Genomic DNA, 55,495 nt, shown 5'->3' with positions numbered 1-55,495 from the left:
CAGGCCGGCCTCGACCTGTTGCGCGGCTGGGACCTCGACCCGGTGGTCGCCCCCCATGTGCTGGACCGGCACGACCGGCTGCCGCACCTCGCGGGCACCGACGCCGACCGGGCCGCCGACCTCCAGCGCGCCTGGTGCGATCCGGGGGTCGACGCCGTGCTGTGCGCACGCGGCGGCTACGGCGCTCAGCGGATCGTCGACCTGCTCGACTGGGACGCGATGCGGGCGGCCGGACCGAAGGTGTTCGTCGGCTTCAGCGACAGCACCACGCTGCACGAGGCGTTCGCCGTCCGCCTGGGCCTGGTCACGTTGTACGGCCCCGCGGCCGCGGGCATCGACTTCATCAAGAGCGCCCGGGGGCAGGAGCACCTGCGGGCGACCCTGTTCGCTCCGGAGACGGTGCGCACGCTCGCCTCCACCGGTACGGCCATCGCCGCGGGCCGGGCGCGGGGGGTCACCCTGGGCGGCTGTCTGGCGCTGCTGGCCACCGGCTACGGCACCCCGCACACCCGGTCCGTCACCCGCGGCGGGCTGCTGCTGATCGAGGACGTGGGGGAGCGGCCGTACAGCGTCGACCGGGCCCTCACCCAACTCCTGCGCACCGGCTGGCTGGACGGCGTCGCGGGTGTCGCGCTCGGCTCCTGGGACAGGTGCGGCCCCTACGAGGAACTGCGCCCGGTCCTCGTGGACCGGCTCGGCGGCCTCGGCGTCCCCGTCGTCGAGGAGCTCGGGTTCGGCCACTGCGAGGGGGCGCTGACCGTGCCCTTCGGCGTGCCCGCGGTACTCGACGCCGACGAGGGCACACTGACCCTCGACACCCCCGCCCTGCGCTGACCTCCCGGCCGGGGCCTCACCCGGTGGGCGCGCCTCACCGTGCGCGGGCGCGGCCCAGGGACCACGCTGGACGCATGAGCCCGAAGACCTCGAAGGCCCCCGAGAGCGGTCGCAGGAACGAAGCGCTGACGCCGGGCCGGATCGTCGTCCTGGCGCTCGCCGTCCTCACCCTGGTCTTCATCTTCCAGAACACCCGCCCCACGAAGATCCGGCTGCTGATCCCCGAGGTGACGGTGCCGCTGTGGACGGCGCTCCTGGCGATGTTGGTCATCGGCGTCCTGTGCGGCGCCTCCTTCGCGTACTTCAGGAAACGGCGCAGGTGACGCTGTCGTAGGCGTCGTAGGCTGTCCCGATGCCGCACACCGCATCCCGTCACCTCGCCGAGGGCCCCCGCGTGGGCATACGCCACTTCACCTACGAGGACGGGCCGGAGTTCACCGCCCGCGCGCGGGAGAGCAAGGACCTGCACCGCCCGTGGCTGTTCCCGCCGGCCACCGCCGACGCGTACACGGCCTACGCGGGCCGGCTGATCGAGGACCCGTCGAAGGCCGGCTTCCTCGTGTGCACCCTGGAGGACGGGGCGGTCGCCGGATTCGTCAACATCAACAACATCGTCCAGGGGGGCTTCCAGTGCGGCGCACTGGGCTACGGCGCCTTCGCGCACGCGGCCGGGCGCGGGCTGATGCGCGAGGCGCTCGACCTGGTGGTGGGCCACGCGTTCGGGCCGATGCGGCTGCACCGGCTGGAGATCAACGCGCAGCCCGGCAACGTCGCCTCGATCGCCCTCGCCCGCGGCTGCGGCTTCCGCCGGGAGGGGTTCTCCCCGAAGATGATCTACATCGACGGGGAGTGGCGGGACCACGAGCGGTGGGCGATCACCGCCGAGATGCGGACTTCCGGTTGATCTTCATGGTGTCGAGGTCGGTGACCGTCGACCGCAGCCCGGTGAAGCCGTGGCCGAGCTCCCGCAGCGTCGTCTCGGCGCGCTCCTCGGCGAGCGCGCCCGCCATCTCCTCGCCGTCCGCCGCGTCCGACACCACCACGTAGCGCATGGAGAAGGCCTTCAGCGGCGACGGCTCGTACGACAGCGTGCCCTCCTCGGTGAACCGCATGCTCGTCAGACCGTGGTCGGCGGCCTCGGCGAGGAGACGGGCCCGGCTCTCGTCGCCGAGGCCGTCCCAGGTGCCCCGGACGATCACCCGGTAGGTGTGCTGCTCACTCACTGCCGCTCCTTCGTGCTGCCGTCGAACGCCCGACTCTACGTCCGCGACGACCCGCCGCACCCGGAATTTCGCCGGTGCCCGGCGCCTCACGGACCGCGCCGGTCGACGTACTCGTAGACCGCTCCGTCCGGGTGCCGGGCGAGCGGGTTGCGGCCCACCGGCGTCGGTAGCGGGCCGGCGATGACGTCCGCACCCAGTTCGGTGAGGGTCCGGTGGGCCTCCTCGACGTCCGCGACGGCGATCGTCGCGGCCACCTGGCGCAGCAGCTCCAGCTCGGCCGGAGGTCCGCTCATCAGCAGGAAGCAGCCGACCGCGGCCACGTGCACCCGCCCCGCTCGAAGCGGAGCGCGCCGGTGCCCGCCAGCCGCTCGTAGAAGGAGACCGAGGTCTCCAGACCGTCGGCACGGACACGCGGTGTGGCTCCCGGAATGTCCCTGCGGACGAGCGTAGTTGGGGCGGCCGCGGTCAGGTGATCCCTTCACCCGATCCCCGCCCGGCCCCTCCGTGGCCGGTCCGCGGCCCCCTGACCGCCGCTCCGGGTGCGCCGCCGGTCCGTGGAGTTAAGCGTCCATGACAGCGGGTACCCGAGGCCCATGGAGCGCATGGATCACCTGGAGCATCTGGACAAGCATCTGGTCGACGAGCTGGCGCAGGTGGCGCGCGAGACGATCCGCGAGGAGCTGCGCGAGCAGACCCGCAAGCAGCGCCGTACGGCGATGCTCTACGCGGCGTCCGGCGCCGTCGCCCTCTACGCGGGCGCGGCCGTCGCGCTCGCGGTCGGTCTGGCCCTCGGCATCGGTCTGCCGGACTGGGCCGCGGCGCTGATCACCGCCGCGATCCTCGCCGTCGTGGCGTACCTGCTGCGCGGCGCCGCCAGGCCGCACGCGTCGTCCCCGACCACGGCCGGACTCGAGGCCGCACGGGACAAGGGCCACGGGCGGGTCATCGGCGGTACGCCGCCGGCCGGGCCGCCCGGCGGTACCGGGCTGCCGTACCCCCCGATGCCGCCGACCGCGCCCGGCGCGCAGGTGCCGGCACCGGGCGAGGCGCCGCGCGCCGACGACATCGATCCCGAGAGCTCGCACCGGGCCTGACACACGGAGCGCATCCGCCGAAGTGACGCACCCGCGTCACCTGTTCGGCATCCGGCCGGCCCCGCGGCACATGCTGCCGCGGGGCCGGCCGGTGTGTGCGGGCGTCCTCCGGTTCCTCCGGGGGCGTCGCGCTGCGGACAGCGGGCGCCCGCGGGGGCACCGGCGCACGTTTGGCGGCTCCTGCCAGGGGGACGCGGAAACCTTCGTACGACAACCGTCCGAACCCCTTCGGAGGCCCACCGTGAGGCGTCCCCGCATCGTGATCGTCGGAGCCGGCTTCGCCGGGTACCGGACGGCCCGTACTCTGGCGCGGGCGGCCGGAGGCCGGGCCGACATCACTCTGCTCAACCCGACCGACTACTTCCTGTACCTGCCCCTGCTGCCCCAGGTGGCGGCGGGCGTCCTCGAGCCGCGGCGGGTCACCGTCTCCCTCTCGGGGACCCTTCGTGAGGTGCGGCCGGTGCTCGGCGAGGCCGAACACGTCGACCTCGACGCGCGCACCGTCCACTACACGAACCCCGAAGGCGACGAGGGCACGCTCGGCTACGACCGGCTCGTGCTCGCCGCCGGCAGCGTCAACAAGCTGCTGCCCATCCCCGGGGTCGCCGAGCACGCGCACGGGTTCCGTGGCCTGCCCGAAGCCCTCTACCTGCGCGATCACCTCACCCGGCAGGTGGAGTTGGCCGCCTCCGGCGACAACGCGGGCGAACGTGCGGCGCGTTGTACGTTCGTCGTGGTCGGCGCGGGCTACACCGGTACCGAAGTCGCCGCACAGGGGCAGCTGTTCACCGACGCGCTGGTCCGCGCCCACCCCCTGCGCCGGGGCATGCGGCCGCGCTGGCTGCTCCTCGACACCGCGTCGCGCGTCCTGCCCGAACTGGACGAACGGCTCTCCCGCACCGCCGACCGGGTGCTGCGCGAACGAGGCGTCGAGGTGCGCATGGGAACGTCCGTCAAGGAGGCCACCCGTGACGGAGTCCTGCTGACCGACGGCGAGTTCGTCGACACCCGCACCCTGGCGTGGTGCGTGGGCGTACGGCCCGATCCGCTCGCGGAGTCGCTCGGGCTGCCCATGGAACGCGGGCGGTTGCTCGTCGAACCGACGCTTCAGGTGCCGGGCAGGCCCGAGGTGTTCGCGTGCGGCGACGCGGCCGCCGTACCGGATCTGGAGCGGCCCGGGGAGTACACGCCGATGACCGCGCAGCACGCGTGGCGGCAGGGCAAGGTGGCCGGGCAGAACGTCGCCGCCTCTCTCGTCGAGGGCGGCGGTCCGGCCGGGCTGCGGCCGTACCGGCACAAGGACATGGGCTTCGTCGTGGACCTGGGCGGGGTGCAGGCCGCCGCCAATCCGCTCGGCGTCCACCTGTCCGGCCCCGCGGCCGGCGTGGTCGCCCGTGGCTACCATCTCGCCGCCATGCCCGGCAACCGTGTGCGCGTCGCCGCCGACTGGCTGTTGGACGCCGTACTCCCGCGCCAGGACGTCCAGTTGGGCCTCGTCCGGTCCTGGTCGGTGCCGCTGGACACGGCGTCGCCGGAACTGGCACGGGTACCGGGAGACCACAAGCGCGAGCCGACCGCTTCCGGCCCCGGCGCGGCCACCGAGGAGGACGTGAACGCCGGGAACGACTCGGACGACGCGGACCACAGGAACACCGACCACAGGAACACCGACCACAGGAACACCGACGACAGGAATGAGGGGAACGACATGAACGACGTGAACAAGGCGAATGGCGGGTCCGGCGAGAAGCATCCCTCCCCGGAGGACGGCTCCCAGTCGATCGACGCGCCGACACCCGAGGTGGGACGGCACGGCGGCGAGGCCGGGTCCCGTGCGGGCCGGTCGTCGCCGGAGGACGGCTCCCAGTCGATCACCTCGCCGACACCGGAGGTGGGGCAGCACAGTTCCGGACCGGCGACCGCGCACGACGACGAGAGCGCCGCCGAGCCGGCCCCCGCCGAGCGCGGCGACTCCCGCGACGCAGAAGCAGAAGGAGAAAAGTAGCCTGATGGACACCGCCGAACTCAGCGAACTCGGACAGCAGTTGCGGGTCGACAGTGTGCGCGCCTCCGCCGCCGCGGGGTCCGGGCATCCGACGTCCTCGATGTCGGCCGCGGACCTGATGGCCGTCCTGCTCGCGAACCACTTCCGCTACGACTTCGACCGCCCGGCGCACCCGGGCAACGACCGCTTCGTCCTCTCGAAGGGCCATGCCTCCCCCCTGCTGTACTCGGCCTACAAGGCAGCCGGGGCCATCGACGACGCGGAGCTCCTGACCTTCCGCGAACTCGGCAGCCGACTCGAGGGACACCCCACCCCGCAGCGGCTGCCGTGGGTCGAGACGGCCACCGGCTCGCTCGGCCAGGGGCTTCCGGTGGGCGTCGGCATCGCGCTGGCCGGGAAGCGGCTGGACCGCACCGCGAACCGCGTGTGGGTGCTGTGCGGGGACAGTGAGATCGCCGAGGGCTCGGTGTGGGAGGCGGCCGAGCACGCGGGCCACGAACACCTCGACAACCTCACGGTGATCGTCGACGTCAACCGGCTCGGCCAGCGCGGCCCCACCCGGCACGGCCACGACCTCGGCGCCTACGCCCGCCGCTTCCAGGCGTTCGGCTGGCACACGATCGAGATCGACGGGCACGACGTGGACGCCGTCGACCGCGCCTACGGCGAGGCGGCCGCCACCCTGGGGCAGCCCACCGCGGTCCTCGCCCGCACCCTCAAGGGCAAGGGCGTCCGGTCCGTCGAGGACCGCGAGGGCCTGCACGGCAAGCCGCTGCCCGACGCCGACGAGGCGATCGAGGAACTGGGCGGCATCCGTGATCTGCGGGTCCATGTGCACGAGCCGGCCGACGCCCGCATGCTGCACTCCGTCCCGACCGGGCCCCTCGTCCTGCCCCGCTGGGACGGGGAGGACCGCGAGAAGGGCGTGGCGACGCGTGACGCCTACGGCAAGGCCCTCGCCGCGCTCGGCGCCGCCCGCGAGGACATCGTCGCCCTCGACGGCGAGGTGAGCGACTCCACCCGCGCCGAGGCCTTCGCCAAGGAGCACCCCGACCGGTTCTTCGAGTGCTACATCGCCGAACAGCAGCTCGTCGCCGCCGCGGTTGGCCTCGCGACGCGCGGCTGGGTGCCGTACGCCTCGACGTTCGCGGCCTTCCTGACCCGGGCCCACGACTTCGTCCGGATGGCCGCGGTCAGTGGGGCCGGCATCAACCTCGTCGGCTCGCACGCGGGGGTCGCCATCGGGCAGGACGGGCCCTCGCAGATGGGCCTGGAGGACCTGGCGATGTTCCGGGCCGTGCACGGTTCGACCGTGCTGTACCCGTGCGACCCCCACCAGACCGCCCGGCTCGTCAGCGCCATGGCCGGCCTGGACGGCGTCCGCTATCTGCGCACCTCACGCGGGGCCTACCCGGTGCTCTACGGGCCGGACGAGGAGTTCCCCGTCGGCGGCAGCAAGGTACTGCGCTCCTCCGACCGGGACCGGCTGACGATCGTCGCGGCCGGCGTCACCGTGCACGAGGCGCTGAAGGCCGCCGAGGCGCTCGACGGCGAGGGCATCGCGGTCCGGGTGATCGACCTGTACTCGGTCAAGCCCGTCGACCGGGCCACGCTGCGGCGGGCCGCCGAGGAGACCGGTCTGCTGCTGAGCGTGGAGGACCATCACGAGCAGGGGGGACTCGGGGACGCGGTCCTCGACGCCTTCCTCGACGGGCGGCCGGTGCCCCGGCTGGTGCGGCTGGCCGTCCGGACGATGCCCGGCTCGGCGAGCCCGGCCGAGCAGCTGCACGCCGCGGGCATCGACGCCGAGTCGATCGCCGCGTCCGCCCGGCTGCTGGTGGAGCAGGCGATCGTGCCGTGAGCGGGGACGACGTGCGGAGGGTGCGGGTGGGCCGCCGCAGCGTCGAGGTCCACCGGCCGGACAAGGTGCTCTTCCCGGGCGGCGGGGCGGCGAAGCAGTACACGAAGGGCGACCTCGCCGCGTACTACCGGTCGGTCGCCGCGTTCATGGTTCCGCAGCTGCGTGGCCGGCCGCTGATGCTGGAACGGCATCCGGACGGGATCGACGGGCCCCGCTTCATGCAGAAGAACACCCCCGAGCACTACCCGGAGTGGATCACGCGGGCCGAGGTGGCCAAGGAGGACGGCACCGTCCGCCACACGGTCTGCGACAACTCGGCCACCCTGGTCCATCTCGCCGACCAGGCGTGCCTCACCCTGCACCGCTGGCTGTCGCGGGTCGGCCGGGTCGACCGTCCGGACCTGATGGTCTTCGACCTCGACCCGGCCGACGGCTCCCGCTTCGCCGCCGTCCGGGAGGCCGCCGAACGGCTCGGCGAGCTCCTCGACGAGCTGCGGCTGCCTTCGGCCCTGATGACGACGGGCTTGCGCGGACTGCACGTCGTCGTCCCGGTCGACGGGCACGACGGCTTCGACGAGGTGCGCGGCTTCGCCCGGGACGCCGCCGAGCTGCTCGTCGCGGAGCACCCCGACCGGCTGACCACGGCCGCCCGCAAGAAGGACCGAGGGGACCGGCTCTACCTGGACGTGCAGCGCAACGGCTACGCGCAGACCGCCGTCGCCCCCTTCGCGGTGCGCGCGCTGCCCGGGGCGCCCGTCGCCACGCCCATCACCTGGGAGCAACTGCGCGATCCGGAGCTCGGCCCGCGCCGCTGGACCATCGCCGACGCCGCCGAGCAGGCCCGCGCCCGTCCCTGGTCGGGGCTGACGGGCCGCGGGCGCGCCCTGGGCCCGGCCCGGCGCCGGCTCGACGCACTCCGTTCCGCGTGAAGGTTTGACCAAGAGCCTTTGGGCCACACGGAAGGAGAGGTGGCCATGGTGAACACAAGAAGCACATCGCAGTCACATACGTCACGCCATTCGCATAACACACGTGAATCACCCGAATCTCAAAATTCGCAAAGTTCACGAACTCCGCAGAGTTCGCGGAGTTCACAAAAACCGAAGAGGCCTCAGGGACCTCAGAGACCGCGAAGTTCGCAGAGTCCGGAGAGTGCGCGGACTCCGACGCGCAAGGAAGGCAGGGACGACGTGGCGGACGACCGGCCGAGCCCCATGGAGGTGCTGCGCGAGGCGCGTGCCCAGCTCACGGAGCTCACGGGGATGACCGCCGAGAGCGTCTCGTCCTTCGAGCAGACAGAGGACGGCTGGTCCCTGGACGTCGAGGTCCTGGAGCTCTCTCGCGTGCCCGACACGATGAGCCTGATGGCGAGCTACCAGGTCGATCTCGATCCCGGGGGACAGCTCACCGGCTATCGGCGCGTTCGCCGCTACGAGCGCGGGCGCTCCGACGCACACCGGCAGGGCGGCCGTTAGGCCGCCGGCCCGCAGTCATTCCCGATCATCCAATCCCAGACAAGGAGGCGCGGTCGACATGACCGTTGTTCCGGCCCAACAGTCCGGCGGTGGAGGCGGCTCCAGTGGCCTCTACGACGTGCTGGAGCTCGTCCTCGACAAGGGTCTCGTCATCGACGCGTTCATACGGGTTTCCCTGGTCGGAATCGAGATCCTGAAGATCGATGTACGGGTCGTGGTGGCCAGCGTCGACACCTACCTGCGCTTCGCCGAGGCGTGCAACCGCCTGGACCTGGAGGCGGGGCCGCGCAAGAGCCCGGGCCTGCCCGACCTGGTCGGCGAGATCACCGAGTCCGGCGCGCGCGGCAAGTCCAAGGGCGCGCTGTCCGGCGCCGCGGAGACCATCTCCGGCGCCTTCAAGCAGGCCCGTGACGAGGGTTCCTCCGAGGAGGAGCGGGCGCCCCGGCCGCGGGCCCGCAAGAGCACCACCGCGCGCAGGAAGGAGGAGCAGGAGTGAGCACCTACGTGTACGGCATCGTCGCCGGCTCGCACCCCGCCCTTCCGGACAGCCTGGTCGGCGTCGGCGATCCGGCCCTGCCGGTGCGCGTCCTGAAGGAGGGCGCACTGGCGGCGGTCGTCAGCGACGCCCCCGAGGGGCTGCGGCCCAAACGCAGGGAGCTGCTCGCCCACCAGACCGTGCTCGCCGAGGCGGGCGCCGACGGCTGCGTGCTGCCCATGCGGTTCGGCAGCGTCGCCCCCGACGACAGTTCCGTCACCGGGGTCCTCGCCGAGCGCACCGAGCACTACGAGGAGCGCCTGCGGGCCCTCGACGGCAAGGTCGAGTACAACATCAAGGCCTCGCACGTCGAGGAGGCCGTCCTGCATCTGGTGATGGCCGAGAATCCCGAACTGCGCGGCCTCGCGGAGGCCAACCGGCAGTCTGGCGGCGGCAGTTACGACCAGAAGATCCAGCTCGGCGAGATGGTGGCCGCCGCGGTCAAGGCCAAGGAGGCCGAGGACGCGGCCGACGTGCGGCAGAACCTCGAGTCGCTGGCCGCGGCCACCAGCGTGGGCCCCGAGTCCACCGGCTGGCTGGTCAACGTCTCGTTCCTGGTGGACCGCGACTCGGCTGCCCGGTTCCTGGAGGCCGCGGAGGACCTGCGCAAGGGCCGTCCGCACCTTGAACTGCGGGTCAACGGGCCGCTGCCGCCGTACAGCTTCGTCGAGCCCGGTCCGGCCGCACCGGCGGGCGCCACCACGGAGTAGGTGCGCCATGGGACTCATTTCAGAGGTGCTGTTGCTGCCGTTCGCCCCGGTGCGCGGTAGTGGCTGGGTGATCGGGCAGGTGGTCAAGGAGGCCGAGCGGATCTATTACGACCCCGCCACGGTCCGGGCCGAACTCGCACGTCTGGAAGAGCGGTTGGACGCCGGCGAGATCACCGAGGAGGAGTTCGACCAGCAGGAGGACGAACTCCTCGACCGGCTGGAGAGCGCGACGCGCAGAGGCGCGGGAACGGACGACGGGTGGACAGGATGAATCGAACGGCATTGGGTCTCGCGGTCGGGGCCGGGTACCTCCTCGGACGGACCAAGAAACTGAAACTGGCTTTCGCCGTCGGCTCCTTGGTGGCCGGCAAGCGGATGAACCTGACTCCCAAGGGCATCGCGGACCTGGTCTCTCAGCAGCTGAAGGACAATCCGCAGTTCAAGGAGATCGGGGACCAGCTGCGCCAGGACCTGCGCGGGGTCGGCAAGGCCGCCTCCGGCGCCATGGTCGAGCGGCAGATCGACGCGCTCGCGGACCGGCTGCACGGCCGCACCGCCGAGGTGCGCGACCAGCTCGAGGGCGTCGTGCCCGGCGAGGACGCGGACGACGAGGCGGACGAGGAGTACGAGGAGCCTCAGGACGCCGAGGAGTCTGAGGAGGCCGAAGAGGACGAGGAGCCTGAGGACACCGAGGAGCCTCAGGACACCGAGGAGTCTGAGGACCTCGAGGAGGACGGGGAGCCTCAGGACGCCGACGAGCCTCAGGACGCCGAGGAGGACGAGGAGCCTCAGGACGCCGACGAGGACGAGGACGAGGAAGAGGAAGAGGAAGAAGAGGAACCGCCGAGGAAGACGGCGAAGAAGGCGCCGGCGAAGAAGACGGCCAAGAAGGCTCCCGCCAAGAAGGCCCCCGCGAAGAAGGCGCCCGCGAAGAAGGCGCCCGCGAAGAAGGCCCCGGCCGCCCGCACGCCGGCCGCGAAGAAGACCGCGTCCGCCAGGAAGACGGGCACGAGGACCGCAGCGAAGACCGCCTCGGGTACGGCCTCCCGGGCCCGGCGGCCGAAGGGAGGCGGTGACCGATGACCGAGACCCTCGGATCCGCCAAGTCCGCGACGTCCGCGGCCGGCAAGGCGGAGGGCGGAAACCCGCTCTCCGGCATCGCTCACAGCGAGGCCGCCGACCGGCTGAAGGAAGAGGTGCAGGAGTACTTCGCCGCGCAGGCCACGCGGCTGCTGTCCGGCGTCGGCCACAAGCTCGGGGACACCACGGCCAAGCTCAACGACATCGCCGAGGGCAACAGCCCGGGCTTCGCCAAACTCGCCCTCGAAGGCGGTCGCAAGGTCGCCGAGGGCAAGGGGCCGCTGCGCAGCGCGCTGGAGCTCGGTGGCTCACGGGTGAAGGACAAGGTGACCAGCGCGTTCAAGAACCTCGGTGGCAAGGGCGGCAAGGGCAAGAAGAGCGCGGGCAAGAAGCCGACCGTGATCATGGAGACGATCGACGTCGGCGTGCCGCTGCGCACCGCCTACGACCAGTGGACGCAGTACCAGGACTTCAGCACCTTCGCGAAGGGCGTCAAGAGCGCGAACCGCGCCGACGACACCACCAGCGACTGGCAGGCGAAGGTCTTCTGGTCCAACCGCAGCTGGAAGGCGAAGACCACCGAACAGGTGCCGGACGACCGGATCGCCTGGACGTCGGAGGGCGCCAAGGGCACGACGAAGGGCGTCGTCTCCTTCCACGAGCTCGCCGAGAACCTCACCCGGATCCTGCTGGTCATCGAGTACTACCCCACGGGGCTGTTCGAGAAGACCGGCAACATCTGGCGTGCCCAGGGCCGCCGTGCCCGCCTCGACCTGAAGAACTTCGCCCGCTTCATCACCATCAAGGGGGAGGCGGAGGACAGCTGGCGCGGTGAGATCCGCGACGGCGAGGTCGTCACGTCCCACGAGGACGCGATCGCCGAGGAGGACGAGGAGAACGAGGAGAACGAGGAGAACGGCGAGTCCGAGGACGGCGCCGAGGCGCGGGATGCCGAGGACGGCCGCCCGGAGGACGATGAGGGCTACGAGGACGAGGGCCCGTACGCCGAGGACGAGGAAGCGGAGGACGAGGAGGCGGAGCCCGAGGGCGAGTACGCGGAGGAGGAAGAAGGCGAGGAGGACGAGCCTGAGGCCGCCGAGGACGAGTACGAGGAGTACGACGAGGAGGAGCCCGAGGAGGAGCCTGAGGAGGAGCCCCGGGCCAAGGGCAGGAACCGGCGATGAGCATGCCGAGCCGGATGCCGGAGCCGTACGGCCAGGGCGGCGGAGCCAACCTCGCCGACATCCTGGAACGCGTCCTCGACAAGGGCATCGTCATCGCGGGCGACATCCGGATCAACCTGCTCGACATCGAACTGCTCACCATCAAGCTCCGCCTCATCGTCGCCTCGGTCGACAAGGCCAAGGAGATGGGCATCGACTGGTGGGAGGACGACCCGGCCCTCTCCTCCGGCGCCCGACGCAACGAACTCGCGCGTGAGAACGCCGATTTGCGGGAGCGCCTGGCGCGGCTGGAGGAACTGGAGCTGGGCCGCGCCCCGGAGGAGAGCCGTGCCCTGAAGGAGGGCCGTGGTCCGAAGGAGGGCCGCGCCCCCGCGGAGAGCCGCGCCCCGAAGGACGTCCGAGAGGAGTCACCATGACCGGACTGCGTTATGTGTACGCCGTCTGTCACCCCCTCGGCGCGCCCCTCCAGGCCGCCCTGTCGGGGGTGGCGGGCGATCCGCCCAGGCTGCTCACCCACCGCGGCCTGATCGCCGTGGTCAGCCATGTGCCGGAGCGGGACTTCGCTCAGGAGCCGCTCCGGCACCGTCTGGAGGACCTGGACTGGCTGACGGAGACCGCCCGCGCCCATCAGCAGGTGATCGACGCCCTCACGGCCGTCACCACTCCGCTGCCGCTCCGGCTCGCCACGGTGTTCCGGGACGACAGCGGCGTCCGCGTGATGATGGAGGAGCGCGAGGACGACTTCCGGCGCGTCCTGGACCGGCTCGCGGGGCGGGTCGAATGGGGCGTGAAGGTGTATGTCGAGCCCGAGGCGCAGGAGGCCCGGCAGGCGGTGACGAAGCCGTCTTCGGGCCGGGACTACCTGATGCAGCGGCGCACGAAGGCCCGGGCCCACGACGACACCTGGCAGCGTGCCGAGCGGTTCGCCGGCACTCTCCACGAGAAGTTGTCCGCGCACGCCGAGGACGCCCGCCTCCACCCGCCGCAGAACTCCGCCCTTTCCAAGGCGTCCGGCCAGAATGTGCTGAACGCCGCCTATCTCGTTCCGCGTGCGGAGTCCGAGGAATTCGTGGAAATGGTGGACCGCACCAAGGGGGAGGAATCCGGAATGCGGGTGGAACTCACGGGGCCCTGGGCGGCCTATTCCTTCGTGGAGTCCGCCGGTGAGGCGGGCGCCGTGGACCTGGGCGCCGTGGAGCCGGGGGAGGACGCATGACCGTCGTGGAGCGCCGTGAGGTGGCCCTTGTCGACCTGCTCGACCGGCTGCTGGCCGGCGGGGTCGTCATCACGGGGGACATCACACTGCGCATCGCGGACGTCGACCTCGTCCGCATCGACCTCAACGCACTGATCAGCTCCGTCAATGAGCAAGTACCGTCGCCATGGGGGGAGTCGCTGTGACCGAACGCCGCAACCATCTCGACCTCGAGCCCGACACCGTCGAGCGCGATCTGGTGAAACTCGTCCTGACCGTCGTGGAGTTGCTGCGCCAGCTGATGGAACGGCAGGCGCTGCGCCGCTTCGACACGGGCGACCTGAACGAGGAGCAGGAGGAGCGGATCGGGCTCACTCTGATGCTGCTCGACGACCGCATGGCCGAGTTGCGCGACCGCTACGGACTGCGGCCCGAGGACCTGAATCTGGACCTCGGGCCGCTGGGACCGCTGCTTCCCCGGGAGTGAGTCGCTCGGCTCCCGGGAAGCAGGTGTTGCTTCGCCGCCTCAGTTCACCACCTGTACCAGCGACCCCTGCCTCCCGCGGAATTGGTTCCGCGAACCAGGAAGCCGAGCAGCCAGACAACGAGAACCGCGAGTGCGATCCACCAGAGCAACTTCACCGCGAATCCGGCGCCGAAGAGAATCAGCACCAGCAGCAGAACCAGCAGAACGGGAACCATAGTGTCAACCTCCTGCAATGCGGGTTTCCCGGATTGCGGAAATCATTCGCACTTCATTCACGAGCCCTCCGTGAACCGTTCGCGGATCAGGTCGCCTTTCGGCACAGGATCTCCGCGTGCAGGACGCTGAACCAGCCGTCCTCCCGCCGCCCCCATTCCCGCCAGGCCTGCGACACGGCGCGCAGTTCCTCCACGGTGGCGTGCCCGCCCTGCGTGGCGCGCTCCGCGTACGCCGACGCCACCGTGCGGTCGGCCCACAGGCCGCTCCACCAGGCCCGCTCCTCGGCGGTGCTGAAGGTCCAGGTGGCGGAGGTGGCCGTGATGTCGGTGAACCCCGCGGTCAGCGCCCAGGACTTCAGCCGGCGCCCGGCGTCCGGTTCGCCGCCGTTGGCCCGGGCCACCCGGCGGTACAGGTCCAGCCAGTCGTCCATCCCGGACGATGCGGGATACCAGGTCATCGCCGCGTAGTCCGAGTCGCGGACCGCGACGTAGCCGCCCGGCTTCGTCACCCGCAGCATCTCGCGCAGCGCCTGGACCGGGTCGCCCACGTGCTGGAGCACCTGATGGGCGTGGACGACGCAGAAGGTGTCGTCCGGGTAGGCCAGGGCGTGTACGTCGGCGGCCGCGAAGTCGATGTTGGTCAGACCCCGCTCGGCGGCCGTGGCCCGCGCCTGCTCCAGGATCCCCGGCGCGTGGTCGACGCCGGTGACGTGTCCGGCGGGGACCAGGGCGGCCAGGTCGGCGGTGATGGTGCCGGGGCCGCAGCCGATGTCCAGGATCCTCATGTGGGGCTTCAGTGAACCGAGCAGGTAGGCCGCGGAGTTGGCGGCGGTCCGCCAGGTGTGCGAACGCAGCACCGACTCGTGGTGTCCGTGCGTGTAGACGGCCGTCTCCTGTGCTTTCGGCATGGCTCTGCCCCTTCTCGACGAACCGGGTCCCCGGTTCCCTCACCGTACGCCGGTGCTCGGATGGTGAGACCATTCGTCTTGCGATGTGGTCTGACGATGCGTCAGTGGTCGTCCGTGTCCCGGTGGCTTCGCCGACGGAGGCGCGCGACGTGCCGGACGGCGAACGCGGCGCCCACGCCCAGCGCCGCGCCGGCGAGCACGTCGCTCGGGAAGTGGACGCCCGTGTACACCCGGGACATCGCCACCGAGAACGCGACCGGCGCCACCACCGCCCCCCACACCGGCGACTCCAGGGCGACCCCGGCCGCGAAGGCCGCCGCCGACGCGGAGTGACCTGACGGGAAGGAGGTGGTGATCGGCTGCCGCTTCAGCCGCCGTCCCCGGGGCACCGCGTCCAGCACGGGCCGGGACCGGTGCACCGAGCGCTTGCCGAGGGTGTTGATGGTGAGGGAGGCAAGGCCGAGGGAGGTCAGCCCGCGCACGGCGGCGCGGCGGGCCCGGGGCGTGCCGGACACCGCGAGGGCCGCCGCCGTCGCGAACCAGAGCACGCCGTGGTTCGCGCTGCGGCTCAGCCGCGGCAGGACCGGCTCGGCGGCCGGCCAGTGCCGCTCGGCGGCGAACGCGAACACCCGGTCGTCGAGGGTGAGAAACAGATCGCGCAGGCCGTGCCGGCCGGGCTTCAGGACGGTGAGATCGACGTCGGACATCATGCGCTGCGGGTACCCTGAAGTGGCCGTTTCTTGTGCGGGGGCGGCATTCGACACCGGAGGGTCACTGCATGCGACTGCTGCTCGTCCGCCACGGCCAGACCCCCACGAACGTGGACTACCTGCTCGACACCGCCGTCCCCGGACCCGGCCTCACCGAACTCGGGTCACAGCAGGCCGCCGCCCTGCCGCAGGCCCTCGCCGACGAGGACATCGAGACCCTCTACGCCTCCACCCTCGTGCGCACCCGGCTCACCGCCGCCCCGCTGGCCGCCGCCCGCGGCCTCGACGTCCTCGTCCGCGACGGCATCCGGGAGATCTCCGCGGGCGACCTGGAGATGGTGCCCGGCGACTCCGAGCGCGGCGAGCTCTACCTGCGCACGGTCTTCGCCTGGGCGGCGGGCGACGTCGAGCTGCGCATGCCGGGCGGGGAGAGCGGCACCGAGTTCCTGGCGCGGTACGACGCCGTGGTCGCCGAGGCCGCGGCGAGCGGCGCGGGAACCGTCGCGATGGTCAGCCACGGCGCCGCGATCCGCGCCTGGGCGGCCACCCGCGCCGTCAACGTCGACGTCCCCTACGCCGCCGTCCACCGCCTCGCCAACACCGGCACCGTCGTCCTCGACGGCTCCCCGGCCGACGGCTGGAAGGCCCTGTCCTGGGCGGGCGCGACGGTCGTGCCCGCAGGGGAGGGCGGCCCGGCGGGACAGCCGGTGACAGGGGCCGGCGGCTGACGGGCGACGGCGTGCCTTCCCCGGCCCGCGGCGCATAACGGTTTGCCGCATCCCGTGGGCGGACCGCAGAATGCGTCCTCATGGGACACCTGGAAGCCGCGCACCTCGAGTACTACCTCCCCGACGGGAGGGCGTTGCTCGGCGACGTGTCCTTCCGGGTGGGCGAAGGGGCCGTGGTGGCGCTGGTCGGACCCAACGGCGCCGGCAAGACGACCCTGCTGCGGCTGATCTCGGCCGAGCTCAAACCGCACGGCGGGACCGTCACCGTGTCCGGCGGTCTCGGCGTGATGCGCCAGTTCGTGGGCTCCGTGCGGGACGAGACGACCGTCCGCGACCTGCTGGTGTCCGTGTCCCCGCCCCGCATCCGTGAGGTCGCGCAGGCCGTCGACAAGGCCGAGCACGCGCTCATGACCGTCGACGACGAGGCCGCGCAGCTCCAGTACGCGCAGGCCCTCGCCGACTGGGCCGAGGTGCGCGGGTACGAGGCCGAGACGCTGTGGGACATGTGCACGATGGCCGCGCTCGGTGTCCCCTACGACAAGGCGCAGTTCCGCCTCGTGCGCACCCTCTCCGGCGGTGAGCAGAAGCGGCTCGTGCTGGAGGCGCTGCTGCGCGGCACCGACGAGGTGCTGCTGCTCGACGAGCCGGACAACTACCTCGACGTGCCCGGCAAGCGGTGGCTGGAGGAACGGCTGAAGGAGACCCGCAAGACGGTCCTCTTCGTCTCCCACGACCGCGAACTCCTCTCCCGTGCCGCCGAGAAGATCGTCTCCGTCGAGCCCGGCCCGGCCGGGGCCGACGCCTGGGTGCACGGCGGCGGCTTCGCCACCTACCACGAGGCCCGCCGGGAACGCTTCGCCCGTTTCGAGGAGCTGCGCCGCCGCTGGGACGAGAAGCACGCCCAGCTGAAGAAACTGGTCCTGAACCTCCGTCAGGCCGCCTCCATCAGCCATGAGCTGGCCTCCCGCTACGCAGCCGCCCAGACGCGGCTGCGCAAGTTCGAGGAGGCCGGCCCGCCGCCGGAGCCGCCCCGCGAGCAGGACATCACGATGCGCCTCAAGGGCGGCCGCACGGGCGTCAGGGCGGTCACCTGCAAGGGCCTCGAGCTCACCGGTCTGATGAAGCCCTTCGACCTGGAGGTCTTCTACGGCGAGCGGGTCGCCGTCCTCGGTTCCAACGGCTCGGGCAAGTCGCACTTCCTGCGGCTGCTGGCCGGCGACACCGTGACGCACACGGGCGAATGGAAGCTCGGCGCGCGTGTGGTGCCCGGGCACTTCGCCCAGACCCACGCCCACCCCGAACTGCTGGGCCGCACCCTCCTGGACATCCTGTGGAGCGAACACTCCCAGGACCGGGGAGCGGCCATGTCCCGGCTGCGCCGCTACGAGCTGACCCAGCAGGCCGAACAGACCTTCGACCGGCTCTCCGGCGGCCAGCAGGCCCGATTCCAGATCCTGCTGCTGGAACTGCAGGGCGTCACGGCCCTGCTCCTCGACGAGCCGACCGACAACCTCGACCTGGAGTCCGCCGAAGCCCTCCAGGAGGGCCTCGAGGCGTTCGACGGCACCGTCCTCGCCGTCACCCACGACCGCTGGTTCGCCCGCTCCTTCGACCGCTATCTGGTCTTCGGCAGCGACGGCCGGGTCCGGGAGACCGCGGAGCCCGTGTGGGACGAGCGGCGCGTGGAGCGGGCCCGGTAGGGAGCCGGTCCGCACGGAGGCCCGGGGGCCCAAATGTTCGTACAGTGGATGCGGAGACGTGCTCCCGGGTGGGGTACCCGAACCGCATGGACGAACACGACGAGCGGGGCATGACCATGACCGGAGTCGACCCGGACCGGCTGGACGACCAGCAGCTCATGAAAGAGCTGGAGACGATCCACCGCACGCGCCACGACACCCTGCTGTACGGCTCGAACGACGCACTGCGCGCCCACAACGGGCGCATGGCCCAGCTGGAGGGCGAGTACCTGCGCCGTAACCCGCGCCGCTTCGTCTCGCCGGGCCGCACCCGGGACGGGGCGCGGGAACGGGCCGTCGGAGCGGACGAGGTCCACTCGCGCCAGGCCCCGGCCGGGAGCCGGGCGGCCGGGGAGGGCGGCTCGGCGGGCACTCCGGTCGGCAAGTGGGGCCGGGGAACGACGAGCGGCCCCGGCGCGGCCTGAGCCCACCGGAGCCGTCTGGCGCCGTCCCGTGCGATGTTCTGCGCTGCTGCTGTCTGCCTGTCTGCCTGTCTGCCTGTCTGGCGGGACTGTCTGCGTGTGGCCGGTCGATCGCAGACTGTCTACGGTGTCCTGCCGACCGCCTACGGCCGACCGACGACCGCCGACCGCCTACGGCCGACCGACGACCGCCGACCGCCTACGGCCGACCGACGACCGCCTACGGCCGACCGACGACCGCCGACCGCCTACGGCCGACCGACGACCACCGACCGCCTACGGCCGACCGACGACCGCCGACCGCCTACGGCCGACCGACGACCGCCGACCGCCTACGGCCGACCGACGACCACCGACCGCCTACGGCCGACCGACGACGGTTGGCCGTCGACCGCCGACCGATGGTCACCGACCGGTGGTCAGCCCGCTTCCTGTGCGAACACGTCCAGAAACGTCTCGCAGAACGCCTTCAGGTCGTCCGGCTTGCGGCTGGTGACCAGCTTGTTGGGGCCGTGGTCGCAGATCTTCACCTGCTCGTCGACCCAGGTGGCGCCCGCGTTGCGCAGATCCGTCTCGAGGCTGGGCCACGAGGTCAGGACACGGCCCCGTACGACGTCCGCCTCGACGAGGGTCCACGGGGCGTGGCAGATCGCGGCGACCGGGCGGCCCTGCTCGAAGAAGTCCTTGACGAACGCCACGGCCTTGTCGTCGGCGCGCAGGAAGTCGGGGTTCGCGACGCCGCCCGGCAGGACCAGCCCGCCGAAGGACTCCGCGGACGCCTCACCGACGACCTCGTCCACCCGGAACGTGTCCGCCTTGTCGAGATGGTTGAACGCCTGGACCTCGCCGGACTCGGTCGACACCAGGACGGGCTCGTGGCCCGCGTCCACCGCCGCCTGCCAGGGGTCGGTGAGCTCGACCTGCTCGACGCCTTCGGGCGCCGTCAGAAACGCGATGCGCATACGGGTTCAACGTCCTTTCCGTGTCCTTGCGGCCCTCGTGCCGGCGGGCCCGATCTCGACGACCGGGTCCCGCGCCGTCACCGGCTGCTCCCGACCAGTGCCTCGGCCAGCTCCTGGACAGTGGCGTAGCGGTCCTTGCCCGGCAGTTGCCGTACCGCCTCCACCAGCGCGTCCGGCGCGTTCTTGCGGCGCAGGCCCACGGCCAGCGCGTCCGCGCCCGCGGGGAAGGAAGTCCGTCCCAGGGTCCGCGCCAGCTCCAGCCGAACGGTCTCCAGCGTCGCCCGGGCGCTCCCGGGCACCACCGGCCCGCCCCAGATCTCGGGGTCGTCCTCGGCGGACGGCTCGGGGTCGTGCCACTCCTCCACCCGCGTGGGGTGTCCGGACCTCAGCAGACCCTGCAATTCGTGCTTCATCTCGTCGTCCCGGTGCACGCTCAGCCGGTCGCTGCCTCGCTGCATGTCTCTTCCTCCAGATCCTTTCTCGGCGTCGGTGGCCACCGCGTACCCGAGGACAGGGAGCCGACACAGGGTCGTCGGACTACTTCTCCTGCCGCCCCGGCAGGAACTCCTGCAGCTTCGCCCTGAAGCCCTGTTTGATCATGGAGCCCCGGCCGGCGTCGCCCTTGAGGGCCGAGGCGAGCGTGGCCTCGATCTGCTCCCAGGTGGCGTGCGGCGGCACCGGAGGCACGGCCGGGTCGGTGAGGAACTCGACGACCGCGGGGCCGTCCGCCTCCAGGGCCGTACGCCAGGCCGGTTCCACGTCCTGCGGCGTCTCCACCCGCACTCCGGTCAGCCCCAGGGAGCGGGCGAACTCCGCGTACGGCACGTCCGGCAGCTCCTGCGAGGGCAGGAACGACGGGGCGCCGCCCATGCCGCGCATCTCCCACGTCACCTGGTTCAGATCGCGGTTGTTCCACACGGCGACGACCAGCCGCGGGTCCGACCAGCGGTCCTTGTACTTGGCGGCCGTGATCAGCTCCGCGAGCCCGTTCATCTGCATCGCCCCGTCCCCGACCAGCGCGATCACCGGCCGGTCCGGGTGGGCGAACTTCGCGCCGATCGCGTACGGCACGCCGCAGCCCATGGTCGCCAGCGTGCCGGAGAGGGAGCCGCGCATGCCGGGGCGCAGCGCGACGTGGCGGGCGTACCAGTTGGCCACCGAGCCCGAGTCCGAGGTGACGATCGCGTCGGGCGGGAGCAGCGGGGACAGTGCGCGGGCCACGTACTCCGGGTTGATCGGGTCGGCCGACAGCCCCGCCCGCCGGTCCAGCACGTCGTCCCAGCGCCGTACGTTGTCACAAACGGTTTCGAACCACTCCCGGCCGCGTTCCTCGCCCCTGATCATCGGGATCAGCCGGCGCAGGGTCTCCCGCGCGTCGCCGACGAGGTTCACCTCGTACGGGTAGCGCATCCCGATCATGTGCGGATCGAGGTCGATCTGCACACCCCGCGCCTTGCCGAACTCGGGCAGGAACTGCGTGTACGGGAAGGACGAGCCGATCGTCAGCAGGGTGTCGCAGTCGCGCATCAGCTCGTAGGACGGCCGGGTGCCGAGCAGGCCGATCGAGCCGGTGACATAGGGGAGGTCGTCGCTCAGGACGTCCTTGCCGAGCAGCGCCTTCGCGACGCCGGCGCCGAGCAGCCCGGCGATCCGCTCGACCTCGGTCCGGGCCCCGGCGGCACCCTGGCCGACCAGGATCGCCACCTTGTCACCGGAGTTGAGGATGTCGGCGGCCCGCCGCAGGGGCTCTTCCGACGGGATCGTCGTCCCATCGCTCAGGCCGAGACTGGACGGCACCATCTTGAACTCGTGGGTGGGCGCCGCGTAGGCGAGCTCCTGCACGTCCCCGGGGATGATGACCGCGGTCGGGCAGCGGCGGGCGTACGCGGTGCGGATCGCCCGGTCCAGGACGTTCGGCAACTGCTCGGGGACCGTCACCGTCTCCACGAACTCCGAGGCGACGTCCTTGAACAGCGTGTGCAGGTCCACCTCCTGCTGGTACGAGCCGCCCATCGCCGAGCGATGCGTCTGGCCGACGATCGCGAGGACCGGCACACGGTCGAGCTTCGCGTCGTACAGGCCGTTGAGCAGGTGGATCGCGCCCGGCCCCGAGGTCGCCACGCACACCCCGAGACGGCCGCTGAACTTGGCGTAGCCGACCGCCTGGAACGCGGACATCTCCTCGTGCCGCGACTGCACGAAACGCGGCTCGTCCCCGGCCCGGCCCCAGGCGGCGAGCAGGCCGTTGATGCCGTCGCCGGGATAGCCGAAGACCTGCTCCACCCCCCACTCCCGCAGCCGCTGAAGGACGTGGTCGGAGACCTTGACGCTCATGGAAGTGACCTCCTGGGCAGGGGACATGGACACGGTGTGAAGGCCGTGCCCCGTCCCGGGTGACCCCCGGAGCCGCCGGAAAACCTGGGCGGGCGTTTGGCGGGGGGAGTCCGGGGCAGGCGCGCCACAGTGCTTCGGACCGGAGGCACGTCCGTGGGAGGGCGCGAATTCGCGGCCCCCGGCGGCCCGGTCGGGCCGCTGTCGCGCTTCCCCGGTGACCGGCCAATCCAAAGCACTGCCAAGGGAGTTGCCCCACCCATGCCGAACCGAGCGAACGCGAAGCGCCATCCGCACGACGACGCCCCCGACACCGCCGACGCCTTCCGCAGGCTCGCCACCCTGCCCCCGGGGCCCCAGCGTGACACGCTCCGCTCCCAGATCGTGGAGGCCTGGCTGCCCATGGCCGACCGTCTCGCCGGCCGCTTCCGCAACCGCGGCGAGGCCTTCGACGACCTGCGTCAGGTCGCCGCTCTCGGCCTGGTCAAGGCCGTCGACCGCTACGACCCCGAACTCGGGAACGCTTTCGAGAGCTACGCCGTCCCCACCGTCACCGGTGAGATCAAGCGGCACTTCCGCGACCACATGTGGACCCTGCACGTGCCGCGCCGGGTCCAGGAACTGCGCAACCGGGTGCGCTTCGCCGGCCAGGACCTGGCCCAGACCGTCTCCGGGCGGCGGCCCACCGTCGCCGAGATCGCCGAGCGCGCGCAGCTGAGCGAGGAGGACGTCCGCACCGGGATGGAGGCGCTGGAGAGCTTCACCGCGCTGTCGCTGGACGCGGAGCTGCCGGGCAGCGAGGACGGCTACTCACTGAGCGACGTGCTGGGGGCGGCGGACCCGGCGCTGGGCACGGTCGTCGACCGGGAGGCCGTCAGGGACCGGCTCGCCGCGCTGCCCGAGCGGGAACGGGCGATCTTGTACATGAGGTTCTTCGAGGACATGACGCAGAGCCGGATCGCGGAGCGGCTGGGCATCTCGCAGATGCATGTGTCCCGGCTGATCAACCGCTGCTGCAATCGGTTGCGGGAACAGGTCCTGGACGACGCTGCGTAGCAGGAGCCCGGCGGCCCGCGGAGGCGCCGGCGGTCACCCGGTCGGCGGCCTGTGTCCCGCCAATGGCGTCCGGCCGCGCGCGGCCGGCGGGCCCTCGGGCTCTGATGGCTGTGGGGCGCGAACGCCCCGCCCGCAGCCGTCGGCCGAAGGAACCGTGCCATGCGTCGCACCGCCCACCTCCTCTCCGCCCTCGCCGTGGCCGGCGCCGTTCTGGTCGCCGTAGGTCCGGCGGCGTTCGCGGACCCGGCGGCGGAGGTCAGCCCGGGCAGCGTCGCCCCGGGCGGCAGCGTCTCCGTCTCCGTCTCCTGCGGTCCCCTCGGCACCACCGCGCCCGAGAGCCTCGACGCCACCTCGCAGGCCTTCGCCGAGGGCACCGTCAAACTGAGCAAGGTCCCCGGCGCCGACGGCGCGCAGTCCGGGTCCGCCTACCGGGGCACCGCCCATATCGCGCCCGCCGCCGACCTCGAGGTGAGCCCGGAGGCGGTCGGACCCGACGCCGCCTGGACCGTCGACGGCACCTGCCCGGCGGCGCCCGGCGGACAGGGCAAGCCATGGAGCGCGACCCTGGACGTCGCGCGTGGCGCACCGCAGCCGTGCGGGCCGGCGGCCACCGCGTCCTGCGACACCGGCCGGCCGTGTCCGCAGGTCCAGGGCACCTCCACGGCGCACACCGACACCTGCCGCCCCGTCCAGCCGTGCGCCCCGCCCGAGCCCCAGCCCCGCGCCGCCCCGTCCCACGAGGCCGACTGCGCCCCCGCCACCGTCGGGCACGGCGTCCAGGCCGGTGAGGGCGGTGCCTTCACCGGCTCCGTTCCCGCGCTCGCCGCCGGTGGCCTCCTGATCGCCGGCGCGCTCGGCGCCGCCGTGCACCGGCTGCGCCGCCGGGACCCCGAGGGCGGCGTCTGACCCGCCGGAGGGCCGGCCCGGCCGCTGTGACCGGCGCAACGTGCGGGGACGGCCATGGGGCGTGGTCCCACGGGGTACTCGGAGCGCAGGGGCACGATCGGCCTCGTAGCGGGCGTCCGGCCCCGCGGGGCCGCCGGGCCCCGCCCGGGACGCGCCGCCCCGCCCGGCCCACGACGACGTCCGACGGCCGGGTACGGCACGGCGCCGCGGGCACACACCAGACACGCCGGACACGGGCACCAGGACCAGGCAGGGCACCAGGGACGGACTGCGCGGAGGACGACATGCGGCGGACGGAAGCCGAGGACCACGGGCCCGTCCGCTACGGCCCGCCGCTGCCCGCGGACGGCCTGCCGGTGCTGCCGGAACTCGCCTCGGTGCTCGCCGAGGCCGCCGGCCGCGCCGACGCCGAGCCGGTCGGCGGCGGCCCCGCCCTGCTCGACGCCGCCCGCGGCTACTGGGAGCGCCGCGGCACCCCCGCCGAGCCGGCACGCATCGTGGCCGGGCCCGGCGCCCCCGCCCTGCTGCTCGCGCTGACCGCCGCCCTGGGCGGCGACGTCCTGGTGCCCCGGCCCTGCGCCGCCTGGTGGGCGCCGTACGCACGACTGTTGGGAAGACCCGTCTTCCATGTGGCGACGCCCGCCGAGTGCGGCGGCGTCCCGGACCCCTACGCCCTGCTGGAGACCGTGCGCCGGGTGCGCGCCGAGGGCGGCGACCCGAGGCTGCTGGTGCTGTCCGTCGCCGACGACCCCACCGCGACCGTCGCGCCGCCCGAGGTGCTGCACGAGGCGGTGGAGGCCGCCGCGGGCGAGGGCCTGCACCTGGTCAGCGACGAGACCTGGCGCGACACGCTGCACACGCCGCACGACACCGTGCTGGTCAGCCCCGCCGAGATGCTCCCGGAGCACGTCACCGTGGTCAGCGACCTCGCCGGCGCGCTGCTGCCCACCGGCTGGCCGGCGGCCGTCGCCCGGTTCCCCGCCTCGGCCACCGGTGACGACCTGCACGCGCGCGTGCTCGACGTCCTCACCGCGCTCGGCGCACGCGTGGCCGCTCCGGTCGCCGCCGCGGCCGGGTACGCCCTCGCCGAGCCCGAGCCGGTCACCGCGCGTGTCGCCGCCGCCGTACGCTTGCACGCGCGCGTGGCGGACGCCGTGCACGCCACCGTGGTCGCCGCGGGCGGTCTCGCCCTGCCGCCCCGGGCCGGCCGTCATCTGTACGTCGATCTCGGACCGCTGCGCACCGCGCTCACCGCGCACGGCGTCGGCGACGCACAGGACCTGGAGGACTTCCTCTCCGCCCGGCTCGGGATGCCCGCGCCGGGCGGACACCGCTTCGGGGACGAGCTCGGCGCACTGCGCGTCCGGCTGTCCACCGGCATGCTGCTGGACGGTAAGGACGCACAGCGCGTGGAATGCCTCATGTCCCCCGCGCCGCTGGAACTGCCGCAGGTGCAACACGCGTTGATGCTCTTGAGGTCGGTCTTCGACGATCTCCGTGACGACGCTCAGCGATGGGAGCCTCCTCGATGACGCACCAGTCCGAGTCGACCACCACCAGCACGCTGACCACAGCGGACGCCGACGCCCCGGCCCCCCTGTCCCCGCTCGCACCCCTCGCCCCGCCACTCGCCGAGCCCCGCCCACCGGGGGAGCGGCGGGTGTGGCCGCGGACCTTCCACGACCGGCTGACCTCACCGCTGCCCGGCCTCAAGGCCCTCGCCCGGTTCGCCCGCGAGGGTTCCGTGCGGCCCGGCAGGGAAGGCCTCGCCGACATTCCCCGGCTGCCCTTCGCGCCCGCCCCGCTGCCCCGGGTGGACGCCCGTACCGTCGCCGTCTCCTGGGCGGGCCACGCCAGTTGGGTGGTGAGCGTCGGCGGGCTCACCGTCCTGACCGACCCGGTCTGGTCCCGCCGTATCCTCGGCACCCCGGCCCGGATCACCCCCGTCGGCGTCCCCTGGGAGGCGCTCCCGCGCGTCGACGCCGTCGTCATCAGCCACAACCACTACGACCACCTCGACGCCCCCACGCTGCGCCGGCTCCCGCGCGACACGCCCGTGTTCGTGCCGGCCGGGCTCGGACGCTGGTTCCTGCGCCGCCGGTTCACCCGGGTCACCGAGCTGGACTGGTGGGAAGCGGCCGAACTCCACGGCGTCCGCTTCGACTTCGTACCGTCCCATCACTGGTCAAAGCGCTCCCTCACCGACACCTGTCACTCCCTCTGGGGCGGCTGGGTGCTCACCGCCCCCGACGGACAGCGCGTCTACTTCGCCGGGGACACCGGCTACGGCCACTGGTTCTCGCGCATCGGCCGGCGCCACCCCGGCATCGACCTCGCCCTGCTGCCCATCGGCGCCTACGACCCCCGCTGGTGGCTCAGCGACGTCCACTGCGACCCGGAGGAGGCGGTCCGCGCCACCCTCGACCTCGGGGCGCGGCGGATGGCCCCGATGCACTGGGGCACGTTCGTGCTGTCCGCCGAGCCGGTCCTCGAGCCCCTCACCCGCGTGCGCGCGGCCTGGGACAAGGCGGGGCTGGAGCGGGACGACCTGTGGGACCTGCCGGTGGGAGGCGCACGGGTACTGGAGTAGTACGGGTACTGCAGTGGCACGGTCCGGAGCAGCACGGGTACCGGAGCCGCACGGGTAGTGGAGTGGCACGGGTCACGGATACCGGAGCCGCACGGGTCACGGGTACCGGAGCAGTACGGGTACTGGAGCAGCACGGATCCGCGCACCACGGTCGCCGGACCGGCAAGGGTGCCCCGGTCCGGCGTGGTGTCCCGGTCCGGCAAGGCCACCGGGCTAGGCGGCCCCGGTTCCCCGGGACCGGCGCCACAGGCTCGGGGCCGCGCCGATCACCACGGTCAGCACGACCGCGGCGACCACGCCCTCCCAGGGCTCGGGGAACAGCGAGCCGCCGAGGATCCCGATCAGCTGGTAGGTCAGCGTCCAGGCCAGACAGGCCGGGAGATTGCCCCGCACGAAGCGGCGCAGCGGCCACTTCGCCATCAGACAGGCCAGCATCACCGGTATCCGGCCCGCCGGCACCAGCCGGGACAGCACCAGTACGGCCGTGCCGTGGTGGGCGAGCTTGTCCTGCGCCTGCGCCAGCCGCTCCTCGGGCGCCCGCGAGCGGATCGCCTCCAGCCAGCGCGAGCCGTTCTTGGACCGCATCCCGCGCCGCCCCAGCCAGTACAGCGTCGCGTCCCCGCAGAAGGCCGCGAGGGACGCCGTCAGGAACACCATCGCCAGCGCGAACGGCACCGTCTGATGGACGGCGACCGCCGCCGCCGTACTCACCAGCGCCCCCGTGGGCACCACCGGCACCAGCGCCCCGATCAGCACCAGCAGGAACAACGACGGATAGCCGAGGGCCTGCTGGGTGGCCTCGGTCGGCACGACCGTCACGGTCGCGGCGAGCCACCACTTCACCGGGAGACCTCCGGGCGCACGCTCTCCCCGTGCCCCAGCCGGTGCACCGCCACGCCCGGCGCGCGTTGCGCCGCGAGCCGTACGAACTCCTCGCCGGGAGCATGGAATTCATGGGGGCGCACGGCGTCCATGCCGATCGGCCAGTAGGTGCCGTAGTGCACCGGCACCGCGGTGCGCGGCGCCAGCCGGACCAGCGCCTCGGCCGCGCGCCCCGCGTCCAGGTGCCCCTCGCCGAGATACGGCCCCCAGCCGCCCACCGGCAGCAGCGCCACGTCGACCGGCCCGACCTCCTCGGCCATGCCGTCGAACAGGCCGGTGTCCCCGGCGAAGTACGTCCGGGCCTCGCCCTCGACGACGTATCCGAGCGCGGGGGAGTGGTGCCGTCCGACCGGCAGCCGCCGCCCGTCGTGACGCGCGGGGACGGCCCGTATCCGCACGTCGCCGACGGTGATCTCGTCCCCCGGCGCCATCTCGCTCAGCCGCAGATGCCGCAGGCGGCGCAGCCCGGGGACGGCGCGCGGCGCGCCCCGGGGCACCAACAGGCGCGTGCCCGGCGCAAGGCGCGCCAGCGAGGGCACATGCAGATGGTCGGCGTGCAGGTGGGAGACGAGCGCCACGTCCGCGCGCCAGGCGCCGGGCGGGGGCGGCGCGCCCCGGCGGCGGCGCAGATGCGCGAGGCGGCGCGCGAACAGGGGATCGGTGAGCACACGTACGTCCGAATCCTCGACCGTGCAGGTGGCGTGCCCCCACCACGTGATCTCCACCGCCACCTCTTTGCCTCCTTCGCGCGACTCCCCCGAAGCCTACGGGCAGGAGTAGGGTCGGCGGCGAAACCCGGAGGTGAGGGGGACGCCATGGGACCGGTGCGGGTCATGCGGGTCACGGCGATCGCGAGTCTGACGCCGCTCGAGGAACTGGACGCCGATCCCTTCCTGGTGGATTCCCGCAGCCAGCACGCGATGTGCGCGCGGTGGGCCGCGGAGCGCGGTTACGTCGTCGGCCGGGAACTGCTGGTGCGTGGGCTGCGCGCCGACCACTGCGTGCTGTGGGACGGGATCCGGGCCGGCGTCGACCTGTTCGTCGCGCCGAGCCGTCGGGTCCTCGAGAGCGCGCTGTCCTCCGTCGAGGAGTTCTCCGCGGAGTGCGCCCGGCGCGGCGTGCGGGTGGAGACGGTCGGCAGCGCCGAGCCCGCCTACGACGCCCAGATGAAGGCCCGGGTGCACCGGAGGCTGTCGATGCCGACGGCCGGCTACGACGGGCGATAGCCAGCCGCGGGATGGCCGCCACCGGGGTGTGACAGGGTGGAGGGCGGCCCCTGCGGGCGTAGGGGCCGGAACGTGAGGTGTACGGGGCGTGCGTGGGGTGCGTTGGCGGCGGGCCGCCAGTCAGATCGGGCGGAGCGTCGCGGTGTGGGCTGTCTGCACGCTCACGATGCTGGTGCTCGCGGGGATCCTGCCCGACTTCCGGCTCCAGTCCGCCGACGGGGACAGCGCCACCACCATCGCCAGGACCGCCGCCGTCGGCGCCGGGGCGTTCGGCGTGCTGTCGGCCCTGGCCTGGCCCCTGCTGGTGCGCCTGCTGCTGCTCGTACCGGCGCTGGTCCTCGGCCTGCTGGTGTTCTTCCTCAACGGCTCGCTGCTGCTGCTCGCCCTGCGCCTGAACCCCTCCGGGCAGAGCGAGGCGGCCCCCGAGACCGCCGTGATCGTCGCCGCCGTGATGTCCGCCGTCGCCTCCGCGACGGGCGGCGCCCTGGCCGTACGCGACGACGACGCCTACCGCCGCCGCCTGTACCGGCTCGCCGACCGCCGTCGAAGAGGCGGCGCCGCCTGCCCCTCCACGCCGGGCACCGTCTTCCTCCAGCTCGACGGCGTCGGCCACGACGTGCTGGCCGCGGCGGCGCGCAAGGGGCTGATGCCGACCGTCGCCGGATGGCTGGGCAGCGCCCCGCACCAGGGCCGGGCGCGGAGCCTCGCGGGAAGCGGCGCCCCCCGCCCCAGCCACCGGCTCACCCCGTGGCATACCGACTGGTCCAGCCAGACCGGCGCCAGCCAGCTCGGCATCCTGCACGGCAGCAACCACGACGTGCCCGCCTTCCGCTGGTACGAGAAGGACACCGGGGAGGTGATGGTCTGCAACCGCCCCACCAGCGCCGCCGAACTCCAGCGCCGCGCGGTCGAACGCACCGGTGACGGCGGTCTGCTCTGCGCCGACGGCGCGAGCCGCGGCAACCTCTTCAGCGGCGGCGCCGACGAGCAGGCCCTCGTGCTGTCCATCGCCACCCGTCGGCGCAGCCGGGAGACGCGGTCCAGGGCCGGCTACTTCGCCTACTTCTGCGACCCGGCCAACGCCGTGCGCACGGCCCTGTCGTTCGTCGCCGAGGTCGTGCGCGAGACGGTCCAGTCCACCCGCGCCCGGCTGCGCAGGGAACGTCCACACGTCGGACGCGGCGGTCTCTACCCGCTGGTCCGCGCCTTCGCGACGGTCGTCGAACGCGATGTCGTGGTGGCCGCCGTGACGGGCGACATGCTCGCCGGCCGCACCGCCGTCTACGCCGACCTGGTGGCGTACGACGAGGTCGCGCACCACTCCGGGCCGCTCGGCCGGGACACCGAGCAGGTCCTCGGCCGCCTCGACCGGGCGCTCGCGCTGCTCGAGAACGTCGCCGAGCACGCACCCCGTCCCTACCGGATCGTCGTGCTGTCCGACCACGGCCAGAGCCCCGGCGAAACGTTTCGCGCCCGCTACGGCCTCACCCTCGGCGATCTGGTGCGGGCCGGCTGCGGGCTGCCCGTGCCGCGCAGGGCCGAACGCACCCACAGCGGCGCCGAGGCCAGGGCCGCCGTCCGCGCGGCCCTGCGCCGGCCCGTCGAGGAGGGCGGCGAACGCCACCGCCCGTCCGGCCGCCGCTCGGAACCGATCGTGCTGGCCTCGGGCAACCTCGGCCTGATCTCCTTCCCGGACGTACCGCACCGGATGAGCAAGGAGGAGATCGACGCCCGCCACCCCGCCCTGCTGACCACCCTCGCCAACCACCCCGGCATCGGCTTCCTCCTCGTCCGCAGCGAGGAGCACGGCGGGGTCGTCCTCGGCGCGTACGGCGCGGAGATCCCGCTGGACCGACTCGACCGGACGCCCGGCCCGCTGGCCGCCTTCGGCCCCGGCGCCGCCGACGCCGTGCGCCGCACCCACTCCTTCCCGCACACCGCCGACATCATGGTCAACTCCTTCCACGACCCGGCCGACGGCGAGGTCCTCGCCTTCGAGGAGCAGATCGGCTCCCACGGCGGTCTCGGCGGGGCCCAGGCCAGACCGTTCCTGCTGTCCCCGCTCGCGCTGTCCGCACCCGCCGAGGGCGACGAGGAGCTGACCGGCGCGGAGCAGGTGCACCGCGTCCTGCGCCGCTGGCTGCGCGAGTCCGACGGGCCCCAGGTACCACTGGAGACGGCACCGGAGGAGCGCGCCGCCTGAAAATCGGCTGCGCCGCGGGGACCGTACGCACACACTGTCCGTACTGATCCGTTCGTCCGGATCCCGCGCACTCGGGCGCCCTTCCCGCATTCTCCCGAGGAGCCTTCCTTTGCAGGCTGCCGTCACGGTCACGCCCTCCCGTATCCCCGAACTGCTCCTCGGCCTCGCCACCGTGCGGCCGGTGTTCCTCTGGGGCGCCCCCGGTATCGGAAAGTCCTCCCTGGTCAGGGACTTCGCCGAGTCGCTGGGGCTGGAGTGCGTGAGCCTGCTCGGTACCCAGCTCGCGCCCAAGGACCTGATCGGCGTACCCCAGATCCGGGACGGACGGTCGGTGTTCTGCCCGCCGGAGGCCATCGCGCGTGACGAGCCGTACTGTCTGTTCCTGGACGAGCTCAACGCGGCGACGCCCGACGTCCAGAAGGCGTTCTACTCCCTCATCCTCGACCGGCGGATCGGCAACTACGAGCTCCCCAGGGGCTCGATCGTCATCGGCGCCGGGAACCGGGCCACGGACAACGCGCTCGCCCGGCCCATCGCCTCCGCGCTCGTCAACCGCCTCGACCTGCACCAGCGGCAGGAACGCGGCCTGCTGCCCGGCGGGTTGGTGGAGGAGATCCGTGCGCTCGGCCACCCGCCGCTGCCCTGGGACGCCCAACTGGCCCGCTGGTTCGACGAGTTCGTGCCACGCCCCGAGCCCGTGCGGACCTACGCCCCTCCCGCGCGCCGACAGGCCTCCACTCCCGACATCCCGCGCGCCGGCCGCTGGTTCCCGCCCGGGAGATCGCCCTCCCCCACCTTCGGCGTCGTCCTGGACACCTCCGGCTCCATGGACCGCACCCTGCTCGGCAAGGCGCTCGGCGCCATCGCCTCGTACGCCGAGGCCCGCGACGTGCCGGCCGCCCGGGTCGTGTTCTGCGACGCGGCCGCGCACGACGCGGGCTATCTGCCGGTCACCGAGATCGCCGGCCGGGTCCGGGTGCACGGCCGCGGCGGTACGGTCCTGCAGCCCGGCATCGACCTGCTGCACCGCGCCGACGACTTCCCGCCGGGCGCGCCGCTGCTCGTGATCACCGACGGCTGGTGCGACGTGCTGCGGGTACGGCGCGAGCACGCGTACCTGATACCGCAGGGTCGTCGACTGCCGTTCACCGCGCGGGGGCCGGTGTTCCGGGTGCGGTGACGCGGAGTGTGATCGGATGGGGCACGGAAACCCGGGCAACGGAAAACCCGTGCAACGGGAACCCCCTGCAGAACCCCATGCGAAAGGAAGAACCGTGGCTACCACGCGCTCCGCACACACGGTCTGGGAAGGCAACCTGCTCGAGGGCAACGGGGTCGTGACCTTCGACTCCTCCGGCATCGGTCAGCAGCCGGTGTCGTGGCCGTCGCGCGCCGAACAGGCGAACGGCAAGACCAGCCCGGAGGAGCTGATCGCAGCCGCCCACTCCAGCTGCTTCTCCATGGCGCTGTCGCACGGCCTGGCCGGCGCCGGTACCCCGCCCACCAAGCTCGTCACCTCCGCGGACGTCACCTTCCAGCCGGGAGAGGGCATCACCGGCATCCACCTGACCGTGGAGGGCACCGTGCCCGGCCTCGACGACGACGCGTTCGCCGCCGCCGCCGAGGACGCCAAGAAGAACTGCCCGGTCAGCCAGGCGCTCACCGGCACGACCATCACCCTGTCGGCCAAGCTCGCCTGAGTCCGCCGCGTCGGGTCCGGGGCGCGGGAGCCGTCCGAGGCCCCCGCGCCCCGTCGTGCCGCCCGGCCCTCGCGGGCAGGGCAGCTCCGGCTCGGACCTCAGACGAGTCCCGTCAGCCCCCTGATCGCGGACTGCGCCCACTCCTGCGCCCCGACCGCCGTCCCGGCCGCGAGGCCGGTCGCGACGGGCGCCAGGGCTCCCTTGAGCATGGTCACCGAGCGGCGGAGCCTGCCCGGCTCGGGCGACTCCGGACCGGTGATCTCCGCGAGGACCTCCTGGGCGGCACTCTCGGCGTCCTCGCGTTCCCGGTCGCCGAGGCCGGCCGCGGGCAGCTGCCGGAGCAGCTCGGTCACCAGCGTCGCCAGCGCCTCGTGCTCCGGGGCGACCGCGCTGTTGAGCTGCTGGTTCTGGGTGGCCGTCTCGTTGTTCCAGGCGAACTGGGAGCCCGACACGGCCCCTTGGAACACCGGCCCCTCGTAGTGGTGCTCCTGCTGCGGCTCGTTCATCGGCCGGCTCCGTCCTGGTCGCTCTGGTTGCTCTGCTGTTGGATGACGTTGGTGTTGTTCCACGCCAACTGGGCGCTGTGGACCGCCTCGACGAAGACCGGGCCGTGGTAGTGGTTGACGATCGTCGGCGGCGGGGGCGGCTCCGTGATCTCCCTGACCGGCAGCGAGGTGCGGAGCGAGACCAGGCTGACGCGGCCGTTGTGCTGCACGGCCACCGCCGTCGTCCCGGTCACGGCACAGCCCGCCAGCCGGCCGCCGCACGCGTCGTCGCAGCGCACGCCCGTGGCCGCGCAGTCCTCGAACCGGCTGTCGGCGACGTCCAGATACGCGGAGCCCGTCCCGCACAGGCCGTACGACTGCGCACCGGTGACGGTGAGGTTCCTCGCGACGAGTCGCGCCGTGCCGAACGCCAGGGCCCCGCCGGTGCCGACGGCCGAGACCTCGCTGTCGTGCACGTGCAGCTGCGCCTCCTCGCCGGCGCCGAACCCCAGCAGCCCGCGCTGCGCCGACACGCCTGTCAGCCTCACCCGGGACTGGCCGATGGCGGCCACGGCCGCCATGTCGAAGTCGCGGATCCTCGCGTCGGTGAGCTCGGCCGTCGTACCGCCGTTGCCCCTGGTCTCCAGACCGAACGGGCAGCGCTCGACGGTGACCTGTGCGAACTCGGCCTTGCTCTCGTCCCAGACCCGCAGCGCGACGCCGGTCAGATCGTGCACGTCGACGCGGGTGAAGTGGCCTCTGGCCTTGTCGGTGACGGCGATGCCGACATTGCCCGCCGAGACGCGGCAGCCGGTCACCCGCGGGGCGCCGCCCCGAGTCGACAGCACCCCGACGTTTCCCGCGCCGGTGATCTCGCAGTCCTCGAACGTGCCACGGCCCGAGTCCTGGACGTGGATGCCGGTGTCGCGGCAGTCGGCGAACACACAGCCGCGCACCGAGGGGTCGGCGCCGCTCGCCACCAGGATCCCGTTCTCGGCGTCGGTGACGCGGGTGCCCCGCACGGAGCCCCGGGACTGCTCGATGAAGGCCAGGCCCGCCATGTGCGTGGCGACGACCGTGCACGCCTCGACGATCAGCTCCGCCCGGGTGTCCGCCATGACGGCCGCCTTCTCGGTGCCGGTGACCTCGCATCCGACGAGGTGGGCCCAGGCGTCGCTGACGCGTACGCCGTGGATCCGGCTGCCGTCGAACCGGCTGTCCCGGACCAGCACCCGGGCGTTCTCGATCACCGCGACCGCGTTGTCGGCGGCGTCGGTGAACCGGCACCGCTCGACATGCCCGGCGGCACCGGCGAACACGGTCCGGCCGTAATGGAACTCACTGTCCGTCACCGTCATGGAGGTGCCCGGCCGGGCGTGCGCGCAGACCCCGTTGTGCGCCCGGATCGCCACCCGGTCGAGGGTGAGGGTCCCCGCGTGGCAGTCGACGACGCCGGCGTCGGCGTCGCGGCCGACCAGCGCCAGGCCGCGGATCACGACCGACCCCGTGACGTCGAGCACGGTGCCCCGGGGAACGCTCACCACCACGGAGCCGGGTTCACCGAGCGCGGCCAGCTCGATCTCGCCCCGGACGGTGAGCCGTTCCTCGTAGCGGCCGGGAGTGATCTCCACCCGGGCGGCCCGGCCCCGCGCGGTCGCGGCGCGCAGCGCGGACCCGATGTCGGGGTGGGTGCCACGACCCCCGTGCGGCGCGACCACGTACCTCTTGACCATGCCTGCTTCCCCCGCAGCGCCCGCCCGTGACGAACCGTCGACTCCCGGTCACCGATGCTACCGGAGGGGGCAGCGGCGTCAGGGGTGCGGGCAGTGGCCTGCACCGGTCTCCCACCGGCCGGGGACGCGCCCCGGTACCGGCTCAGGGCTTGCGGGCGACTCCCGCGTACACCGGCACGATGCCCTCCGCCTGGACCGCCACGTCCTCCGGCTCCGGACGCCAGCCGGACACCGGGATCACACCCGGTCCGAGCAGCTCCAGGCCCTCGAAGAAGCGGGCGAACTCCGCCAGGGAACGCGGGTAGAAAGGGGTTCCACTGCGCCGGAAGCTCTCCGCGGCCTTCTCGATGGCGGCAGGGTTCAGGTCGGGGGTGACCTGGGAGAGGATCAGCCAGCTGCCCGGCGCGAGCGCGGCGACGTACTTCTTCAGCAGGCCGTGCACGTCGTCGCCCGCCGGGTCGTCGCTCAGGTAGTGCGTGAGCGCCACCAGCGACAGCGCGACCGGTCGCGTGAGGTCCAGGGAGTCGGCGGCCCGGTGCAGCAGCGTGTCGAGGTCGCGGACGTCGGCGTGCGCATACCGGGTGGTGCCCTCCGCCGAACCGTGCAGCAGGGCCTCCGCGTGCCGCAGCACGATCGGGTCGTTGTCCGCGTACACGACCTTGGACTCCGGGGCCACGCCCTGCGCCACCTGGTGCAGGTTGGGCTGGGTGGGGATGCCGGTGCCGATGTCGAGGAACTGGCGTATCCCGGCCTCGGCGGCCGTGCGGACGGCGCGCTGCATGAACCGGCGGTTGGCCCGCGCCCCGCGCAGCACCGTGCCGTCCACGGCGAGGATCCTGCGGGCCAGTTCCTCGTCCACGGGGTAGTTGTCCTTGCCGCCCAGCCACCAGTCGTAGACGCGGGCCGGATGCGGCCTGCTGGTGTCGATGCGGGCGGGTGCCTGCTCGGCCTCGGATCCGGTCATGCGGGTCTGCTCCTCTTTGGTCTCGGAAGGGTGCTCGGGGCGACGGGGGCGTGCTCAGAGGCTCGCGCGGGCGTCCCGCAGGATCTTCTTCGTGTGCTGTGCGCCCGCGGCGTGCGTCGTCATGTGGTCGAGGACCTCCAGGTGCGCGGAGACCTCCTTGCGGTCGTCGAGGTACAGAGCGCCGGTCAGGTACTCCGTGACGACCATGTCGGGCAGTTCGGGCTCGGCGAAGCGGAACAGGGAGAAGGGCGCGGACGTGCCCGGATGCGGGCCGGCCGCGAACTCGCAGACCTGCAGGGTGATCCGGTCGCGCTCGGCGAACTCCATCAGCCTGTCGAGCTGTTCGGACATGACGGCGGCGTCCACGCTCACCGGACGGCGCAGCACCGTCTCGTCCATCACCACCCACAGATGGGGCGGGTCGCCGGCCTCCAGCAGCCGCTGGCGAGCCAGGCGCAGCGCCACATGCCGCTCGATCGACTCCGGGGTCGTCTGCCCGACCGTCCCGGCCTCCAGCACGGCGCGCGCATAGGCCTCCGTCTGGAGCAGCCCGGGCACGAAGTGCGGCTCGTACGAGCGGATCAGCCGGGCCGCGCCCTCCAGGCTCACGTACAGGCTGAACCACTCGGGCAGCACGTCGTGGTAGCGCTGCCACCAGCCGGGCCGGTTCGCCTCCTCGGTGAGCGAGACGAACGCCTCGGCCTCCTCGTCGCCGACGCCGTAGGTCTCCAGCAGCACCTGTACGTAGGGAACCTTCAGCGCGACGTCGGCCGTCTCCATGCGCCGCACGGTCGCCGGGGCCACGCGCAGGGCGCGGGCCGCCTCCTCGCGTCCGAGGCCCGCCGCCTCACGCAACTCCTGCAGCCGTCTGCCCAGTACCACCTGGCCCACCGTGGGTGCGGGCCGTCGCTCACTCACCCCACGTCTCCCCTACGCTTCGAGGCACGCGGGTCAGTGTGCCACGTTCAGGCCTCGTTGCCACAGGAACGGAGTCGAACGTTCATCTGAAAACTTCGGCTGACCGGCCATCATCCGATCAGCGAGTGCAGGTACTTGACCGTGGCCGGGTCCGCCGGGAGGAACGTTTCGACGGCCAGCTCGGCGACCGTCACGTCCATGGGGGTGTTGAACGTGGAGACGGACGAGATGAAGGAGAGCACCCGCCCCTCGTGCTCGATCAGCATCGGCAGCGCGAAGTGCGGCACAGGCTCGTGGGGTTCGTCCGCCGCCCCGCCCTCCGCCGCCCGCCCGCCTTCCGCCACCGGGTACGCGGCGACCTCCTCGTACAACTCGCGCAGCGGCGCCGAGCGGTACAGCGCGATCTGCCGCTCCATCTGCGCGAGCAGGTGACCGCGCCACTCACGCAGGTTGCGGATACGCGGTGCCAGGCCCTGCGGATGGAGGGTGAGACGCATCGCGTTGAGCGGGGGCGCGAGCAACGATTCGGGGACGCCGTCGAGCAGCATCGTGATCCCCCGGTTGGCCGCCACCACGTCGTACCGCGCGTCCATCACCAGCGCCGGATACGGCTCGTAGCCCTGGAGCAGCCGCTCCAGACCCGCGCGCAGCGCGTCCAGCGCCGGGTCGTCCAGCGGGGTCTGCGGGTAGCGCGGGGCGTAACCGGCCGCCAGGAGCAGCGCGTTGCGCTCACGCACCGGCACCTCCAGGTGCTCGGCGAGCCGCAGCACCATGTCCTCGCTGGGCCGGGACCGGCCCGTCTCGACGAAGCTGATGTGCCGGGCCGAGGAGTCGGCGCGCAGTGCCAGCTCCAGCTGACTCATCCGCCGCCGCTCCCGCCAGACCCGCAGCAACGGGCCGACGCCCTGGCCGGCAGGGGCGGCGGAAGCGGCGTTCGTACCGGTCGGGACAATGGTCATACGTACGACCGTAGTTGAGGAGAGCTTGGATGAACGACTGGCGGAAGTCCTCCCTGGAGTCGACGGCGGTGTACCGCGCCCGGGTGCGGGGCTGCCTCCTCGGCGGGGCGCTCGGTGACGCCCTCGGCTACGCGGTCGAGTTCTCCTCCCTCGACCAGATCCGCGCCGCCCACGGACCGAGGGGCCTGACCCGGCTCGTGCCCGACGGCGAGGGTGTGGCCGGCCGCGTCAGCGACGACACCCAGATGACCCTGTTCACCGTCGAGGGCCTCCGTACGGCGGCCAGGAGGGCCCGGCTCAAGGGGATCACCGGGGCGGAGACCGCCCTGGTGCGCCAGGCTTACGGGCGCTGGCTCGAGACCCAGCAGCGGCCGGGACCGGCCGACGGGGTCGAGGGCGGTCTCCTCGCCGAGCGCTGGCTGTACGCCCGCCGCGCCCCCGGCAACGCCTGCCTGTCCGGGCTCGCCCAGAACTACGTTCCCGACCCGTGGGCCGAACTGAGCGGGGCCCCCGGGCCGGTCAACCCCGCCTCCAAGGGCTGCGGCACCGTGATGCGCTCGGCGCCCTTCGGCCTCGCCCACCCCTGCGCCGACGTCGCCTTCGGCATGGCCGCCCGCTGCGCCCAGACGACCCACGGCCACCCGACCGGCTACTACGCGGCCGGAGCGCTGGCCGCGATCGTGGCGTACCTGACGCGGGGGGAGTCCGTGGAGGGCGCCACTCTGCGCGCCCTGCGGCTGCTCGGCCGCCACCCGGGCCACGAGGAGACCTCCGCCGCCCTGAACCAGGCCCTCGATCTGGCCGCCGGGCGCGATCCGAGCCCCGAGAAGGTGGAGCGGCTGGGCGCCGGCTGGGTCGCCGAGGAGGCCCTCGCCATCGGGGTCTACGCGGCGCTGGCCACGCACCGGGTGGAGGACGCCCTGCTCCTGTCCGTGAACCACTCCGGCGACAGCGACTCCACGGGTTCCGTCTGCGGCAACATCCTGGGCGCGCGGCACGGCGACGGCGGGCTGCCGCACGAGTGGCTGGAGCAGGTGGAGGGCCGCGCCGTGATCGCCGCGCTGGCGGACGACCTGGCGGCCGAGTGCCTCCGCGACTGAACCGGGAGCCGCCCTTCTGACCAGGGCCGTCGCGGCTTTCCTGTGGCACGCTGGACAGGTACGCGCCATCAGGAAGGGAGCCGTGCCATGGCCGTCGAAGCGCTGTCGCAGAAGGAGATCGAGGACCGTCTGTCCGACCTGCCCGGCTGGTCCCTGGACGGCGACCGCCTCACCCGCGCCTACCGGCTCGGCTCCCATTTCGCCGCGGCCTGTCTGGTCGTCCATGTCGCGCGGATCCAGGACGAGCTCGATCACCACTCCGAGCTCACTCTCGGCTACCACACCGTGTCCCTCGCCGTGCACACCCACAGCGCGGGCGGCTCCGTCACCGGCCTCGACGTCGAACTCGCCCGCCGGGTGGAGGCCGTGGCCCCCGCGCACGGAGCGAGCTGACCCGCGCCGACCAGCGCCTACTCGTCGGACGGAGGGGGAGGGGGAGGGGGAGGGGGGTGGCGACGCGGACCGCACGGGCGACGCGGAACTGTACGGGCAGGGGTGCGGCGGTCGAGGAACGGGGAGCGCGGGTGCTGGACTACGACGAGGAAGCCGAACGCTACGACGCCTGGCGCGGCGGCGAGCCCAGGGCGGCGGCCGCCGCGGAGGGCGTCCTCGGTCTCGTGCCGGACCGGGCACGCGGCCTGCTGGATGTGGCCTGCGGCACCGGCATCGTCACCCGGCGCCTCGCGGCCGGGCGGCCCGGCCTGCGGGTGACGGGGCTCGACCGCGCGCCCGCCATGGTCAGGCACGCCGCCGACCGGTTGCCCGGAGCGGTCGTCCTCGCCGACGGCCGCCGCCTCCCCTTCCGGGAAGGGGAGTTCGACGCAGTGAGCAGCGTGTGGCTGTTGCACCTCGTCGAGGACGCCGCGGACGCGCGGCGCATCGTCGCCGAGTGCGCCCGGGTGTTACGGCCCGGCGGGGTGTACGTCACCACCGTCGACAAGGGCGCCTCGCACAACGTGGGCAGCGACATCGATGTCGTGCTGTCCTCGCGCCCGCGACGGCCGGCCTCCGACACCGCGGCCCTGGTGGCGGCGTACGCCGTCGAAGCCGGCCTGGTCCCGGCCGGGCAGGCCCGTTTCGCCGGGCGGGGGCAGGGCCGCAGTCCGCGCCGGGCCATCGCGGACCTGCGACGCGGCTGGTTCGTCACCCTGCCGCCGGGTCACCCCCAGGCCGACGAGTTCGCCGACCGCCTCGCGGCCCTGCCCGACCAGGACCGGCCCCGCCCGGACCCCGCGTTCACCCTGAGGGCGTTTCGGAAACCGGTTCCCGGTCCGCTTCCGGGCGAGTGAAGTCCATGACCCAGTTGGTCAGCCAGGTCTCCCCGCCGTCCAGCGAGAAGGCCTGCTCCCAGCGGGCGGAGGTGTCGCACACCCCCGACCAGACGAACCGGGCCCGCACGTCCTTGCCGTCGTGCGTGTCGTCGCCGTAGAACTCACCGCGGTCGCGTCGGCCGCCGTGCTGTTCGTCGGCGTCGCCGAAACTGCCGATCACCGGTGGGAACAGCCTTCCGCTCCGGCTGGACGACCAGTTCAGCGACCACTGACCGCTCTCCGGGTCGAAGAGCCTCAGCGTCAGCCCCTTCGTGCCGAGGTGCGGCATGTCGATCTCGTCGATGTTCGCGGCCCCGTCGAACAGCGGCCGGCAGCGGGCCGTGGACGGGAACTCCTCCCAGTCGCTGTCGGGGTCGAGGAACTCGGTGCGCCGACGGTGGCGGACCTCCCACGCACCGTGGAGGAAGTCGAAGTCGTGCGCGCTGCTCATGAGCGGTCTCCCGTCGTTCCCTCGGCCAGGGAATCAGTCAAGTAGGCATCGAAATCGGGGACTTCGGGGGCGGGGCGGGCCAGTACGTGCCGTACCCACGCGTCTCGTTCGTGCAGGATCGGCGGCAGCTCCCAGACGCAGCCGATCCAGGGCCGGTCGATCGTGACGAAGTGGCTCGGGTCGCCGTCCGGGCAGTCGAGCACCGGCTGGCCCGCGGCCGCGCCCCGGAAGTGCAGGACGTTGTCCCACACCCAGCTGTAGGCGTTGAGGTAGGCGCCGTCGTCGCCACCCCGGTGCAGCACGACGAAGGTGGCGGGCGGCGTCCCGTCCGGCGCCGGCAGCAGCTCGGGAAGGATCGCGTACGCCGCCCGCTGCACCTCTGGTGCGATGCCCGCCGGGTCGGAGGTGACGTGGTAGCGCTTGATCCACCGTCCCGCCACCTCGATCGGCGGGTGCACCGTCAGCAGCTTCTCCGCGAACGGGGGCATGGAGGAGGAGGCGGAGGAGAGGGCGGGGGGACGACGAGGATCGTGGGAAACAGAGGTCATGGGCAGGACGCTAGGCCGACTTCACTGACATCCTGTGTCAGTGAAGTCCAGCCGACTCGTGTCGATCCTGCTGCTGCTCCAGACCCGGGGCCGGATGACCGCCGCCCAGCTCGCGGAGGAGCTGGAGGTGTCGGTGCGTACCGTCTACCGGGATGTGGAGGCACTGGGCGCGGCGGGCGTCCCGCTGTACGGCGACGCCGGTCATGCCGGCGGCTACCGCCTGCTCGACGGTTACCGCACCCGCCTGACGGGCCTGACCGCCGACGAGGCGGAGGCCCTGTTCCTCGCCGGGGTCCCCGGTCCCGCCGCCCAACTGGGCCTCGGTCCGGTCCTGGCCGCCGCGCAGCTCAAGGTGCGTGCCGCGTTGCCGCCGGAACTCCGGGTGCACGCGGACCGGATCAGCGGCCGCTTCCACCTGGACGCGCCCGGCTGGTACACGGACGCGGGGGCTGACGAGGTGCCGTATCTGCCGGCGGTCGCCGACGCGGTGTGGAACAACAAGATCCTGCACATCGGATACCGCCGCTGGCGGGAGCCCACCGACGTCGAACGCCGGCTCGAGCCCTACGGCCTGGTCCTGAAGGCAGGACGCTGGTACGTCGTCGCCGGCCCCGGCCCGCGTACCTTCCGCGTCGACCAGATCCTCGAACTCGCCTCTTCCGACGAGGGGTTCACCCGGCCCGACGACTTCGACCTGGCCGCCCACTGGACGGCGTACCAACGGGGTTTCCACCAGCGGTTGTACCAGGACAGGGCGGAGGCGGTGGTGCGACTGGCGCCGGGGGTGGCCCTCGCCCGCGCGGTGCGACAAGACGGACCCGCCGGGCCCGACGGCTGGACGGTGGCCAGGGTCCCCATCGAGTCCGTCGAGCACGCCCACGCCGAATTCCTGCGCCTGGGCGCGGACATCGAGGTGCTCCAGCCACCGGAACTGCGTGAGCGGATCGCCCGGACGGTGACACAACTGGCCGCGCTGTACGGCAACTCGCCTGTCCCCGGCGGCAACTGAGGGGCGGAACCCATCCGTCCCTCCCAGGAGGTACGTCCCGTGCAGCACCCGCAACCGCACCCGCATACCCGTCCGCACCCGGAGCCTCATCCGCACGCGGATCCCCCTTCGCGCAAGCGCCGCAGGCGAAGGGCCGTCCTCTCCGCGCTGTCCGCCGTCACGGCCCTGGTCGGCGCCGGACTGACCACGCTCGGCGCCGGCACTGCCGAGGCCGCCACCGCCCGCCAGGTGGAGGCCCTCGACCGGGGCGTCGTCAGCGTGCACACCGACAGCGGCAACCTGGTCGGCTGGCGCTGGCTCGGCACCGACCCCGACAGCGTCTCCTTCAACGTCTACCGGGCCGGCGCCAAGGTCAACCCGGCCCCGGTCACCGGCTCCACGAACTACTTCCACTCCGGCGCCCCGGCCCAGGCCGACTACACCGTCCGCGCGATCGTGAACGGCGTCGAACAGGCCGACTCCGTCCACGCGATCCAGTTCCGCACCGGCTACAAGGACGTCCCCATCACCCCGCCGGCCGGCGGCACGACCCCCGACGGCGTCGCCTACACCTACGAGGCCAACGACGCCTCCATCGGCGACCTGGACGGCGACGGCGCCCTGGACATCGTCCTGAAGTGGCAGCCGACCAACGCCAAGGACAACTCCCAGTCGGGCTACACCGGCAACACGGTCGTCGACGGCGTCAAGCTCGACGGCACCCGCCTGTGGCGCGTCGACCTCGGCCGCAACATCCGCTCCGGCGCCCACTACACACAGTTCCAGGTGTATGACTACGACGGCGACGGCAAGGCCGAGGTCGCCATGAAGACCGCCGACGGCACGGTGGACGGCGCGGGCACGGTCATCGGCAGTTCCTCCGCCGACTACCGCAACTCCAGCGGCTATGTGCTGTCCGGACCCGAGTACCTGACCATGTTCAACGGCCTGAGCGGCAAGGCGATGAGTTCCGTCGACTACGTCCCGGCCCGCGGCACTGTCTCGTCCTGGGGCGACTCGTACGGCAACCGCGTCGACCGCTTCCTCGCGGGAACCGCTTACCTGGACGGTTCCCGCCCCTCGCTGATCATGGCACGCGGTTACTACACGCGTACCGTGATCGCCGCCTGGGACTGGCGGAACGGCGCCTTCACCCGCCGCTGGACCTTCGACACCAGCTCCTCCACCAACACCGGCAAGGGCTACGACGGCCAGGGCTCGCACAGCCTCTCCGTCGGGGACGTGGACGGCGACGGCAAGGACGAGATCGTCTACGGCGCGATGGCGGTCGACGACAACGGAAACGGCCTGTGGACGACGAAGACGGGACACGGGGACGCCCAGCACCTCGGCGACCTCGACCCGTCGCACGCCGGACTCGAGTACTTCAAGGTCTCGGAGGGGACCGGCCAGCCCGCCGAGCTGTACATCGACCCGGCGAACGGCACGGTCGACTGGCAGCTCGCCGCCTGCTGCGACAACGGCCGCGGAGTCGCCGGCGACATCTGGGCGGGCAACGACGGCGCCGAGGTCTGGTCGGCCTCCGACACCTCGATCCGCGACGAGGCGGGCGCGACGAAGGGGCGTGAACCGTCCTCCGTCAACTTCCTCTCCTGGTGGGACGGCGACCCCGTCCGCGAACTCCTCGACGGCACCCACATCGACAAGTACGGCACGTCCTCGGACACCCGCCTCCTGACCGGATCGGGCGTCCACTCCAACAACAGCACCAAGGCCACCCCGTCGCTGTCCGGCGACATCCTCGGCGACTGGCGTGAAGAGGTCGTCTGGCCGACCAGCGACAACACGGCCCTGCGCATCTACTCGACGCCGTACGAGACGACGACACGCATCACGACCCTGCTCCACGACACGATGTACCGCACAGGCCTGGCCTGGCAGAACACCGCGTACAACCAACCGCCGCACCCGAGCTACTTCCTCGGCAACGGTATGCAGACGGCACCCCGCCCGACGGTCTACACGCCCTGAGCGATCGAGGGGTGCGCGCACCGGTCTCCCGGGCGCGCACCCACGGTCGTCAGCTCACGGTGCAGCTCTGGTCACCCAGCCTGAACGCCGCCGGTTTCGTGTTCGACCCCGACCAACTGCCCGTGAAGCCGAAACCGACGGACGAGCCGGCCGCCACGTTGGCGTTCCAGCCGGTGTTCTTCGCCGTCACCGTCGAACCCGACTGGGTGTAGTCGGCGTTCCACAGTTGCGAGACGGTCTGGCCGTTCGGGAAGGCCCAGTTGAGATTCCAGCCGGACCAGGCGCTCGTGCCCGTGTTGGCGAGCTTGACGTCCGCCTGGAAGCCCCCCGACCACTGGTTGGTGATGGTGTACGTCACCGCGCAGGCACCGGTCGGCGTGGGGTCCGTCGGGTCCGTGGGATCCGTACCCCCGCCTCCGCCGCTGGTGTCGGAGGTGTCGCCGTAGACGACACCCCGGCCGTTCGTCGAGACGTAGACCCGTCCGTACACCCTCGGGTCACCCGTGATCGCCCCGCCTGTCCAACCCCACTGGTGGGCATCGTCGTTGACGCGGGTCCAGGTCACGCCCTTGTCCGTCGAGCGGAAGATGCCCCGGACGCCGGCGATCTTCGCGCTGGTGTACAGGGTCTGGTACGACGCGCCCGCCGCCGCCTTGCCGAACCCGATCGTGTCGGCCTGCTCGACCCCCGCCAGCTTGGCGAAGGTCGCGCCGGAATCGGTGGAGTGCCACAGCCCGTACGGCCCGTCGCTCGCCCCGCCCGCCAGCCAGACATCGCCCTTCGTGCCCGGCAGCGCCTTGAAGCGCACGCTGTCCCCACTGGGCAGACCGGTCGCAGCGGACCCGGTGAAGGTCGCTCCGCCGTCCGAACTCACATAGAACTTGCCCGACTTGAAGCCGTAGAAGGTCTTGGGGTCGACCCGGTCGGACTCGACGATCGCGCCGGACGGGATCCCGCTCGACGCCTGCCACGACGTGCCGAAACCGGTGGTGTACTGCACACCGGCGCCCGCCGGGCTCCACACGAAGCGGCTGCCGTCCGCCGCCGCGGCGACCGTCCCGCCCCCGCTCACCCCTGAAGGGTCCGTCCCGGCGAACCAGTTGGCGCCGTTGTCCGTCGAGAACGCCACATGCGGACCTGAGTCCAGGTTGCCGACGCGCACCACGGTGTTCGGGTTCGTCTCGGCGTAGTCCAGGCTCGTCGTCGACGTGAAGTTCGGGGAGGTGAACATCATCGACGGCACCTTCGTCAGGTCCGTGTGGCGGAAGCCGCCGATGTCACCCAGCGCGCTGAGCAGCGGAGCACCGGACGGCGGAGAGGCGAGGTCCAGCACCGCGGTCTCCTCCAGTCCCTGCACCATCGGCTTGATGGTGAACTGGCCCCCGCTGTCCCAGTTGGCCAGGTTCTCCGTGCCGTAGACCGTCGCGCCGGTGCCGTACATCATGCGGCTGGAGTTGAACGGATCGATCTCCAACGCCTCGGTCATCCAGCCGAGTTTGGGCGACTGCTCCGGCGGCGACGGGTTCGCGCCCCAGGTCAGCCACGGCGACGACGAGACGTCCATCGTGTACCGGTTCGCACGGTTGGGATACGACGTGTAGTCCCACGCCTTCGTCCAGGTGCCACCGCTGTCCGTCGAGCGGAAGATCTGGGTGTCCGGCCACCAGGAACTGTAGGCGGTGGCCATGACGGTGCCGGGCTTCTGCCGGTCGATCGTCAGTCCGCTGAAGCCGTAGTACGTGTCGGCCTCCGCCACCGGGCTGATGTCCGTCCAGGTCCCGGTCGCCGTCGCGTACCGCCACAGCCGGCCCTTGCCGCCGTCGTACGGTCCGCCCTTGTCGCTGTACGCGATATACAGATAGCCGTTGACGGCATCCAGTACCCCCTTGTGCGCCAGGTATCCCGTCGGCTGTCCGGCCAGCCGGGTCCAGGTCGCGCCCGCGTCCGTCGACCGGTACACCGCGTTGTCCTTGTCCGCCACGCCGACGTAGATCGTCTTCGTCGCGGTGCCGGACGTCGCGGTGGACTCGTCGAAGGTGACCCAGACGATGCCCTGGTTGTCGGAGGCGTACCCGCTGGTGTCGGTCGGATCCTGCTGGTAGTTGCCGACGTTGGGGAAGTTCGTCACCTGCGACCAGGTGACTCCCGAGTCCGTCGACCGCCACAGGCCCTTGCCGCTCGGCGCGCCCAGATACAGCACGCTGTTCCTGTTCGGGTCGACCGCCAGGCGCTCGCCCATGCCGCGGCCGGGCATGTTGCCGCCGAGCTTGTAGGGCAGGTCCGTCTTCTGCCAGCTCGCGCCCCGGTCGGCGGAGCGCAGCACGGCCCCGTTGCCCGGATCCCAGCTGTTGGTGTACGTGCCGACCGCCGCGTACACCTTGTTCGGGTCGACGGAGTCGGAGGCCAGGCTCACCACGCCCGTGTGTCCCCAGTCCGCCCAGCCGACCGAGTCCAGCAGGGGCGTCCAGGTCTTGCTCGACTCCTGCCAGCGGTACGCGCCGCCGATGTCGGTGCGCGCGTAGGCGAGGTTCTTCTCCTTGCGGTTGAAGACGATGCCGGGCACGAAGCCGCCGCCGTCGATCCGGGCGTTCTTCCAGGTGTACGACTCTGCGGCGAGCGTCGTCTGCGGGCTGCCGTCCGCGGCCAGTACGGGCGGACTGCCCGCGATCAGGCCGGCGGCGAGCGCCAGAACGGCGGTGAGAATACGGGTTCTTCGCACGGTGGGGGTCCTTCCTCGCGAAGCCATGTGTGCGGGGGGATACGGGACGTGCGACTGCCGGGCGGCCCCCTGTGCGGGTGGGGGCCGCCCGGCCTGGGCCCCGCCGTCAGGTGACGGGGCCACGTACGCGGAACCTTCGAGCCACTCCGGCGAGGGGCGGGCTCCAACCCCGCGCCCCCGAGCCCCGAAGGGACGACCGGGGGCGCGGGGAACTGCGCGACCAGCCACGTCCGGCCCGCAGACGAACCCCGCCATACCCGCGGAGCGCTCAGCGGGGGCTTATTCGAGAAGCTCCGCGTACGAGCCCATGGCCAGGGCGATGTCCGCCTGGGCCCAGAAGCGGTGGTACGTGAACACGGGCGCGGCGCCGCCCGCGAGATAGCTCTCGATCTTCGACCAGGCCGGGTCGTTCTTGTAGAAGGACCGCAGCGAGGCGAAGGTCGAGGAGGAGTTGACCGTGTCGCCGTTCGGCATCTTGCCGCTGAAGGTGCTCGGGACGTACACACCGTCGTCGAAGCGGTTGTAGTCGGCGCGGGTCTCCGGGACCGCGATGCCGAGGGCGTCCTGGTTGTTGGCCCACATACCGTCCAGGAGCGCCTTCGCGGTCGTCTTGGCGTCCGTGTCACCGGACCTGGCGGCGTAGTACGTCAGGGTCTTGGCGTACGCGGCGGCCACGCCGACGTCGTTGGTGTAGTCGGCGACGGTGACATGAAGCCCCGTGTTCGCAGGGGGACTTGACGCGTTCCAGGTGTCGGGCTGGCCCGACCACTGGAGCGTGGAGGGGATCAGGAAGGTGCCGTCCGGGTTGATCGTGGTCTTGGACAGCGCCCAGTCGACCCACTTGTCGAGGACCGCCTTGGCGCTCGCGTTCCCCGTCTGCTGGTAGTACTCGGCGACCCGCTCCATCGACCACGCCTGGAAGCCGAACCACTGGTTGGACGGCGGGTCGTGGTAGACGGGCTGCTGGTCGTAGTACATGCCGTAGAAGGTCGACGTGCCGGTCGGGGGAGTCGCGTAACGGCCCGCCCAACTGTTTGTCGCCCCGCCCGCGATGGCGCCTTCGCTGGACTGCAGCCAGCGGTAGAACTCCAGCTGCCGGGTCAGCGACTTCGCCCAGTCCGCCTGGCCCGTCGCCGACTTGGGCTTCAGGTCGGCGTAACTGCTGAGCGCGTAGGCGGCCAGCGGGTTCTGGTAACCGCCGTGGGTGTGACTGGAGCCGATGCGCCAGGCCCAGCCGGCGCTGGTGTCCGTGGCGCCGCCCCAGGCGTAGTACCAGGACATCAGGTAGTGCGAGGCGTCCTTGCCGGTGCCGGCCGCGCAGGCCGTCGGTCCGACGCAGTTGCCGATCTTCTTGAAGTACTTGTCGTACATCGAGTAGCGCAGGTAGTCGCCCATCTTCGCGGCCTTGCCGACGGTCGCGGAGACGTCACTGCCCTTGCCCTGCGCTCCGGCCCAGACGTCCGCCCAGTACGCGGCCTGCACGGCCCGCGCGTCGGCGTCCGGGGCGTTGGTGAACTTCCACTGCTTCGCGTAGGAGGCGTCGCCGGTGAACAGGTCCAGGTACCCGTTCGTGCCGCCGTACTTGAAGGCATCGCAGGTCGGCTGCGGCACCGTCTCCCACACCGACTCCTGCGCGCCGCGCTGGAAGGTGTTGATGTACGACGGGCCGGTGTCGGTCGGGCCGGCCTCGCACTTGCCGGGCGCGTTGCCGTAGCCGTAGGTGTTGTCGACGTCCTGGAGCCAGTGCATACCGTAGACGTCGTCCGTACCGTATGCGGTCTTCAGTTCACCGGCTATGGGATCCGATCCCACGGACACACCGGTGTCCAGCTTCGCCGGATACTCGTTCGGAGTGTCCAGCTCCGGCGCGTACGTCGCCGGCTTGGAGGCGTTGTAGAACGAGTTGGTCGGCTGGTCGGCGTGGGTGGGGATCATGTACTTCTCCATGATGTCCCAGGCGCCGTTGAACTTGGTCCAGTCGCCGGTGATCTTCCCGTACATCGCCTGAAGCCACAGAAGGTAGCTGTAGGCCTCGGAGGTCGTCTCGTGCCCCTGGTCCGGGGCCTCGACGATCAGTGTCTCGACCGAGTGGTACGGGATGCCCTCGGGGGAGAAGTAACCGCTTGCCGGGTTGGTGATCTTGCCGTAGAGCTCCAGGAACCTGGCGTCGTACGCCTTGGTGCCCGCGATCTCGGTGGCCGTGACCGAGGCCTTCGCGTGCCCGGTGGCCGTCGACTCGAACGTCGCGGCGCCCGTGCCGGAGGCGTTGGCCGTGATGGTCACGTTCTGGGCGGTGCTCCAGTTCGACGGCGTGAAGGTCAGGCTCGCACCGCCCGTCACCGTCAGGCCCGTGTTGCCGGTGGTGCGGGCGGTCGCGACGGTCACATTGGCCGACGGCTGGGTCGACAGCTTCAACGAGTAGGTGCCCGTCTTGCCCTGCTGCACGGCGAGCTGGCTGGTGGAGGCGACCACGGCCGGTCCCGAGACGACCATGATGCCGACCGGGGTCGACGACGCCGAAGCGCCCAGGCTGTCGTACGCCTTGGCGACCAGGGAGTGGCTGCCCACGGACAATCCGGTGGCGGACAGGGTGTACGGCGCGCTCGTGTCCGTACCCAGCAGGGTCGTGTCGTCATAGAACTCGATCTTGCTGATGGTCGCGTTGTCGGCGGCCGCGGCGGTCGCCGCGAGCGGCACCGCGTTCCCCTGGGTGTAGACGGCGCCCGCGGCCGGGCTGGTCAGCACGGCGACCGGCGGCTGGTGAGCGCCGACGCAGGTGGTGCCGTTGACCGCGAAGCTCGCGGGAGCGGCGTTCGTCCCGCTGTAGGTGAACTGCGCGCCCGTGCCGACCGCGGCACCGGCGGCGATCGTCCCGTTGTACGAGGCGTTGTTCACCGTGATCTGCTGACCGGACTGCGACCAGCTGCCGTTCCATCCGTTCGTCAGCTTCTGGTTGCCCGCGTAGGAGTACGTCAGGGCCCAGCCGCTGATCGGGTCGGTGCCCCGGTTGGTGAGGGTCAGGTCTGCGGTGAACCCTGAACCCCAGTCATTGGTCTTGTAGTCCACGCTGCACTGAAGTGCGGCTGCCTGGGCCGGAGTCGTGCTCGTACTCAGCATGGCGAGGGGGAGCGCGAGGGCCGCCAGAGCGGCGGTCCACAGGCGCCGCGCCCCGCGGCGTCTGCGTGAGGGATCCATGGTGCTGGTTCCTCCTTGCGGCTCGGAGAAGTGGGGGGAGGAGCAACAAGCCTTGAACCAGTGGGAGCGCTCCCATAGTGGGGATGGGGGTCGGAGCGGTCAAGGTGCTTGAAGAGTCGAAAAGATTCGACGAGGGATGTTGAGGAAAAGTCAGTGACGCCTCTGTTCTTTGCCAGCACTTGGCGCTAGCTTCGAGACACCAGTGGGAGCGGTTCCATCAGTCGACGCGTCCGTTCACGACGCGCCTGAGCTGCAAGGAGTCGCTCATGCGACACCCCCCGCGTTCAGTACTTTTAGCCGTCTCCGGGGCGGTCGCCCTCGTCGCGGGCGCGCTGTTACCGGTCGTCACGGCACAGGGAGCCGTGCCCGCGTGCACGGTGGAGTACTCGGTCACCAGTCAGTGGGACGCCGGCTTCCAGGGCGCCGTGGGGATAACCAACAACGCGACGGCCTTGAGTAGTTGGACCCTCACCTTCGACTTCGCGGACGGCCAGAAGGTCACCCAGGGCTGGAGCGCCAAGTGGTCCCAGTCCGGCACCACCGTCACCGCCGCGAACGAGAGCTGGAACGGCTCCCTGGGCACCGGCGCCAGCGTCAGCGCGGGCTTCATCGCCTCCACCTCGAAGGCGAACGCCGTGCCGACGACGTTCAAGCTCAACGGCACGACCTGCAACGCCGACACCGCACCGACCCCCACGCCCACCCCCACCACGCCACCCACGACGGACCCGCCGGACACCGGTGACGAGCCGCCCGCACTGCGCGTCCTTGGAAACAAGCTCGTGGACGCCGACGGAAACACCCGTCGTCTGCTCGGCGTGAACCGTTCCGGCGGCGAGTTCATGTGCGTACAGGGGCGCGGCATCTGGGACGGACCGGTCGACGACGCCGCCGTCGAGGCGATCGCCGACTGGAACGTCGACACCGTGCGCATCCCACTCAACGAGGAGTGCTGGCTGGGCCTCTCGAACATCAACTCCGCCTACGGCGGCACCAACTACGTCAACGCGGTCAAGGACCTGGTGACCCGCGTCGAGGCGCACGGCATGACGCCTGTCGTCGAACTGCACTGGAACTACGGCCAGTACACGGGCAACTCGGCCGGCTGCTCGGATGTGCACGCCAGCTGCCAGAAGCCGATGCCCGACATGCAGTACACCCCGTCGTTCTGGACCTCGGTGGCCAACACCTTCAAGAACGACCAGGCCGTCGTGTTCGACCTGTTCAACGAGCCCTACCCGGACCGCGCCACCTCCACGACCACCCAGGCGTGGCAGTGCTGGCGGGACGGCGGCACCTGTCCCGGCATCGGATACGAGGTCGCCGGTATGCAGGATCTCGTCGACTCCGTACGGGCGACCGGCGCCAGGAACGTGATCCTGGCCGGCGGGCTCGCGTACTCCAACGACCTGAGTCAGTGGCTGACGTACAAGCCCTCCGACCCGACCGGCAATCTCGGCGCCGCGTACCACGTCTACAACTTCAACACCTGCGCGAACGAGAGCTGCTGGAACTCCACCCTCGCCCCTGTCGCCGCCCAAGTGCCGCTCGTGGCAGGGGAGATCGGGGAGAACACCTGCTCGCACGGTTTCGTCGATCAGGTCATGAAGTGGTTCGACGACCGCGGTCTGTCGTACCTGGGCTGGACCTGGAACGCCTGGGACTGCTCCACCGGTCCGTCCCTGATCTCCGGCTACGACGGCACGCCCACGGCGTACGGCGCCGGCCTGCGCGACCACCTGCGCGCACTCGACGGATAGGCGCCATCGGACCGATCAGCCGGGTTGATCGACCGGGCCTGAACCCGAGCCGGTCCAACCTCAACTGACGGTCATCAGAGATACCGAAGGAACGAAACGGACAACACCCGCAACCGAGAAGGAAACCCGCACTCATGAGCCGTAGCAGAACAGCGGTACTCGCCGCGCTGGCGCTGGTCGCCGGCGCCTCCGGGACGGCGCTCGCGGTGGTCCCCGGCGATCCGGGCATCGCCGCCATCCCGTGCAGCGTCGACTACAAAGTGCAGAACGACTGGGGCACCGGCTTCACCACCGCCGTCACCGTGACCAACAACTCGGCCGCGAAGTCGAGTTGGTCGGTGAAGTGGGCGTACGCCGGCACCCAGAAGGTGACCAACGCGTGGAACGCGAAGGTCACCCAGTCCGGTACGGCCGTCACCGCCAACAACGAGACCTACAACGGGACGCTCGCGACCGGGGGTTCGGTCAGCTTCGGATTCCAGGGCACCTACACCGGCACCAACGCGATCCCGACCGCGTTCACGCTCGACGGAGTGACCTGCAACGTCGACAGCGGCACCGGCACCCCGACCGACCCCGGCACCCCGACGGGCCCCGGAACCCCGTCCACCAAGGTCGACAACCCCTACGTGGGCGCCAAGGTGTACGTGAACCCCGAATGGTCGGCGAAGGCCGCCGCCGAGACGGGCGGCAGCCGCATCTCCAGCCAGCCGACGGGAGTGTGGCTGGACCGTATCGCCGCCATCAGCGGAGTGAACGGCGGCATGGGGCTGCGCGCCCACCTGGACGCGGCCCTCGCCCAGAAGGGCAGCGGCGAGGAAGTCGTCCAGCTGGTCGTCTACGACCTTCCCGGACGTGACTGCGCCGCCCTCGCCTCCAACGGCGAGCTCGGCCCGACGGAGATCGACAAGTACAAGACGCAGTTCATCGACCCGATCGCGACGATCCTCGCGGACAGCAAGTACGCCGGCCTGCGGATCGTCACCACCATCGAGATCGACTCGCTGCCCAACCTCGTCACCAACACCGGCAGCCGGCCCACCGCCACCGCCGCCTGCGACACCATGAAGGCCAACGGCAACTACGTGAAGGGCGTCGGCTACGCGCTGGACAAGCTCGGCGCGATCCCCAACGTCTACAACTACATCGACGCCGGTCACCACGGCTGGCTCGGCTGGGACGACAACTTCGCCCCGTCCGCCCAGCTCTTCTACCAGGCGGCCACCGCCGAGGGCGCGACCGTCGACGACGTGCACGGCTTCATCACCAACACGGCGAACTACAGCGCCCTGAAGGAGAACAACTTCACCATCAACGACTCCGTGGCCGGCAAGTCGGTGCGCGAGTCCAAGTGGGTGGACTGGAACCGGTACGTCGACGAGCAGTCGTACGCCCAGGCTTTCCGTAACCAGCTGGTCACCGCGGGCTTCAGGTCGAACATCGGCATGCTGATCGACACCTCCCGCAACGGCTGGGGCGGCACCGCCCGGCCCACCGGACCGGGCGCCACAACCAGCGTGGACACCTACGTCGACGGCGGCCGCTACGACCGTCGGATCCACATCGGCAACTGGTGCAACCAGTCCGGCGCCGGTCTCGGCGAGCGCCCGCAGGCGGCACCGGCCGCCGGGATCGACGCGTATGTGTGGATGAAGCCGCCGGGCGAGTCCGACGGCTCCAGCTCGGCCATCCCGAACGACGAGGGCAAGGGCTTCGACCAGATGTGCGACCCGACGTACACGGGCAACCCGCGCAACGGCAACAGCCTGTCGGGCGCCCTGGCGAACGCGCCGCTGTCCGGGCACTGGTTCTCGGCCCAGTTCCAGCAGCTGATGCGGAACGCGTACCCGCCGCTGTAGGGCTGCGCGGCAGTAGCTGGGCGGATCGACAGGCGGATCGACAGGCGAATCGATCCGCACGGCAGTGAGGTGGGACGACGGTGATCCGTCGGGGCCGGTGGTCAGCACTCCCGGGCCGGACCGACCCCGGCGGTCGCCGGTCGTGAACTCCACCGGCGAGCAGTTCCTGTCCGGCCGTTCCCGTTCCTCGGGAGCGGCCGGACATGCGCGATCCGGCTTGCCGTAGGCATCCCGATTTTTGCCGCACCGGCAACAAAGGTGGCCCTGGTCCGGAGCGTCGGCGCACGCTGACGGCACACCGGACGAGAGGCTGACACCATGGCGCACCACCCGCACGAGTCCCACGGCGACCAGCACACCTCGGGCCAAGGCCACGCCCCCGGGCATACGCACGGCCACGGCCACGGCCACGGCCACGGCCACGGCCACGGCCACGGCCACGGCCAGGGTCAGGGCCAGGGTCACGGCACCGACATCGACTGGGCCGAGATGGCCCCGCACCTCGAAGCCCAGGCCGAACTGTTCACGCCCCTGTACGAGCGGGCATTGGCCTGGCTCGGGAAGGAGGTGACCGAGCCGGGGCTGATCGTGGATGTGGGCAGTGGCCCCGGGGTCGTCTCCTGTCTGTTCGCCGAGACGTTCTCCGGTGCGCGTATCACGGCCGTCGACGGTTCCGTACCGCTGCTGGAGCGGGCGCAGCAGCGAGCCGACCGCCTCGGGTACGGCGACCGTTTCGACGCCCTGGCCGGCGAACTTCCCGATGTACTGGTCGAGTTGGACTATCCGGCCGATCTGCTGTGGGCCGGCCGCAGTCTGCACCACCTGGGCGACCAGCGCGCCGCCCTGGCCGCCTTCGCGGAGCGCCTCGCGCCCGGCGGCACGTTGGCGATCATGGAGGGCGGCCTGTCGGCCCGGTTCCTGCCACGCGACCTCGGCTTCGGGCGGCCCGGCCTGGAGGCACGGCTCGACGCCCTGCAGGAGGAGTGGTTCGCGCGGATGAGGGCCGAGCTGCCCGGTTCGGTCGAGGAGGCGGAGGACTGGGCGGCGCTGCTCGGCGCGGCCGGCCTGAAGCACACCCGTGCCCGCAGCTTCCTGCTCGATCTGCCGGCGCCCGCCTCCGGCCGGGCCCGCGCCTACATCGCCGCGTCCCTGTCGCGGTTGCGGGACGTCTTCGGGGACACCCTCGGCCCCGACGACCGCGCCACGCTGGACCGGCTGGTCGACCCGCAGGACGAGGCGGGCGTGCACCGCAGGGCCGACGTGTTCGTGCTCGCGGCGCATACCGTGCACACGGCGGTGAAGCCGGTCCAGTAGACGGCCCGGTGGGTCAAGTCGGCCTGGCGGAACTTGACTTGGAGAGCGCTCCAAGTGATGGACTGCGTGCCGCGCGACGAACGTCGAGCTACGAACTTCGCGCGGGAGTCACTGGCAATGAGCTGCGCGACGCAGCAGCCGGCATACGCGGCCAACACGCGCGGCCGACGCAATGGGGGGCACACCATGAGCAACGTACCGGGCACTTCGGAGTCTCGGGTCGCACTGATCACCGGCGGCGGCAGCGGCATCGGCGCCGCCGTCGCGCGGCAACTGCTGGACGCCGGGTACCGGGTCACGGTCACCGGGCGCGGCCAGGAGCGGCTGCGCGCCTTCGCCGCGGAACTCGGTGAGCCGAAGGGGCTGCTGACGCTGGCCGGGAACGCCGCCGACTACGACTGTGTACAGTCGGCGGTCGACCGTACGCTTGAGGAATACGGGCGACTGGACACAGTCGTCGCCAACGCGGGGACCGCCACCCACGACTCGGTCGCCGAGGGCGACCCGGCCGGGTGGACCGACATGGTCCTGACGAACGTACTCGGCCCCGCCCTCCTCATCCGGGCGTCGATCGACGCGCTCAAGGAGACCCGGGGGCGGATCGTGCTGGTCGGCAGTGTCGCCGGCTTCGTGCCCACCCCGGGCAATATCTACGGGGCGACGAAGTGGGCGGTGACCGGCCTCGCGGAGAACACCCGCCGCCAGGTCACCGAGTGGGGTGTCGGCGTGACGCTGATCGCGCCCGGCCGGGTGGAGACCCCCTTCTGGGACAGCTACGGCAGCCTGCCGCCCGGGCAGCTGCTGACCGCCGACCAGATCGCCGACTCCGTCGTGTGGGCCATCGGGCAGCCGGCGGGCGTCGACATCAACACCGTCGTCGTACGGCCGATCGGGCAGCCCAACTGACGAGCCTGCCGACGCGTCGAGGGCGCCCCCGGG

At 71.9% G+C, this 55,495-nt stretch carries 53 protein-coding genes and 3 pseudogenes (1 of these 56 cut by a window edge); 37 read left to right on the top strand and 19 right to left on the bottom strand.

Features of this window, described 5'->3' with window-relative positions:
* The 3 genes from ACFWBD_RS23980 to ACFWBD_RS23970 all read left to right on the top strand — a co-directional run.
* Positions 1 to 834 carry the 3' portion of an LD-carboxypeptidase gene (locus tag ACFWBD_RS23980; protein ID WP_385670216.1) on the top strand. It extends 90 nt beyond the left edge of the window, so only the last 834 of its 924 coding nucleotides appear in the window; the start codon falls outside the window, past its left edge; the stop codon is at positions 832 to 834.
* Between the two features lie 74 nt (positions 835 to 908).
* Complete coding sequence (locus ACFWBD_RS23975) at positions 909 to 1,157, top strand: lipopolysaccharide assembly protein LapA domain-containing protein (RefSeq protein WP_385670213.1); 249 nt, start codon at positions 909 to 911, stop codon at positions 1,155 to 1,157.
* A 29-nt stretch (positions 1,158 to 1,186) separates the two neighbouring features.
* On the top strand, positions 1,187 to 1,738 hold the full coding sequence (locus ACFWBD_RS23970; protein ID WP_385670210.1) for a GNAT family N-acetyltransferase: 552 nt from the start codon (positions 1,187 to 1,189) through the stop codon (positions 1,736 to 1,738).
* Here ACFWBD_RS23970 and ACFWBD_RS23965 read toward each other — a convergent pair.
* The gene (locus tag ACFWBD_RS23965) at positions 1,710 to 2,057 is read right to left on the bottom strand and encodes a DUF6204 family protein (protein WP_385670207.1); all 348 of its coding nucleotides are present in this window, start codon (positions 2,055 to 2,057) and stop codon (positions 1,710 to 1,712) included. The two genes, ACFWBD_RS23970 and ACFWBD_RS23965, sit on opposite strands and share 29 nt — an antisense overlap.
* A gap of 86 nt (positions 2,058 to 2,143) precedes the next feature.
* Positions 2,144 to 2,526: pseudogene (locus tag ACFWBD_RS23960) on the bottom strand (VOC family protein).
* 124 nt (positions 2,527 to 2,650) lie between these two features.
* Here ACFWBD_RS23960 and ACFWBD_RS23955 point away from each other — a divergent pair.
* From ACFWBD_RS23955 to ACFWBD_RS23890, 14 genes are all read left to right on the top strand, one after another.
* Positions 2,651 to 3,151 carry a phage holin family protein gene (locus ACFWBD_RS23955; RefSeq protein WP_385670204.1) on the top strand — a complete coding sequence of 167 codons (501 nt, stop codon included), beginning with the start codon at positions 2,651 to 2,653 and terminating at the stop codon, positions 3,149 to 3,151.
* Positions 3,152 to 3,392: 241 nt separating this feature from the next.
* Complete coding sequence (locus ACFWBD_RS23950) at positions 3,393 to 5,156, top strand: NAD(P)/FAD-dependent oxidoreductase (RefSeq protein ID WP_385670201.1); 1,764 nt, start codon at positions 3,393 to 3,395, stop codon at positions 5,154 to 5,156.
* Positions 5,157 to 5,160: 4 nt separating this feature from the next.
* Positions 5,161 to 7,017, top strand: a complete 1,857-nt coding sequence (locus ACFWBD_RS23945; protein WP_385670198.1) for a transketolase — start codon at positions 5,161 to 5,163, stop codon at positions 7,015 to 7,017.
* A complete protein-coding gene (gene ligD, locus ACFWBD_RS23940) occupies positions 7,014 to 7,946 on the top strand; it encodes a non-homologous end-joining DNA ligase (RefSeq protein ID WP_385670195.1) in 933 nt (310 codons plus the stop codon). The genes ACFWBD_RS23945 and ligD overlap by 4 nt, the downstream gene beginning before the upstream one ends.
* Before the next feature lie 45 nt (positions 7,947 to 7,991).
* Entirely contained in the window at positions 7,992 to 8,492 is a 501-nt protein-coding gene (gene gvpO / locus ACFWBD_RS23935; protein ID WP_385670192.1) for a gas vesicle protein GvpO, read from the top strand.
* A 58-nt stretch (positions 8,493 to 8,550) separates the two neighbouring features.
* Entirely contained in the window at positions 8,551 to 8,988 is a 438-nt protein-coding gene (locus tag ACFWBD_RS23930) for a gas vesicle structural protein GvpA (RefSeq protein WP_385670189.1), read from the top strand.
* Positions 8,985 to 9,737, top strand: coding sequence for a GvpL/GvpF family gas vesicle protein (locus ACFWBD_RS23925; RefSeq protein WP_385670186.1), 753 nt, complete (start codon positions 8,985 to 8,987; stop codon positions 9,735 to 9,737). The genes ACFWBD_RS23930 and ACFWBD_RS23925 overlap by 4 nt, the downstream gene beginning before the upstream one ends.
* A gap of 7 nt (positions 9,738 to 9,744) precedes the next feature.
* Positions 9,745 to 10,008: a gas vesicle protein GvpG gene (locus ACFWBD_RS23920; RefSeq protein ID WP_385670183.1), complete on the top strand. Its 264-nt coding sequence runs from the start codon at positions 9,745 to 9,747 to the stop codon at positions 10,006 to 10,008.
* Positions 10,005 to 10,820, top strand: coding sequence for a DNA primase (locus tag ACFWBD_RS23915; protein ID WP_385670180.1), 816 nt, complete (start codon positions 10,005 to 10,007; stop codon positions 10,818 to 10,820). The genes ACFWBD_RS23920 and ACFWBD_RS23915 overlap by 4 nt, the downstream gene beginning before the upstream one ends.
* On the top strand, positions 10,817 to 12,001 hold the full coding sequence (locus ACFWBD_RS23910; RefSeq protein WP_385670177.1) for an SRPBCC family protein: 1,185 nt from the start codon (positions 10,817 to 10,819) through the stop codon (positions 11,999 to 12,001). The genes ACFWBD_RS23915 and ACFWBD_RS23910 overlap by 4 nt, the downstream gene beginning before the upstream one ends.
* A complete protein-coding gene (locus ACFWBD_RS23905) occupies positions 11,998 to 12,417 on the top strand; it encodes a gas vesicle protein (RefSeq protein WP_385670174.1) in 420 nt (139 codons plus the stop codon). Before ACFWBD_RS23910 ends, ACFWBD_RS23905 begins: the two co-directional genes overlap by 4 nt.
* The gene (locus tag ACFWBD_RS23900; protein WP_385670171.1) at positions 12,414 to 13,217 is read left to right on the top strand and encodes a GvpL/GvpF family gas vesicle protein; all 804 of its coding nucleotides are present in this window, start codon (positions 12,414 to 12,416) and stop codon (positions 13,215 to 13,217) included. Before ACFWBD_RS23905 ends, ACFWBD_RS23900 begins: the two co-directional genes overlap by 4 nt.
* The gene (locus ACFWBD_RS23895; RefSeq protein WP_057602494.1) at positions 13,214 to 13,402 is read left to right on the top strand and encodes a gas vesicle protein; all 189 of its coding nucleotides are present in this window, start codon (positions 13,214 to 13,216) and stop codon (positions 13,400 to 13,402) included. Before ACFWBD_RS23900 ends, ACFWBD_RS23895 begins: the two co-directional genes overlap by 4 nt.
* Complete coding sequence (locus tag ACFWBD_RS23890) at positions 13,399 to 13,683, top strand: gas vesicle protein K (protein ID WP_385670168.1); 285 nt, start codon at positions 13,399 to 13,401, stop codon at positions 13,681 to 13,683. The genes ACFWBD_RS23895 and ACFWBD_RS23890 overlap by 4 nt, the downstream gene beginning before the upstream one ends.
* A 44-nt stretch (positions 13,684 to 13,727) precedes the next feature.
* Here ACFWBD_RS23890 and ACFWBD_RS23885 read toward each other — a convergent pair whose 3' ends face one another.
* The 3 genes and pseudogenes from ACFWBD_RS23885 to ACFWBD_RS23875 form a co-directional block, all read right to left on the bottom strand.
* On the bottom strand, positions 13,728 to 13,898 hold the full coding sequence (locus ACFWBD_RS23885; protein ID WP_385670165.1) for a hydrophobic protein: 171 nt from the start codon (positions 13,896 to 13,898) through the stop codon (positions 13,728 to 13,730).
* A gap of 86 nt (positions 13,899 to 13,984) precedes the next feature.
* A complete protein-coding gene (locus ACFWBD_RS23880) occupies positions 13,985 to 14,806 on the bottom strand; it encodes a class I SAM-dependent methyltransferase (protein WP_385670161.1) in 822 nt (273 codons plus the stop codon).
* A gap of 134 nt (positions 14,807 to 14,940) precedes the next feature.
* A pseudogene (locus tag ACFWBD_RS23875) lies at positions 14,941 to 15,516 on the bottom strand (phosphatase PAP2 family protein); the annotation flags it as partial.
* Between the two features lie 68 nt (positions 15,517 to 15,584).
* Between ACFWBD_RS23875 and ACFWBD_RS23870 the strand changes: the two are divergent.
* The 3 genes and pseudogenes from ACFWBD_RS23870 to ACFWBD_RS23860 all read left to right on the top strand — a co-directional run.
* Positions 15,585 to 16,244: a histidine phosphatase family protein gene (locus tag ACFWBD_RS23870; protein ID WP_385670158.1), complete on the top strand. Its 660-nt coding sequence runs from the start codon at positions 15,585 to 15,587 to the stop codon at positions 16,242 to 16,244.
* An 80-nt stretch (positions 16,245 to 16,324) separates the two neighbouring features.
* The gene (locus tag ACFWBD_RS23865; RefSeq protein ID WP_385670155.1) at positions 16,325 to 17,944 is read left to right on the top strand and encodes an ABC-F family ATP-binding cassette domain-containing protein; all 1,620 of its coding nucleotides are present in this window, start codon (positions 16,325 to 16,327) and stop codon (positions 17,942 to 17,944) included.
* A gap of 86 nt (positions 17,945 to 18,030) precedes the next feature.
* A pseudogene (locus ACFWBD_RS23860) lies at positions 18,031 to 18,285 on the top strand (DUF6158 family protein); the annotation flags it as partial.
* A gap of 539 nt (positions 18,286 to 18,824) precedes the next feature.
* Here ACFWBD_RS23860 and ACFWBD_RS23855 read toward each other — a convergent pair.
* The 3 genes from ACFWBD_RS23855 to ACFWBD_RS23845 all read right to left on the bottom strand — a co-directional run bounded on the left by ACFWBD_RS23855 (position 18,825) and on the right by ACFWBD_RS23845 (position 21,701).
* Positions 18,825 to 19,367, bottom strand: coding sequence for a type 1 glutamine amidotransferase domain-containing protein (locus ACFWBD_RS23855; RefSeq protein WP_385670152.1), 543 nt, complete (start codon positions 19,365 to 19,367; stop codon positions 18,825 to 18,827).
* 77 nt (positions 19,368 to 19,444) lie between these two features.
* A complete protein-coding gene (locus tag ACFWBD_RS23850; protein WP_385670150.1) occupies positions 19,445 to 19,825 on the bottom strand; it encodes a DUF2795 domain-containing protein in 381 nt (126 codons plus the stop codon).
* A gap of 79 nt (positions 19,826 to 19,904) precedes the next feature.
* Positions 19,905 to 21,701 (bottom strand): thiamine pyrophosphate-requiring protein, encoded by a 1,797-nt coding sequence (locus ACFWBD_RS23845; protein WP_385670147.1) that lies wholly within the window; start codon positions 21,699 to 21,701, stop codon positions 19,905 to 19,907.
* A 258-nt stretch (positions 21,702 to 21,959) separates the two neighbouring features.
* On the opposite strand from ACFWBD_RS23845, the gene ACFWBD_RS23840 reads away from it, so the two are divergent.
* The 4 genes from ACFWBD_RS23840 (at position 21,960) to ACFWBD_RS23825 (ending at position 26,250) form a co-directional block, all read left to right on the top strand.
* A complete protein-coding gene (locus tag ACFWBD_RS23840; protein WP_385670144.1) occupies positions 21,960 to 22,754 on the top strand; it encodes an RNA polymerase sigma factor SigF in 795 nt (264 codons plus the stop codon).
* Positions 22,755 to 22,913: 159 nt separating this feature from the next.
* The gene (locus ACFWBD_RS23835; protein ID WP_385670141.1) at positions 22,914 to 23,660 is read left to right on the top strand and encodes a hypothetical protein; all 747 of its coding nucleotides are present in this window, start codon (positions 22,914 to 22,916) and stop codon (positions 23,658 to 23,660) included.
* Positions 23,661 to 23,944: 284 nt separating this feature from the next.
* On the top strand, positions 23,945 to 25,192 hold the full coding sequence (locus ACFWBD_RS23830) for an aminotransferase class I/II-fold pyridoxal phosphate-dependent enzyme (protein ID WP_385670138.1): 1,248 nt from the start codon (positions 23,945 to 23,947) through the stop codon (positions 25,190 to 25,192).
* A complete protein-coding gene (locus ACFWBD_RS23825; protein WP_385670135.1) occupies positions 25,189 to 26,250 on the top strand; it encodes an MBL fold metallo-hydrolase in 1,062 nt (353 codons plus the stop codon). The genes ACFWBD_RS23830 and ACFWBD_RS23825 overlap by 4 nt, the downstream gene beginning before the upstream one ends.
* A 213-nt stretch (positions 26,251 to 26,463) precedes the next feature.
* Here the strand turns inward: ACFWBD_RS23825 and ACFWBD_RS23820 are convergent, their stop codons facing one another.
* Together ACFWBD_RS23820 and ACFWBD_RS23815 are read right to left on the bottom strand one after the other, a co-directional pair.
* Positions 26,464 to 27,093 (bottom strand): DedA family protein, encoded by a 630-nt coding sequence (locus ACFWBD_RS23820; protein WP_385670132.1) that lies wholly within the window; start codon positions 27,091 to 27,093, stop codon positions 26,464 to 26,466.
* Positions 27,090 to 27,863, bottom strand: coding sequence for an MBL fold metallo-hydrolase (locus ACFWBD_RS23815; RefSeq protein ID WP_385670129.1), 774 nt, complete (start codon positions 27,861 to 27,863; stop codon positions 27,090 to 27,092). Before ACFWBD_RS23815 ends, ACFWBD_RS23820 begins: the two co-directional genes overlap by 4 nt.
* 84 nt (positions 27,864 to 27,947) lie before the next feature.
* Here ACFWBD_RS23815 and ACFWBD_RS23810 point away from each other — a divergent pair, with 84 nt between their 5' ends.
* The 4 genes from ACFWBD_RS23810 (at position 27,948) to ACFWBD_RS23795 (ending at position 32,261) form a co-directional block, all read left to right on the top strand.
* Entirely contained in the window at positions 27,948 to 28,358 is a 411-nt protein-coding gene (locus tag ACFWBD_RS23810) for a hypothetical protein (RefSeq protein WP_062644016.1), read from the top strand.
* 88 nt (positions 28,359 to 28,446) lie between these two features.
* The gene (locus ACFWBD_RS23805) at positions 28,447 to 30,561 is read left to right on the top strand and encodes a phage holin family protein (protein WP_385670126.1); all 2,115 of its coding nucleotides are present in this window, start codon (positions 28,447 to 28,449) and stop codon (positions 30,559 to 30,561) included.
* Positions 30,562 to 30,670: 109 nt separating this feature from the next.
* Positions 30,671 to 31,741 carry an AAA family ATPase gene (locus ACFWBD_RS23800; RefSeq protein WP_385670123.1) on the top strand — a complete coding sequence of 357 codons (1,071 nt, stop codon included), beginning with the start codon at positions 30,671 to 30,673 and terminating at the stop codon, positions 31,739 to 31,741.
* A gap of 94 nt (positions 31,742 to 31,835) precedes the next feature.
* Entirely contained in the window at positions 31,836 to 32,261 is a 426-nt protein-coding gene (locus ACFWBD_RS23795) for an OsmC family peroxiredoxin (RefSeq protein WP_020125610.1), read from the top strand.
* 98 nt (positions 32,262 to 32,359) lie between these two features.
* Here the strand turns inward: ACFWBD_RS23795 and ACFWBD_RS23790 are convergent, their stop codons facing one another.
* From ACFWBD_RS23790 to ACFWBD_RS23770, 5 genes are all read right to left on the bottom strand, one after another.
* The gene (locus tag ACFWBD_RS23790; RefSeq protein WP_385670120.1) at positions 32,360 to 32,767 is read right to left on the bottom strand and encodes a hypothetical protein; all 408 of its coding nucleotides are present in this window, start codon (positions 32,765 to 32,767) and stop codon (positions 32,360 to 32,362) included.
* Positions 32,764 to 34,479: a right-handed parallel beta-helix repeat-containing protein gene (locus ACFWBD_RS23785; protein ID WP_385670117.1), complete on the bottom strand. Its 1,716-nt coding sequence runs from the start codon at positions 34,477 to 34,479 to the stop codon at positions 32,764 to 32,766. The genes ACFWBD_RS23790 and ACFWBD_RS23785 overlap by 4 nt, the downstream gene beginning before the upstream one ends.
* Positions 34,480 to 34,621: 142 nt before the next feature.
* On the bottom strand, positions 34,622 to 35,443 hold the full coding sequence (locus tag ACFWBD_RS23780; RefSeq protein ID WP_385670114.1) for an SAM-dependent methyltransferase: 822 nt from the start codon (positions 35,441 to 35,443) through the stop codon (positions 34,622 to 34,624).
* A 54-nt stretch (positions 35,444 to 35,497) separates the two neighbouring features.
* A complete protein-coding gene (locus ACFWBD_RS23775) occupies positions 35,498 to 36,361 on the bottom strand; it encodes a helix-turn-helix domain-containing protein (protein WP_385670112.1) in 864 nt (287 codons plus the stop codon).
* 110 nt (positions 36,362 to 36,471) lie between these two features.
* The gene (locus ACFWBD_RS23770) at positions 36,472 to 37,320 is read right to left on the bottom strand and encodes a helix-turn-helix domain-containing protein (protein WP_385670109.1); all 849 of its coding nucleotides are present in this window, start codon (positions 37,318 to 37,320) and stop codon (positions 36,472 to 36,474) included.
* A 29-nt stretch (positions 37,321 to 37,349) separates the two neighbouring features.
* On the opposite strand from ACFWBD_RS23770, the gene ACFWBD_RS23765 reads away from it, so the two are divergent.
* From ACFWBD_RS23765 to ACFWBD_RS23755, 3 genes are all read left to right on the top strand, one after another.
* Positions 37,350 to 38,420, top strand: a complete 1,071-nt coding sequence (locus ACFWBD_RS23765; protein WP_385670106.1) for an ADP-ribosylglycohydrolase family protein — start codon at positions 37,350 to 37,352, stop codon at positions 38,418 to 38,420.
* An 87-nt stretch (positions 38,421 to 38,507) separates the two neighbouring features.
* Positions 38,508 to 38,813: a 4a-hydroxytetrahydrobiopterin dehydratase gene (locus ACFWBD_RS23760; RefSeq protein WP_385670103.1), complete on the top strand. Its 306-nt coding sequence runs from the start codon at positions 38,508 to 38,510 to the stop codon at positions 38,811 to 38,813.
* A gap of 131 nt (positions 38,814 to 38,944) precedes the next feature.
* On the top strand, positions 38,945 to 39,709 hold the full coding sequence (locus tag ACFWBD_RS23755; RefSeq protein WP_385670100.1) for a class I SAM-dependent methyltransferase: 765 nt from the start codon (positions 38,945 to 38,947) through the stop codon (positions 39,707 to 39,709).
* On the opposite strand, the gene ACFWBD_RS23750 is transcribed toward ACFWBD_RS23755, so the two are convergent.
* On the bottom strand, positions 39,657 to 40,181 hold the full coding sequence (locus ACFWBD_RS23750) for a hypothetical protein (protein ID WP_385670097.1): 525 nt from the start codon (positions 40,179 to 40,181) through the stop codon (positions 39,657 to 39,659). The genes ACFWBD_RS23755 and ACFWBD_RS23750 overlap by 53 nt on opposite strands.
* The gene (locus ACFWBD_RS23745; RefSeq protein ID WP_385670309.1) at positions 40,178 to 40,669 is read right to left on the bottom strand and encodes a hypothetical protein; all 492 of its coding nucleotides are present in this window, start codon (positions 40,667 to 40,669) and stop codon (positions 40,178 to 40,180) included. The genes ACFWBD_RS23750 and ACFWBD_RS23745 overlap by 4 nt, the downstream gene beginning before the upstream one ends.
* A 100-nt stretch (positions 40,670 to 40,769) precedes the next feature.
* On the opposite strand from ACFWBD_RS23745, the gene ACFWBD_RS23740 reads away from it, so the two are divergent.
* Together ACFWBD_RS23740 and ACFWBD_RS23735 are read left to right on the top strand one after the other, a co-directional pair.
* Positions 40,770 to 41,738, top strand: coding sequence for a helix-turn-helix transcriptional regulator (locus ACFWBD_RS23740; RefSeq protein ID WP_385670094.1), 969 nt, complete (start codon positions 40,770 to 40,772; stop codon positions 41,736 to 41,738).
* Between the two features lie 147 nt (positions 41,739 to 41,885).
* On the top strand, positions 41,886 to 43,709 hold the full coding sequence (locus ACFWBD_RS23735; RefSeq protein ID WP_385670306.1) for a rhamnogalacturonan lyase: 1,824 nt from the start codon (positions 41,886 to 41,888) through the stop codon (positions 43,707 to 43,709).
* Between the two features lie 49 nt (positions 43,710 to 43,758).
* On the opposite strand, the gene ACFWBD_RS23730 is transcribed toward ACFWBD_RS23735, so the two are convergent.
* Positions 43,759 to 46,428 (bottom strand): cellulose binding domain-containing protein, encoded by a 2,670-nt coding sequence (locus ACFWBD_RS23730; RefSeq protein WP_385670091.1) that lies wholly within the window; start codon positions 46,426 to 46,428, stop codon positions 43,759 to 43,761.
* A gap of 279 nt (positions 46,429 to 46,707) precedes the next feature.
* Positions 46,708 to 49,623 carry a glycoside hydrolase family 48 protein gene (locus tag ACFWBD_RS23725; protein WP_385670088.1) on the bottom strand — a complete coding sequence of 972 codons (2,916 nt, stop codon included), beginning with the start codon at positions 49,621 to 49,623 and terminating at the stop codon, positions 46,708 to 46,710.
* Positions 49,624 to 49,889: 266 nt separating this feature from the next.
* Here ACFWBD_RS23725 and ACFWBD_RS23720 point away from each other — a divergent pair, with 266 nt between their 5' ends.
* From ACFWBD_RS23720 to ACFWBD_RS23705, 4 genes are all read left to right on the top strand, one after another.
* A complete protein-coding gene (locus ACFWBD_RS23720; protein ID WP_385670085.1) occupies positions 49,890 to 51,383 on the top strand; it encodes a cellulase family glycosylhydrolase in 1,494 nt (497 codons plus the stop codon).
* 134 nt (positions 51,384 to 51,517) lie between these two features.
* Positions 51,518 to 53,242: a glycoside hydrolase family 6 protein gene (locus tag ACFWBD_RS23715; protein ID WP_385670082.1), complete on the top strand. Its 1,725-nt coding sequence runs from the start codon at positions 51,518 to 51,520 to the stop codon at positions 53,240 to 53,242.
* 318 nt (positions 53,243 to 53,560) lie between these two features.
* Positions 53,561 to 54,556, top strand: coding sequence for a class I SAM-dependent methyltransferase (locus ACFWBD_RS23710; protein WP_385670079.1), 996 nt, complete (start codon positions 53,561 to 53,563; stop codon positions 54,554 to 54,556).
* Between the two features lie 186 nt (positions 54,557 to 54,742).
* Complete coding sequence (locus ACFWBD_RS23705) at positions 54,743 to 55,462, top strand: SDR family oxidoreductase (RefSeq protein ID WP_385670076.1); 720 nt, start codon at positions 54,743 to 54,745, stop codon at positions 55,460 to 55,462.
* The last annotated feature ends 33 nt before the right edge of the window (positions 55,463 to 55,495 follow it).

Origin of the sequence: Streptomyces sp. NPDC060002 (assembly GCF_042737245.1) — a bacterium.
Lineage (GTDB): Bacteria > Actinomycetota > Actinomycetes > Streptomycetales > Streptomycetaceae > Streptomyces.
This window is presented reverse-complemented; position numbering and strand designations above follow the sequence as displayed.

What these genes read in the sequence shown, in the direction of transcription:
- ACFWBD_RS23975 (WP_385670213.1), top strand. Translation starts at nt 909, where the DNA reads ATGAGCCCGAAGACCTCGAAGGCCCCCGAGAGCGGTCGCAGGAACGAA.
- ACFWBD_RS23970 (WP_385670210.1), top strand. Translation starts at nt 1,187, where the DNA reads ATGCCGCACACCGCATCCCGTCACCTCGCCGAGGGCCCCCGCGTGGGC.
- ACFWBD_RS23955 (WP_385670204.1), top strand. Translation starts at nt 2,651, where the DNA reads ATGGAGCGCATGGATCACCTGGAGCATCTGGACAAGCATCTGGTCGAC.
- ACFWBD_RS23945 (WP_385670198.1), top strand. Translation starts at nt 5,161, where the DNA reads ATGGACACCGCCGAACTCAGCGAACTCGGACAGCAGTTGCGGGTCGAC.
- gvpO (WP_385670192.1), top strand. Translation starts at nt 7,992, where the DNA reads ATGGTGAACACAAGAAGCACATCGCAGTCACATACGTCACGCCATTCG.
- ACFWBD_RS23930 (WP_385670189.1), top strand. Translation starts at nt 8,551, where the DNA reads ATGACCGTTGTTCCGGCCCAACAGTCCGGCGGTGGAGGCGGCTCCAGT.
- ACFWBD_RS23920 (WP_385670183.1), top strand. Translation starts at nt 9,745, where the DNA reads ATGGGACTCATTTCAGAGGTGCTGTTGCTGCCGTTCGCCCCGGTGCGC.
- ACFWBD_RS23915 (WP_385670180.1), top strand. Translation starts at nt 10,005, where the DNA reads ATGAATCGAACGGCATTGGGTCTCGCGGTCGGGGCCGGGTACCTCCTC.
- ACFWBD_RS23910 (WP_385670177.1), top strand. Translation starts at nt 10,817, where the DNA reads ATGACCGAGACCCTCGGATCCGCCAAGTCCGCGACGTCCGCGGCCGGC.
- ACFWBD_RS23905 (WP_385670174.1), top strand. Translation starts at nt 11,998, where the DNA reads ATGAGCATGCCGAGCCGGATGCCGGAGCCGTACGGCCAGGGCGGCGGA.
- ACFWBD_RS23900 (WP_385670171.1), top strand. Translation starts at nt 12,414, where the DNA reads ATGACCGGACTGCGTTATGTGTACGCCGTCTGTCACCCCCTCGGCGCG.
- ACFWBD_RS23895 (WP_057602494.1), top strand. Translation starts at nt 13,214, where the DNA reads ATGACCGTCGTGGAGCGCCGTGAGGTGGCCCTTGTCGACCTGCTCGAC.
- ACFWBD_RS23885 (WP_385670165.1), bottom strand. Translation starts at nt 13,898, where the DNA reads ATGGTTCCCGTTCTGCTGGTTCTGCTGCTGGTGCTGATTCTCTTCGGC.
- ACFWBD_RS23880 (WP_385670161.1), bottom strand. Translation starts at nt 14,806, where the DNA reads ATGCCGAAAGCACAGGAGACGGCCGTCTACACGCACGGACACCACGAG.
- ACFWBD_RS23870 (WP_385670158.1), top strand. Translation starts at nt 15,585, where the DNA reads ATGCGACTGCTGCTCGTCCGCCACGGCCAGACCCCCACGAACGTGGAC.
- ACFWBD_RS23865 (WP_385670155.1), top strand. Translation starts at nt 16,325, where the DNA reads ATGGGACACCTGGAAGCCGCGCACCTCGAGTACTACCTCCCCGACGGG.
- ACFWBD_RS23855 (WP_385670152.1), bottom strand. Translation starts at nt 19,367, where the DNA reads ATGCGCATCGCGTTTCTGACGGCGCCCGAAGGCGTCGAGCAGGTCGAG.
- ACFWBD_RS23850 (WP_385670150.1), bottom strand. Translation starts at nt 19,825, where the DNA reads ATGCAGCGAGGCAGCGACCGGCTGAGCGTGCACCGGGACGACGAGATG.
- ACFWBD_RS23845 (WP_385670147.1), bottom strand. Translation starts at nt 21,701, where the DNA reads ATGAGCGTCAAGGTCTCCGACCACGTCCTTCAGCGGCTGCGGGAGTGG.
- ACFWBD_RS23840 (WP_385670144.1), top strand. Translation starts at nt 21,960, where the DNA reads ATGCCGAACCGAGCGAACGCGAAGCGCCATCCGCACGACGACGCCCCC.
- ACFWBD_RS23835 (WP_385670141.1), top strand. Translation starts at nt 22,914, where the DNA reads ATGCGTCGCACCGCCCACCTCCTCTCCGCCCTCGCCGTGGCCGGCGCC.
- ACFWBD_RS23830 (WP_385670138.1), top strand. Translation starts at nt 23,945, where the DNA reads ATGCGGCGGACGGAAGCCGAGGACCACGGGCCCGTCCGCTACGGCCCG.
- ACFWBD_RS23825 (WP_385670135.1), top strand. Translation starts at nt 25,189, where the DNA reads ATGACGCACCAGTCCGAGTCGACCACCACCAGCACGCTGACCACAGCG.
- ACFWBD_RS23810 (WP_062644016.1), top strand. Translation starts at nt 27,948, where the DNA reads ATGGGACCGGTGCGGGTCATGCGGGTCACGGCGATCGCGAGTCTGACG.
- ACFWBD_RS23790 (WP_385670120.1), bottom strand. Translation starts at nt 32,767, where the DNA reads ATGAACGAGCCGCAGCAGGAGCACCACTACGAGGGGCCGGTGTTCCAA.
- ACFWBD_RS23785 (WP_385670117.1), bottom strand. Translation starts at nt 34,479, where the DNA reads ATGGTCAAGAGGTACGTGGTCGCGCCGCACGGGGGTCGTGGCACCCAC.
- ACFWBD_RS23780 (WP_385670114.1), bottom strand. Translation starts at nt 35,443, where the DNA reads ATGACCGGATCCGAGGCCGAGCAGGCACCCGCCCGCATCGACACCAGC.
- ACFWBD_RS23770 (WP_385670109.1), bottom strand. Translation starts at nt 37,320, where the DNA reads ATGACCATTGTCCCGACCGGTACGAACGCCGCTTCCGCCGCCCCTGCC.
- ACFWBD_RS23765 (WP_385670106.1), top strand. Translation starts at nt 37,350, where the DNA reads ATGAACGACTGGCGGAAGTCCTCCCTGGAGTCGACGGCGGTGTACCGC.
- ACFWBD_RS23760 (WP_385670103.1), top strand. Translation starts at nt 38,508, where the DNA reads ATGGCCGTCGAAGCGCTGTCGCAGAAGGAGATCGAGGACCGTCTGTCC.
- ACFWBD_RS23750 (WP_385670097.1), bottom strand. Translation starts at nt 40,181, where the DNA reads ATGAGCAGCGCGCACGACTTCGACTTCCTCCACGGTGCGTGGGAGGTC.
- ACFWBD_RS23745 (WP_385670309.1), bottom strand. Translation starts at nt 40,669, where the DNA reads ATGCCCCCGTTCGCGGAGAAGCTGCTGACGGTGCACCCGCCGATCGAG.
- ACFWBD_RS23725 (WP_385670088.1), bottom strand. Translation starts at nt 49,623, where the DNA reads ATGGATCCCTCACGCAGACGCCGCGGGGCGCGGCGCCTGTGGACCGCC.
- ACFWBD_RS23720 (WP_385670085.1), top strand. Translation starts at nt 49,890, where the DNA reads ATGCGACACCCCCCGCGTTCAGTACTTTTAGCCGTCTCCGGGGCGGTC.
- ACFWBD_RS23715 (WP_385670082.1), top strand. Translation starts at nt 51,518, where the DNA reads ATGAGCCGTAGCAGAACAGCGGTACTCGCCGCGCTGGCGCTGGTCGCC.
- ACFWBD_RS23710 (WP_385670079.1), top strand. Translation starts at nt 53,561, where the DNA reads ATGGCGCACCACCCGCACGAGTCCCACGGCGACCAGCACACCTCGGGC.
- ACFWBD_RS23705 (WP_385670076.1), top strand. Translation starts at nt 54,743, where the DNA reads ATGAGCAACGTACCGGGCACTTCGGAGTCTCGGGTCGCACTGATCACC.